Raw genomic sequence first — 45,398 nt, 5'->3', positions numbered from 1 at the left:
GGCCCGTTGGTCAAGGGGTTAAGACACCTCCCTTTCACGGAGGTAACAGGGGTTCGAATCCCCTACGGGTCACCAATTTTCTTAAATAAAGTTTTAAAAAAAAGCTTGCATGAAACGCTAAAGTGTAGTATAGTATAAAAGTCGCTTAACGGAGGCTTAGCTCAGCTGGGAGAGCATCTGCCTTACAAGCAGAGGGTCGGCGGTTCGATCCCGTCAGCCTCCACCATGAATGACGCGGGGTGGAGCAGCTCGGTAGCTCGTCGGGCTCATAACCCGAAGGCCGCAGGTTCAAATCCTGCCCCCGCAACCAACTTTTATCAACTTGCTACCGAACTTATATCGTGGAGCCGTGGTGTAGAGGCCTAACATGCCTGCCTGTCACGCAGGAGACCGCGGGTTCGAATCCCGTCGGCTCCGCCATTATCTCATCGCAAGTTAGGCTCGGTAGCTCAGTTGGTAGAGCAGAGGACTGAAAATCCTCGTGTCGGCGGTTCGATTCCGTCCCGAGCCACCATAATAACAATCTAATATGCCGGTGTAGCTCAGCAGGTAGAGCAACTGACTTGTAATCAGTAGGTCGTGGGTTCGATTCCTATCGCCGGCACCATTTTCCCTGGAGGATTAGCGAAGTGGCCAAACGCAGCAGACTGTAAATCTGTTCTCTGACGAGTTCGGTGGTTCGAATCCATCATCCTCCACCATTTACATAGGGGCATAGTTTAAAGGTAGAACAAAGGTCTCCAAAACCTTTGGTGTGGGTTCGATTCCTGCTGCCCCTGCCAACTTATTATATCACTATGGCGGTTGTGGCGAAGTGGTTAACGCATCGGATTGTGATTCCGACATTCGGGGGTTCAATTCCCCTCAATCGCCCCATGAATGTTGGGGATTAGCCAAGCGGTAAGGCAACGGACTTTGACTCCGTCATGCCAAGGTTCGAATCCTTGATCCCCAGCCACTATCTTGCGGAAGTGGCTCAGCGGTAGAGCATCGCCTTGCCAAGGCGAGGGTCGCGGGTTCGATTCCCGTCTTCCGCTCCATTACGGCGCCATAGCCAAGCGGTAAGGCAAAGCTCTGCAAAAGCTTTACCCCCAGTTCGAATCTGGGTGGCGCCTCCATCTTTTATAAGCTTTATGCTGTTGTCGTATCCCTCAATCGGAGGGGCAATGCAAACAGCAAAATGCGCCGGCGTGGCGGAATGGCAGACGCGCTCGACTCAAAATCGAGTGGGAAACCGTGGAGGTTCGAGTCCTCTCGCCGGTATTAACTAAAAGAGTGCATTAGAGATTATCTCTAATGCACTCTTTTTTTTGTTGAATTTCTAAAATTAAAGCTTGAAAAAGCTTGAAATTGAACCTGGGATGCACCCTTGAATGTATCGACATATAAATACTAAGACTGCCATAAGATAAGCGATGAACTCCTTAATGTTCTCTTTCTCTATTACGGTTTTGTAGTTCATAGAACGTGCCACCAGTGGCAGAATGTGACGACTACATTGTTCATGGTAATAATCAAGCCGATTTCATGAACCTACCGTTGTAATGCTGAGACTGTGTGGAGACTTTGGAAGCTGATTGATCTCACCTCAATAGAGACTGACTGGATCAAGATAAGCGAGAAGCTAACCAGAAAATAATTCAATGGATGTATTGACAATTTATGATAATAAAATTAAGTTATACTTATCCAATAGTTTTGCATTAGGTAAAAACTTTTCACACTGAACAAATTTATTTCAGGAGGAGAACAAAATTGAAGCATGCACGATTAAAGAAGACTGTCTTGGGGGCCTGTGTTCTAGTCTTGGCTATATGTATGACAGGGTGTACTTCTAGTGAAAAGCAAGACGAGACAACAAGCGTGGATAAGCTAAACGTTGTTACTACTATTGCTCAGATTGCTGAGCCGATCTCTGTCATCGGAGGTGAGAGAGTCACTGTGACAAGCTTAATGGGACCAGGTGTTGATCCGCATTTGTATAATGCGACACAGGGGGATATCGGGAAGCTGGAAAAAGGGGATGTTATTTTATATAGTGGACTTCACCTGGAAGCGAATATGGTTAGAGTGTTCGAGGAAATTGGTAAATCAAAACCAGTGCTTGCAATCAGCGAGTCGATACCAGCGGAGCAACTGTTGAAGGATGAGAGTGGAACAATTGATCCGCATGTCTGGTTTGATATTGACCTATGGAAGCAATCGTTAAGTGCGGGAACTGAAGAGCTGAAGAAAGCAGCGCCTGCAGATGCAGAGTACTTTGAAGATAATAAGCAAGAGTATTTTAAAAAACTGGATCAACTTAAGGAAGAAGCCGAATCTAAATTGTCGCAAATCCCGAAAGAAAAACGCGTGATGATCACAGCGCATGACGCATTTGGCTATTTCGGTCGCATGCATGACATCGAAGTGGTTGGATTGCAAGGATTAAGCACGGAGGATGAAGTTGGTTTATCCGATATTGACGACACGGTAAAACTGCTGGTTGACTATCAAATACCTGCCGTGTTCCTAGAGAGTAGTATTAATCCTGCCTCCATTAATGCTGTAATTGAAGGAGCTAAGAAGCAAGGACTTGATGTTGTTGTTGGCGGCGAGTTGTACTCTGATGCAATGGGAGATGCGGGTACACCAGAAGGTACATATCTAGGTATGTACAGCCATAATGTGAATACCATTTATCAAGCACTAAGTGCAGAAGGAGAGTGATGGGGATGCTTCCGGCTCTAAGTGTTAAAGAGCTATCTGCTTCCTATCGTAAGAACAAAGTGTTGGACAACGTGGTATTTGATGTTATGCCAGGGACAATGACGAGTATAGTAGGACCTAACGGTGCAGGTAAATCAACTTTGCTTAAAGTCATCCTTGAATTGCATCCCCAGTTGGCAGGGAAGGTAGCCATCTTTGGGTCTCCCTATCAGAAAGTAAAAGCTCGAGTCGGCTATGTGCCGCAGCGGGGCTCCGTCGATTGGGATTTTCCAACTAATGCACTTGATGTCGTGTTAATGGGGTTGTATGGGAAAATCGGCTGGCTAAAATGGCCAAAGCGCCGTCACCGTGAAAAGGCGATGGAGGCTTTGGCCGAAATGGGGATGGCGGATTATGCCTCGCGTCAAATCAGTCAACTCTCAGGTGGTCAACAGCAGCGAGTTTTTTTAGCCCGTGCCCTCGTCATGGATGCTGATTTATATTTTCTTGATGAGCCGCTTGCTGGTGTAGATGCGGCAACTGAGCGTGCAATTATGTCAACGCTCAATTTGTTAAAGAGCAAGGGGAGAACGGTACTGGTTGTCCATCACGATTTACAGACGGTTGAGGATTATTTCGACCATGTACTACTACTAAACCGAACGGTGATCGCACACGGCCCTACGGCAGAGGCCTTTACAGATAACAACATCTATCGAACGTATGAAGGGACGCTGCGCTGGAGGGGAGCCAAGTCGGAATGATACAGGGGTTGTCGCATAATGCTCAATGGGTCCTGTTCAGCACCTTGATGTTAGGTACGGCTGCCGGTATTATCGGTTGCTTTGCCTACTGGAAAAGGCAAAGTTTAATGAGTGATGCATTGTCTCACGCAGCCTTGCCAGGCGTTATTATTGGGTTTGTTATTCTTGGCGAGAAGAATCTGCTTGTTATGATTGCTGGTGCAGCAGTGAGCGCGCTATTGGGCGCTTTGCTCATTCATTGGATACGGTCTTCAAGCCGCGTTAAGGAAGATGCAGCTATGGGAATCATTCTGTCCGTCTTCTTCGGCCTCGGTGTAATGCTGCTTACATTCGTCAATCGAATGGCCGGGGCTGGCCAGAGTGGACTGGACAGCTTTATCTATGGTCAGGCAGCTTCAATGGTGGGTAAAGACGTATGGCTTATGACAGGATTGGCATTGTTGATTGTGTTCATCGCTATTATCTCCTTCAAGGAATGGAAGCTGTTCTTGTTCGATTCGACATTTGGGGGAGGATTGGGGTTGTCGAGTCGCTGGATGAACAGCCTGTATATGTTTTGCTTGGTATTAGTGATTGTCATAGGCATCCAGGCGGTAGGGGTTATTCTAATGGCCGCTCTATTGATTACACCAGCGGTGAGCGCAAGGTACTGGACGAACTCTTTCAAGTGGATGTTGGTGTTGTCAGCTGTGTTCGGAGGAAGCGCAGGCGTAATCGGAACGTTAATGAGCGTATACGGTAAAGGATGGCCCACAGGTCCTTTTATTGTTATCGCTGCATCTTCTTTATTCGTCATTTCATTTGCTCTAGGCATTCGTAAAGGATTAATCGTCATTGGAATTCAGCAATACCGGCAGCGAAAGCTGCTAGAAGAGTCGACCGCATATCAACGCGCTGCGCTGGAAAGGAGGGATTAGGCTTGAGCTATGCCGGTTGGATTATACTGACCGCCTCACTAGTTGGAGTCTCATGTGGACTGATTGGATCTCTGCTTATTTTGCGCAGAATGGCGATGATGGCCGATGCGATCAGCCATACCGTATTACTTGGTATTGTGATTGCTTTCCTGATTACCCGTGAATTGAGCGGCATTCATATGCTGATTGGTGCGATCGCTGCTGGTTTATTGACTGCGTTATTAATTCAATGGTTTCACTCCCTTGGCGTACAGCAGGAGGCTTCAATTGGTGTAGTATTTACTTCTTTATTTGCCATTGGGGTTGTATTGATTGCCACTAAAGTCGGAAATGCACATCTGGATGTGAAGCACACTTTGATGGGGGAAATTACATTCATTCCTTGGGAAAAAATAAACCTGCCTGTGGTCGGAGATATTCCCGAAGCTGTCTTCATCTTATCGATCGTCCTTAGTATTGTATTAATCGTGATTATTGGATTTTACAAGGAATGGAAACTTACTTCGTTTGACCCAGCACTTGCTGCGAGTATTGGTATCCCAGTTGTACTTATGCATTACGTTTTTATGGGGCTCGTTTCGGTAACAACGGTAGCAGCTTTTGATGCTGTTGGTGCGATCATGGTTGTTGCTATGCTAATCACGCCAGCAGCGGCGGCGTACCTTTGGACTGACAGGCTTGCCGTGATGATGATTTTAAGTAGTGCTTTGGGCATTGTTGCCGCTATTTCAGGGTATTTTATTGCCGTCTGGTTGGACACCTCTATCTCCGGATCTATGGCTTTTGCTACCGGGCTAGTATTTATGGTCAGTTTCATAGCTTCGCCGAAGCATGGCATTATGGCGAGGTTGATAAGACCGAATATATCTTCAACATAAATAATAAGTATTTGCTGCACTTAGCAAAGAAGTTAATAATGAAGGGCCGAGAAAACATGCACCTCGATGAGATGCTTGTCTTCTCGGCCCTTCTGTACAGCAATGTTTATTCAGCAGCCTCTTCCGTATCTTTCGATAGATAGTTTTCAATCTTCGCTTGCGAACGGAGATCCGATAAGAGCGTTTGCGACAGCTGGTAAACTTGCTGGGTCGTCAACGTTTCTTTAATTTCATCCTTCTTGTCTTCGAGCGTTGGAGTAGTTGCTTCCTTATGATCTGTTACTTTGATAACGTGGTAGCCATAAGATGTTTGAACAGGCTCGCTAATTTCACCAACTTTAAGATTGAATGCCGCTTCTTCGAATGCAGCTTCCATCATTCCACGACTGAAGTAATCGAGGTCGCCCCCTGCATCCTTATTGCTTGTATCGAGCGATTTCTCTTTCGCAATAGCTGCGAAGTCGCTGCCCTCATTCAACTGCTTAATGATCTCATCCGCTTCTTCTTTCGTAGCAACAAGAATGTGCGAAGCGCGTACTTGTTCAGGCGTTGCGAACGAGTCTTTGTACTGCTCGAAATAAGAGCTGATGTCTTCGTCGCTTACGGATACTTGAGGTTCAAGCAATTTGCGATATTGAGCTTGTTGACGGAGATCCGGCTTCAGGTCTTCAACCGTCATGCCGTATTGCTGCAAGGCAAGGTTGAATGATTCTTCGCCGCCCATATTCGTCTTGAGTCCTTCAAGTTCATGGTTGATATCTTCTTCTGTGACCTTAACGCCTTTCTCCTCAGCTTCCTGGTTAACAAGCTCGTAGCTGATCAGATTCTCAAGCGCTTTCTCTCCATTGCCACCAGTTATAAGCGATTTATACAGCTGCTGCTGCGTAATTTTGACTCCGTTAACTTCAGCGACGGCTTCCGTTCCGCCTTCACCACTTGTCGAGAACGCCTTGATCGCAACCACTACGAATGCGACAAGCAGGATTGCTGCAGCGATCCAGCCACCCGCATCGGAACGTTTCGGCGCATTATCGCTTCTTACAGATGATGGATTGGATTGGATTGCCGCTTCATGATCGATAGCTTCCTCTTCATCCTGGCCGGACAATCCGTCTTCAGAATTGTAAAGCTTGGTTTGCAGTTGATCTTGCTCGTCCGACTGCGAAAGATCGCGCCGCTTATTTTCTTCCGTCATAATTGCTTGCTGCTCCTCTCTAATGTTTAAAAATGGGTGCCCCCTAATTATTACTATACCAGAATAATGGATCTCTAACCTTAATAGCAAATAAAAATGATAAGAGGAAAATGAATCAACTGGGTCGAATAGATAAAACTGATTAAAGTACAAAGAAATGGAGAGTTTTTATGGCGTTGGTACAATCGCTCAAGGTTAAGCTGCTGCTTAGCTTTGTAGCAGTGATCGTTCCACTTGTGTTATTTATGATCGTGAATACTTTATACGCTAAGGACGTTGTCCGAGCGAAAGTGTCCGAGACATACCGGAATACGTTAGACATGTATGTTAGGCAGACCGACACGAACCTGAAGCAGGTTAGCGATTATTTAATGAAAATGGCGGTTCTTGACAGTGAGGTTGGACTTCTTGGCTCCTATGAGTACGGGTCAGATAATTACGTGCTAACGAAGGTCAGTATTTATAACAAGCTTAATCGTGATGTAGGCTTTTATGATTTGATCGATACGTTCTTCTTATACAGCGATCAAGATGTTATCATCGGCACGCGAAGCAATAACTACGAGATGATGAAGAGCTTGCTCCGCCGGCATGTGCCGAATATTATTGCAAACGATTCCAATAATCCAGCTGCAGTGAAATGGCATCTGGCTAAGGATGAGAACATACCAGGCGAATACATGATCATGAAGGCGATACACGTAACCGGTAACGAATATGTGGGAGCTATTATTCGAGCGAAGGATATTGCCGGCAAGCTTGCCGAACAGCAGGGCGAGACCACTTCCAGCGAATTGTATGAACTGAAGGATAACCACGTAGGAATGCCGCTCAGTGACTCGCAATTGCCCGTACAGTTAAGCGGACTTCCAGTGAACGAGCAACAGCCTTACGTCACGATGAAAGGGCACGACGACAAATATCTCGTAATGGAGAAGAGCAGTGAGACTGTTGGACTAGTATTCTCGCTCATGCTGCCGGAGAGGTCGATTCTGCAGAACCTGCCATTTTTTCAGATGGCGGTGTTCTTCCTTCCAGTAGGTATTTTTATCATATTGATGCTTTATCTCCTCTTCGTTCAGAAGATTATGTTCAAGCCGCTTGGAGAGCTTATTCTCGGAATGAAGAAAATTTCTATGGGCATGCTGGACGTTCGTCTTCAATCAGACAAAACGGTGGAGTTTGTCTTCCTGGCCAATACGTTCAATACAATGGCGGAGCAAATTAAATCGTTGAAGATCGGAATGTACGAAGAACAGCTGCGTGTTAAGCAGGGCGAGCTTAAACAGCTGCAGGCGCAAATTAATCCGCACTTTTATATGAATACGCTGAATATTATTTATAACTTTGCAGCCTTGAAAGATCATGAATCAGTCAAAAAAATGTCGCTACATCTTGCCGATTATTTCCGTTTCATTATGCGTGCGAACCGGGATACGATTACGCTTGATGAGGAATTACGCCATATCAATAACTACATTACGATTCAGGAGCTCCGTTTTCCGAATAAGCTGGTCATTACGTACGATATTCCCGAGCCGCTGAAAAGTTATCCGATTCCGGCATTAACCGTGCAGCCATTTGTCGAAAATTCGATTATCCATGGCTTCAAAAATCGCAAGCAGCTGTTCGTTATTCATATCTCCGTTGTACAGGATACCGAGCAAGGCGGCGGCTTCCTGTTGTCGATTTCGGATAATGGAGTCGGATTTCCAAAGGAAGTGCTGGACAAATTGCAAAATGGCAAGCCGCTGCCGGAAGGCGAGTCCAGCAGATTAGGCATAATGAACGTGGCGCATCGTCTAAAGCTTCACTACGGAGAAGGGGCGACGATCAAATTCGCCAATCGGGACGATGGGACAGGCTCCGTTATTACAATCAAGTTTCCGAACATGATCGATAGGCAGACGACTGCCATATAATACGCAAATAGATGAAATGGGTAGGAATAGTCCTTAGAGGGGGCATGATTAGTATGAAATATAATTTATTAATTGTAGACGACGAAGAAATTGCCATTAAAGGCATTGTGCATGGCTTGGATTGGAGCTCGATGCCGATTGCGAACATTTTTACAGCTTATGACGCCGAAGAGGCGCAAGGATTTTTCAAGGAGTATACGATTCATGTGCTGCTGTCCGATATCGATATGCCGAATCAGACGGGGATTGAGCTGTTAAGCTGGGTGAACGTACATTCGCCATTGACCAAGACGATTCTACTGACGGGCCATGCTGATTTCAAATATGCACAACAGGCGCTGCAGCTTGACGGATTCGATTATTTGCTAAAGCCGGTCGACCATGCTCATCTTCAGAAAACGCTGCTTCAAGCGCTTGATAAAGTGAGAATTCAAGAAGAGCATGATGCATTCCATCGGACTTATGAGCTGTACTACCAGCAGTGGCAGAAGCAGCTGCCTGTAATGGTAGAGAGGCTGTGGCAGGATGTGATTCATTGGCGGCAGTCGGTCGCCCCTCAGCAGCTTGAGCCGCAATTGAAGCTGTATGGGATTCCGCTGCAAGCCAGCTCCCAAATTGTTGTCATATTGATCAGCATTGAGCAATGGCAGGAGGAATGGTCAGCGCGCGATGAAGAAATTATGACTTATGGCGTGAAGAATGCAGCGAAAGAAATCATTCTTATGGACGCTGGGGGAGAGGTCATTCAGGATGCGAGCGGCGCGCTGCTCGTGCTGCTCTATGAGCCGGAAGCTGTAACGAAGGCGGAACTCAACGAACGCTGCCGCAAATATATCGAGCAATGCGAAGCTTATTTGCACTGCCGCCTGTCCTGCTATGTGGGCGTTCCTGCTCCAGTTACGTCGCTTAGGGAAGTCGTCTCGCATTTGAATGAGCTGGAGAAAAGCAATCTGACCGATACTTGCACGGTCGTTCATGTACAAGAGAGAGACAGGTCGAGACAGCAGGCGATGTCGGCGTCACACCCGCCGCTGGCAGATTGGGCGGTACTGCTGGAGTCGGGCAAACGTATGGAGCTCGCAGGTAAGATTGAAGAGTTTTTTAACCAGCTGCTTGAGGAGCAGGGTGGGATCGACTATACGCATATCGTCTCAATTTATTTCGGGATCGTACATACTCTGTTCCAGACCTTCCAGCGCAAGTCTTTAGCCATTGATAGAGCGTTTCCGCAGCAGCAGTGGGAAGATGGAGGTCAAGCGTTAAAGTCGCTTCAGGGTCTGAAGACGTGGGCACTATCTGTCTGCCTGCAGGCTGCCGAATATATACGTCAGAATAGTAAGGATGTCTCGAATGTAGTTCGTAAGGCACAGCAATATATTGAGGAGCATCTCGATGAGGATATAAGCCGGGAGAAGCTGGCTGATTATGTATTCCTAAATCCGGCATACTTATCTCGTTTGTTCCGCAAGGAAACCGGACAATCGATTACCGATTATACGACAGATCGCAAGATTGTAAGGGCGAAGATGGAGCTGGAGAACAGTAATGCCCGAATCAGCGACATCGCTGTATCGGTCGGCTACAGTAATTTCTCGCATTTCTCTAAGCTGTTCAAGAAAGCGACAGGCTTGACGCCTCAGGAATATCGACGAATATTCCAGCATGTCGACTAAATGATTCAAATAAGTCACAACAACGTTAATGAGGTCACGGTGCGAATAGAGCATCGTGGCTATTTTTTTTACAATGAAGTAGACCGAACGGAAGAACCGGAAACGGCAATAGGAAAGAAGCAGGAGGAAATTTGATGGCACTTCGAAGTAATTTGCAAAAATACGGGATTTTTTACTTGATGATGCTGCCCGGCTTTCTGATTTTGCTTGTGAACAACTATCTCCCGATGGCCGGTATAGTCATCGCTTTTAAGAGCATGACATACCAGCATTCCAACATCATTCTGAACTTCATCGACAGTGAGTGGGTTGGGCTGGACAACTTCAAGTATTTGTTCAAGACAAGCGATGCGTGGATCATTACGAGAAATACACTGCTTTACAACTCATTGTTTATTGTTCTGAACCTGATAATACCTGTTGCCTTCGCAATTATGTTGAATGAACTTCGCAGCAAGTTTCTTGCACGGTTTCACCAGTCGATCATTTTCTTGCCTTACATTCTGTCTTGGGTTGTAATCTCGTATCTCGTATACGGACTGCTCCATGACAAGAACGGCTTCGTCAATACGACGATTTTGCCGATGTTCGGTGTAGATCCGGTTCAATGGTATTTCAAATTGGAAGCTTGGCCATACATTCTGCCGCTTGTTAATACAGTGAAAAACGTCGGCTATTACATGGTTATATACATGGCAGCTATTATCGGCATCGATGATGAATATTACGAGGCAGCGACAATCGACGGCGCGAACAAATGGCAGCAAATTTGGAAGATTACGATTCCGCTCTTGATCCCGATCATGATTATTATGACATTGCTGCAGGTCGGTCGTATCTTCTATGCAGACTTCGGTTTGTTCTATCAAGTGCCGAAAGAATCTGGTCCGTTATTCCCGGTTACGAACGTAATCGACACCTATGTATATCGAACATTCCTAGCGATGGGCGACTCAGGATTGTCGTCAGCAGCGGGTCTATATCAATCTGTAGTTGGATTCGTGCTCGTATTCATATCCAACTGGGTTGTAAGACGAATCGATAAGGACAGCGCGCTGTTCTAAATTAGTGAATTTGTAGGCAAATGCATAATAGTAGGAGGTAGCAGATGGAGGCCCCTGTTGAACGAGCTCCCTCAAGACCGGTTAATTCATTATCGCCGGTAGGGGATTGGACAATTAAGATCATTTTCTTTCTATATTCAGCGCTTTGTATCTTTCCGTTATTGTTGCTTGTGATGGTTTCGATTTCGAATGAGACTGATGTCATTGTAGATGGATACAAATTTATACCGTCTAATTTTGATTTCAGTGCTTATAAATTTGTGTTCAAGGACTGGGAAAGCGTGGCGCGGGCTTATGGAGTATCGACTTTCGTCACGGTTGTTGGTACGTTGTTAAGCTTGATTGTGATGGCCTTGTACGCCTATCCGATTAGTCGACCGGACTTTCCACAGCGCAAATTTTTTACCTTCTTCGTATTTTTCACCATGCTGTTCAACGGTGGTCTCGTGCCATGGTATCTCGTATACGTAAGGTTCCTGCATCTGAAGGACAGCATCTGGTCGCTCATATTACCGCTAGTTATGTCGGCGTTCTTCGTCTTAATTATTCGTACGTTTTTCAGTACGACGATTCCAGCGGCTATTATTGAGTCCGCCAAGATTGACGGTGCAGGTGAGCTAAGAATCTTCTTCCGAATTGTGCTGCCACTATCGACACCTGTACTTGCGACAACAGCCTTGTTCAGTACATTGAACTATTGGAACGACTGGTTTTTAAGTCTTGTGTTTATCACGTCGGAAGAGAACTACAGCTTGCAGTACGTCATGTATAAGACATTAACGAACATTCAGTATTTGACCCAGCACAGTGATGCGATCTCACACATTGGCGGTGCGGCTAAATTCCCGAGCGAAACGGTACGGATGGCTATGGCCGTTGTCGGTATCGGACCGATCATATTCGCTTATCCATTCTTCCAGAAATATTTCGTAAAGGGACTTACGGTCGGTGCGGTAAAAGGATAATTCTGTTAATATGTACCGAGAGGGCGGCCAAGCCGCCGTCCTCTAACTCCATGGCTGTAACCGGTTACATATAATCGGTTAAGCATATATACCAATTACCATATGGGAGGTCAAATGAAGATGGTAAAGGCAAAGAAGAGTGCATTGCTGCTCCTGATGCTTGCCCTTACGTTCACGCTGGCATTGTCCGCGTGCGGTAAGAGCGATGATAAGGAGGACAAAACAGAAACAACACCAGCTTCGACAACCGAAGGAACGAACACAGAAGAGACAGATAAGAACGAGCCGGCACCAGCCGAGAACGCTGCAGCGAATCTGAAAGAGTATAAGCTCGTATTCACATATCCGGGCACGACTCAGAAGGATGAAGCTGTTATTGAAGAAGAGATTAACAAATATTTGAAAGACAAAATTAACGCAACGATCGATCTTCAGCCGATCGACTGGACGGCATGGGAAGATAAAGTTAACCTGCTGATCGCTTCCCGTGATCCTGTAGACATCTTCTTCACGGCGCAATGGAGCAAATATGCGGTTAACGTTGGTAAAGGCGCATTCTTGGATCTGAAGCCGCTGCTGGAGAAATACGGCCAAGATATTACGAACTCGCTGGACCCACTGTTCCTTGAAGGCTCCAAAATTAACGGCATCAACTACGCAGTACCAACGAATAAAGAGCTCGCAGAGCAAGGTGGTATCGTATATCGTAAGGATATCGCAGACGAACTTGGAATCGACATGAGCAAAGTCAAAACGATCCAAGATCTGGACGCTGTATTCGCAACGGTTAAAGAGAAGAAGCCAGAAATGACGCCGCTGTACTTGCTGAAAGGCGAGAACTTCAACGCTCACTACTTCGGCAACTACGACGCGCTCGGCGATACGTCTGTACCTGGCTTAATTCTGAAAGATAAGGAAGATACGACGGTTAAAGCCAACTATGATCAAGAGCGTTACGTCGAAAATCTCAAAATTACGCGCGATTTCTTCGAGAAAGGCTACATTAACAGCGACGCTGCAACAACGACGACTATGAATACGGATGCACTGAAAGCCGGCAACGTATTCGCTATTACGCAATCGTTGAAGCCTGGTAAAGCACAGGAGCTCGAGAACTCCCTCGGTTTGACCGGCAAGCTGGCCCAAATCGAATTGAATGAGAAAACGGTTTCGACAGGCGTAACTGCAGGCTCGATGCTTGCAATTTCGACGACGTCGAAAGACCCTGAACGTGCTATGATGTTCATTAACCTGCTGCACTCCGATAAATATTTGAACAACTTGATTAACTTCGGTATCGAAGGCACGCACTATACGCGTGACGGTGAGATCATTACGCCAGCTGACAAATCTGGAGATTATGCTCCAGGTGCAGCGTGGATGTTCGGTAACCAATTCTTGAACTATGTGTTCAACAATGAAGCTCCGGACAAATGGGAACAATTCCGCAAGTTTAACGAAGGTCCTAAAGTATCGCCAGGACTTGGCTTCGTATTCGACAGCGATCCTGTAAAAACGGAAGTTAGCGCGATCGTTAACATCGACCGTCAATATCAAACGGCTCTGGAAACAGGCTCGGTTGATGTCGACAAAGTGCTTCCAGAGTATAAGGACAAATTGATCAAAGCAGGCGTTGAGAAAGTTATCGCTGAGAAGCAAAGCCAACTGGACAAATTCTTGGCAGAGAATAAGTAATGATGTATGAGGTAGTGAATCGTCAAGCTCTAATCGGCTGACGGTATACTATAAGTAAGTTATTGTGCAACATGCAGCATGAATTAAACATTAATGTAGCAGTATTCAGGTAGTATTATCGTATTTCGTAATTCCCCCTCACCCAATTGAACACCCTCCCGACGGGAGGGTGTCTTTTTTTTGCTTTACGGTACGGATTTCCTTTGGTCTGATGCCGATTACGTCTATAGGTTGGACACTCCCCCGACCTAGGTCTAGTTACAAAAACAGACGGGGGTCCGTTATGCGGCAGTAGAATATCACTTAGAATAAGGACATAAGGTTCACACAAGAAAGCGAAAGGCGGTGAAGATAGAAATGAATATGAACTCGACCAAAGGAATCGTACTAATCGTCATCGGTGCGATCATCGCGCTCCCACTTCTCGGCGTTGCATTAGGCGGGATAATCAAGTTCCTGTTCCCATTCATATTAGTCGGTCTAGGGGTGGTTGGCTGGCGCAACGGTAATAAGGTGATCGGCGGTGTGTTAGTTGGTTTCGGTGGATTAATGGTACTTAGCAAGTTTAGCCACATCATTATGCTGCTGATCGCAATTGCACTTGTCGTATACGGTGTGTCGCTCGTGAAAGGCAGACGTAATTACTAAACATAAAAGAAACTATTGTAGTCAAAGGAGGGGCGAAGCCAATGAGCATCATGAAACGGGTACGTGATATAACGGTAGCAACGCTAAATGAACATTTGGAGAATGCAGAAGATCCAGTAAGACTGATCGACCAGTTTCTGTGGTCGACTCGAGAAGAAATTATCCAGTGCGAAAAGCTGTATCAACAATACGCTGGTCATACGAACCATCTGAAAGCACAGTGGCTGCAGGCTGAACAGCTAAAGGAGAAGCGGGAACAGAATGCGATGATCGCTCTCAAAGCAGGAGAAGAGCATTTGGCTCGTATCGCCCTGCTGGAGAAGCAGTCCGCGGAAGAGCGTGCGGTTCAATACAAAGAGCTGTATGAGCAGTCGAATCAGAATGTGCTGGAGCTGGAAGAACAGCTGCGAGGGCTTCGCAGCGAATATCAGACCGTTTATGACAAACGTGAGTATTACGCGGCTAGAATGGAATCCTTGAGGCTGCAGCAACGAATGAACGCACGATTTGGTACGCAGGGCCAGGAGCCAGTAGGTATATTCCGGCGGCTTGAGGACCGAATTAATGACATGGAGCTTGAAGCGAAGAGCTTACGAGACATACGACGGATAGGAACCGAGTTTCTGACAGAGACTGGCCAGCGCGTTAAGTCAGCTGTTGAGAACGAGCTAGAGCAACTGAAACGGAAGCTGGAGAAAGAAGGGTGGTCATCCTCCTCATGAGTAAGATGTATCGGTCGAGCCGAGATAAGAAGCTGTTCGGACTTTGCGGTGGATTAGCAGAATGGATGGGCGTAGACGCTACCCTAATTCGCATACTGATGATCGTACTAGCCGTTTTCTCCGGCGGGACCATCATTCCAATCTATATATTGGCTGCATTCGTCGTACCGAAGGACCCGTATTACGGAAATCCCAATTACGGATACGGCGGTTATGGATATGGAGGTCAAGGCAATCGACCATATGACGGCAGCTTCGGCCAAGCGGGCGGACCTCAAGGATACAATGGTTACAATAATGGGCCACATTATGGTACGGGCCAATATGCCGGGGGGCCGTATACGACTCCTCCGCAGCAACCGTCGTATAGCAGCAAACCAGTTTCTAGTCAACTGGATTCGGTGTTGGATGATTTGGAGCGTAAGGCGCTTCGCAAAGAAATAGAAGAATTGAAAGCAAAACTTGCGAAATATGAGAAGGGAGAGTTTTAAATATGGGTATCTTTAAACGTATGAAGGATTTGACGAGGGCTTCATTGAATGAGTTGTTGGATAAAGTGGAGGATCCGGTTATTATGCTTAATCAGTACCTCCGCGATATGGAAGAAGAAATTCGCCAAGCAGAAGTTACAGTGGCGAAGCAATTGACGAATGAACGTCGTATGAAGCAGCGGCTGGAGGAAGCGGTTAGCACATCGGCTGCACTGGAGTCGAAGGCGGAAGCGGCGCTTCGTGCAGGCGTCGAAGAGCAAGCACGTAAGCTGCTTGAGGATAAGATCGCATACGATCAGAAGATTCCGGAGTATACGGAGCTGCACGCACAAGCGAAAGCGCAGGCTGATGACCTCATGCAGCAGCTGCATGGCATGAAGGAACAATTTTATCAACTCCGCAACAAACGGAATGAGCTGGCAGCCCGCGCTCAATTGGCGAAGGCGAAGAAGCAAATGGCTCAGCTGTCCTCGGCGCAGCAATCGATCGGTCATGGCAGCGCAGCCCGCGGTTTCAACCGGATGGAAGAGAAAATTATGCAGCTAGAAGCCGAAGCGGAAGTGCTTCGCACGCCATACGCTCTACAAGGTACTGCAGTCGGAACGGCTGTTGATCTCGAGAAGCGTGTGAAGGTAGACGAACAGCTTGAAGCACTGAAGAAGAAACTCAGCGGCGGCCAAGAGCAATAATCGCAGCTGATTCAATGGAGGCGGACCGCGACAAGCGGACCGCCTTTCGGCTTGCCCAATTGGTTGGCAGAGAAGGAGTACAGTTGACATGTCCGATAAGAAGAAGGAGATGCCTGAACAATCGAAGCGCAGAAGCCAAGCCGCCGAGTCCGTCATATGGCTGTTAATCGTCATCGGACTGCTGCTGATCGTGCTGCAAGGGATTGGTTATTTGGAGCTGTTCGCGCTGCAAGGGCGAGGCGCCGTTATAGCACTCGGAATTATTGGCGCTGCACTTGCGGCAGCAGCGCTTAACAGCTATTTACAGGGGCTGAGACTGAAGGAGGCGCTTCGCCGTATAGCAGACCGTCAACGGCGCCGTCTGCCGCTCGTCACGCTTGACCGAGCCGAGGACGAGGATTCCCGCAGCATCGATGACGCGGAAGTCGACGAGGTGTGGGAGGAGAAGGTTAAATTTTCGGCCGTCATAGAAGAAAGACAGCGGCTGGCGAGGGAGCTGCATGATGCGGTGAGCCAGCAGTTATTTGCCATCTCCATGACGGCTACAGCAGTTGGGCGAACGATGGAGAAGGATTGGGAGCGGGCGAAGCGTCAGGTAGAGCTGATTGAGGAGATGGCGGCGGTTGCGCAATCCGAAATGCGCGCATTGCTGCTTCATTTGCGCCCTGTTCATCTAGATGGTAAAAATTTAGGAGAAGCACTGCAAATACTCGTCGCCGAGCTGCAGCAGAAAACGTCCATGTCCATCAATCTGGTGGTGGAAGGCGAGATGATGCTGGATACACAATCGGAGGATCACTTATTCCGCATCGCGCAGGAAGCAATCTCGAACACGCTTCGTCACTCGAAAGCCCAGTCGATGACAATTCGATTGATGGGCAGCGGCAGGCAGGTACAGCTGACGTTTGTTGATGATGGAGTAGGATTTGACGTCGAAGAGAGAAAGCATTCCTCTTATGGCTTGCTGACAATGGAGGAGCGAGTGCACGAAATGGGCGGTTCTTTTGAAATCGAGAGTAAGCCGGGATCGGGTACGATGATTGAGATATGGATTCCGGCTAGAGTGACGGAATAAGGGGAGACGAAAGAAGATGGAAACGATCGGACACAGAAACGAGACGGAAATCGAACAATCGATTAAAGTGCTGCTGGTAGACGATCATGAGATGGTGCGAATCGGACTGGCAGCCGTTCTGGATACGGAGGATGGGATAGAGGTCGTAGGAGAAGCGAGCAACGGCCTTGAAGGGATACGATTGGCGCAAGCTTATAAGCCTGATATCGTGCTCATGGATCTCGTAATGGACGGGATGGATGGCATTGAGACGACTCGTAAAATATTGGAGCTGTACCCGGAATGCAAAGTGATCGTTCTCACTAGTTATATTGACGATAGCAAGCTCTATCCAGTTATTGAAGCAGGAGCATTCAGCTACTTGCTCAAGACTTCGCGGGCGAACGAAATTGCAGATGCGATCCGCGCGGCTGCACGAGGGCAGTCTGTACTGGAATCCCAAGTTGCGGCGAAGATGATGAACCGGTTCCGCCAGCCGCAGCAGACGGCTGCGAAGCCGCATGAACAGTTGACCGAGCGTGAAATGGACGTCTTGAAGCTTGTCGCGCAGGGTAAGTCGAATCAGGAAATTGCAGACGAGCTGTTCATCGGAATTAAGACGGTGAAGTTCCATGTCACGAATATTTTCTCCAAGCTTGGTGTAGACGACCGCACACAAGCGGCGATTTATGCGCATAAGCACGGATTAGCCGAGTAGACAGCTGGACGACCGTAATACATAAAATCCTACATAAGGTTCCCTAGTCCATATTGCTGCTGTTCGGCTGCGTTATCACGTAGACGTAGTCGATGGACAATACGAAGCATCTGCTCCGTATCGTTCAACCCAAGGATCGGCACCTTATACGGGAGAGATTGAATCGTTGTAATAACTGGCTCAGGTGTATCCGGCCAGAGGATGAAGGCGGCTGGGTTGCTTAGACTGCTGATGAGCTCGGCGTCCTCGCTTGAACGAATGATGATCAGCTTCGGATAGTGTGCTGCTTTGAACCCTTCTACCAATATCCAGTCAGCATGGCTGCAGCGGCTAATAAGCTGTTCGAGTGTCGATGGCTCGCGCTGCATAATGGCTGTTTGATACGGTGAGGTGATAATGGTCATGTCTGCACCAGCTTGAGTATGTTTCCAAGTATCAGTGCCATCGTGATCGATCTGGAAGTCATGGGCATCATGCTTGATCGTTGCGATCGTATATCCGCTTTGCTTTAAACTCTCTGTTAACCGGCAGACGATTGTTGTCTTGCCGGTATTTTTGTATCCGACGACTTGGATGACGACAGGCTCTCTTCTCGCCGTGCTGTTATTGGACATGGAGTGTTCCCCCTAATGCTGGCCTTAGCATAACTGCTTTATGTTCGATTGTAGCACCTTGGACTGATGCTTGAAAGTACAGCGTGTGGTGGAGGAGCCTGCTGTCATTTGATACAATAACATTTAGTGGAACTACGAAGGCGGTGACTCGATATGGGAGCAAGCGGAATGGAGCTTCAGGATAAGACAAGCGGGAGGTTCCGCAGAAGGGCGGTTAAGGTCGCGGAGGCACAGTCGCGCATTATGAAATCAGTTGAACGGTGGCTGGTGCAGCATGCCAGAGTTGAGAGGGTACCGCTTCATCGAAGCGGCGGCAGATATGCTGCTGGCAGGCTGCATGCAACTTGCGACTGGCCGCCGTTCGCTCGCTCTGGCGTTGACGGCTTCGCGGTTAGAGCGGCAGATACGATTGGTGCTTCGCCAGATCGGCCCGTTGTGCTGCCTATCACTAGAGCGATTGCGGCAGGCGATGCTCCGCCGGCGCTAGCACCCGGTACGGCGATGAGGATTATGACAGGCGCGATGGTGCCTGAACAGGCCGATGCAGTCGTTATGCTGGAGCAAACGGTAGACGCGGAAGCGGGAACGGCCGTCAGAGGCAGCTTCGACAGCCCGATTAGTGGGCAATCAGCAAATGGACAAGCGACTGCGTATGTTCGGATCAAGCAGCCTGCGGTTGCTGATCAGCATGTAGCTCCCCGCGGGGAAGAGCTGCAAATGAATGAGCTGTTGATTGAACGGGGACAGCTTATTCGTCCCGGCCATGTTGCACTACTGGGCACCTTCGGTTATACCGAGGTGCAGGTATACGCTCGTCCGCGTGTCGCCATATTTGCGACGGGAAGCGAGCTGCTTCCAGTTGGACAGCCGCTGCGTCCCGGGCAAATTCGCGATAGCAACAGCGCGATGCTGGCAGCTATGGTGGAGCAAAGCGGCGGGGAGGCAACGCTGTACGGCAGCTTACCGGACGAGCTGCTGGCTGTTCGGCAAGCGCTGGAGGAGGCTTGGGAAGTCGCAGACATGATCGTCACAACAGGCGGCGTCTCCGTTGGCGACTATGATGTGATGGCTGAGCTAATGCGGTCCGTTTCAAGGCAGAACGTGGAACGTCCTGCCAATCCAGCGAAAGCTTGGTCACCTGCTGAAGACGACGGGAGTGAACTGTTGTTCGATCGGGTATCTATGCGTCCGGGGAGTCCAACGTCGGCTGCACGCATCGGGGGCAAGCTGCTGTTCGCCTTGTCCGGCAATCCGGGGGCATGCTTTGTTGGCTTTGAATTGTTCGTCAGACCGGCTCTACTGGCGCTGCAGGGAGAAGCGCAGCCGCTTCCGAAGGTAGTTCGAGCGGAGCTGGTGTCCAGCTTTGACAAGGGGAGCCCTCACGACCGATATGTACGGTCACGGCTGTATGAACATGAGGGCCGAGTATATGTAGAGCCGCTCGGCTTTGCGAAATCCAGCATGCTGGCGTCGATTCCGGCATCGGACGGATTGGCGCTTATTCCTTCGGGATCAGCAGGTGCAGCAGCAGGAGAACTCGTTGACGTGCTTCTCGTTCCTTAGCCAGCTAGCTCTTCAAATTAAGCAGCATGCTCACATGTCCTAGCCTGTGCATACGCATGAAGGGAGAATAGACGGCTCCTGAGCTGCTGAATAGTCGTGTAAGAACTTCCGGCTCTAGCAATGCGGAAGCAGGCGAATGCTCGATCTGTTCGACAACGAGCTGCAGCGCTGCGGCCGCACCATACTGGCCGAAGATCGTCTGCATAGCGTTCCTTTTCTCCAGCCTGCTGTTATTTGAACGGCTTTGCGGAGGGAAGGAATTCGAAGCGGTATACTTGAAAGAATGCTCGTTGAATTCAATACCGCATTGCTCCGCATTAGAGGATAGCAGCGGTTCGATTAATTTATGGCGCCAGCTTCTGCGAAGGTCGGCATATTCATCGAATGTGCTTATGCAGCTGTTCAGTTTGTCGATTAGCGAATAGATATAGTGTTTATCTTCTGATTCCAAGCGCTTGAATCGCCGTAATGCGATAGAGCCTTGTTCTAGGGCACTCTTCAATTCAGCAATCCTCTGCATGAACGCCGTAACGGATCGTGCGGCACATACAGCAGCGGCACGACGTCGCCTTTCATCCGCTCCGGAATGAACGAGTGGATCGTGTTCGTCCAGCAGACGGTAATCGGCATAAGGCCTGGAGTGCTGTACGCGCATAATGGCTGGTGCCGAGACTGCGCGACTGGAAGGGTAGATGTTCATCCATAATCGCCTCCTTTCTACCATATTAGTGGATAGGCAGTGCAAAGGGTGGCGATCAGTGTCGATAGGCGCGAAGCAAGCCGCCTCGCGCCTGTTCGACAGTCCGCTGCAGCATGCTCGAGTTATAATAATAGGAACAGGAAAGCGATAAGCGCGAGATCGATCGCAAATGCGGCGCCCCAAGGATTATAGCCGTAATAGCCGTACGCCTGGGTATGAGCATGCAGCTTATCATCTTGGACAGGCTGCTCTTTTGCTTTCTTTTTGTTCTTTGTCTTCTTACCGGCAGTATCGGATTTATGCTGATCGATGTATACTTGGCCTGAACCGTAGCCGTTCAGCATGACACGACCGTTGCGGCACTGCGTCAGTATACCGACATGACGGTGTCCGTCGTGGGTAACGATACATACCGGAAGCCCGCAAAATCGATTAATATTCTCTTCATGTAAAGGGAAGACCGGTTCCATTCGTTATACACCTCCTAGTTCTAAGCCCATCTTATGCAGGCGCAGGCTCTTGCGCATAGTCGTTCACCCATATTACTTGCCAATTGAACGCCTATTTCTTCTTGTGTTCAGTCAGTATGACAGCAATTTGTTCGTCTGAATCGTAAGGAAGGAGCTGATTCTGGGTGAGAAGGCAGCCGGCAGCCCGCACATCGGGCCAAAGCCTTATTCCTGCTCTGATCGCAGCGGCAGTTCTGATCGTAAGTGCAATTGTTGCGACGACTCTTAGAACCGATAAGACGAAGCCAAGTCCATCTGCAGCGAATGATATCTCGTACGTATGGCAGCTGACGGCACAGCTTGCTGAGCAAGAGCAAGAGACGAACGCCACCCGCTGGCTTATTCGATATGATGTTGACGGCATGACAAGCAGCGACGTGTTGCGAACTGCAAGCCGCTTTGGACTGCGCTTTAGCGAAGAACGTAACAGCAATGAAGATGACAAGGAATTGTCCAGCCAATCCATGCGGACAATAACGTATGAGGGCGAGCTGCTGGTAGGGCGAGAGGCATCTCAAGATGGCTCCACAGCAGTGCCGGTCGCATTTTATCTGAATAACGAATCGGCTGAAGGGGCGATTGTGATCGTACAGCCGCCAGCAGGTCTTACGGCTAAGCAACTGCAAGAAGCTGCCGAACAAGTCGAGGCTGTACTGCAGCAGGCAGGGGGACAATACGAATACAGCTTTCGCGTCAGCGGATCTGCGGCATTAGCTGGCACCATCAATTTAGCGGCTATGCATCAGCTGGCAGATGATGTGGCCGAGCAAGCTGAAGCTAGGCTCGTAGAGCGGTATGAGGATGCTGCCGGCGCAGCGATTAATGAGACCCGTATGTCTCCCCATATCGATGCTTCAATCGATACGAATGGCCGCAAGGCGAATATACAAATCTCGATTCACAGAGACAGCGAGACGGGAGCGGCGAACTGGGTCGTTGGCGTACCGGTCATTACAGGAGATTACACGGCAGTCAGCTAAGCAATCGATTATCTTTATTTAGGGCTACCATCAGTTTTTTTTATGAGCGCCGAATAGCGCAATATGGCTGAATATGCTACACTAGATTTTACAAGATAGGAGTATGAGAGTAGAGAAAGGGAAGAATTGAGACCATGACGAGCAATGTAAAGTTGGAGCAACAGACCGCTGAAGGAGCGGTGTATTATCTGTTCGGCGCAACAGGAGACCTTGCGAAGCGCAAGCTGTTCCCGGCGCTGTTCAGCTTATATAAAGAAGGCAAGCTGGCTGACAATTTTGCTGTTGTTGGTCTTGCACGCCGCCCGCGTACGAACGATCAATTCCGGACGGACGTTTACGAATCGATCGTTGAGTTTTGCCGCTATAAAGCGGATGACGCAGCATTGTGGAACAAGTTCGCCGAGCATTTTGTTTACATGTCTCTCGACATTAATAATGTTGACGGCTTCCGTGAGCTTGACAATCTGTCTTCCGAGCTTGATAAGAAATTTGATATCCCAGGCAATCGCCTGTTCTACCTGGCACTGGCGCCGGAGTTGTTCGGACCGGTATCGTTTAACTTGCGTGACGGAGGTCTTCTGAATTCACAAGGCTGGAAGCGTCTCGTTATCGAGAAGCCGTTCGGCTATGATCTTGAATCGGCCCGCGAGCTGAACGCTCAATTGAGCCAAGTGTTCAAGGAAGAAGAGATTTACCGCATCGACCATTATCTCGGCAAAGAGATGGTACAGAATATTGAAGTGATCCGGTTCGCGAACGCCTTCTTCGAGCCGCTCTGGAACAACAAGCATATCGCCAACGTACAGATTACGCTGTCTGAGACGGTTGGTGTCGAGGATCGCGGCGGCTACTATGATAAATCCGGTGCTCTGCGTGACATGATGCAGAATCATATGCTTCAAATGCTGACGATGATCGCGATGGAGCCGCCAAGCCGTCTGCAGCCGGAAGATATCCGCGACGAGAAGGTGAAGGTGCTTCGCTCCCTTCGTCCATACAAGTCGAGCGATGACGTTCGCCGGAACGTTGTTCGCGGTCAATACTCGGAAGGCTCGCTGAACAACAAGACGCTTGTTGGCTATCGTCAAGAAGAGTCGGTTAACCCAGAATCTGTGACCGAAACTTACTTCGGCGCACGCGTGTTCGTCGACAACTTCCGTTGGGCAGGCGTTCCGTTCTACATTCGCACAGGCAAAAGGATGCCGGTGAAGACGACGGAGGTCGTAGTGGAGTTCAAGAATGTACCGGAGAACGTGCTGTTCGGTTCGCGTGAGGATGTAGGTCCTAACCTGCTCGTTATTCGGGTTAATCCGATGGAGGGCATCTACATTAAGATTAATGCGAAGCGTCCAGGCTCCGATAACGATGTGCAGCCTGTCGCGATGGAGTTCTGCCAATCGTGCCAAGTGGGCATCAACACGCCTGAAGCCTATGAACGTCTCATCTTCGACGCAGCGCGCGGTGAATCAACGCGCTTCACTCGTTGGGATGAGGTTGCACAGGCTTGGACATTCGTAGATCCGATTGCGAAGGCTTGGAACGAAAGCAAAGAGGATCTCGCATTCTATTCAGCCGGCTCGTGGGGACCGAAGGAAATGAACGACATTTTGGAGCAGGACGGCTTCCACTGGTGGCCGGTTAACGGCCAAGAGGAAGACAACGTCATCTGGATTTCGGGCAACCGCAAGTAATTCATTTACAGTGTAACGGGTATTATTAAATTTAAAGAACGGGCGTAATCCGGCCGGTCGTCGAGCTTTGTTTCGTCGGCCGGCCTTCGGACTGTTTTCCGAACATCATAGGGTTGAACGGCCAAGCGCCGTCAGCAGAGAGGGCGGTACAGCAGTGTTCACAATATATGACATTTCGATGACGATTCATGAAGGCATGCAGGTATGGGGGAATTTGCCGGGCAAACAGCCGATTGTCCGTAACGTGTCCAGCTTTGAGGATGGCGAAGTATATGATTCTCAGTTGACGTTGAACGTACATACTGGCACGCATGTTGATGCTCCGCTTCATATGCTGAAGGACGGCGCTACCATTGAATCGATCGGATTGGAGCAGCTTGTAGGACATGCGCGTGTGCTTGACCTCACTCATGTAGAGGATTCCATCTCGAAAGCCGATCTGGAGAAGCATGATATTCAGAAGGGAGAATGGATTCTGCTGAAGACGCGCAATTCGTATAACGAAAGCGCGGTGTTCGATGATGGATTCGTCTATGTGAATGAGGGAGCGGCCCGTTATTTAATCGAATGCGGCATTCGGGGCATTGGGGTGGATGCGCTTGGGATCGAGCGTTCTCAGCAAGGCTATCCGACTCACCGCCAGCTGTTTCGTAATAACATCATTATCGTAGAAGGCTTGAGATTGAAGGCAGTTCAGCCGGGCAGCTACTTTCTGGTCGTGGCACCGCTGAAGCTGACTGGTGTTGAAGCGGCACCCGCAAGAGCTGTGCTGATCAGCGGGATTTAGTATAAATGAAAGGACGTCATTATGAGCGCATCGTTAAAGGAAGAAATAACGCGAGAAGTCGAGAAGAGGCGCACGTTCGCCATTATTTCTCACCCGGACGCCGGTAAGACGACGTTGACGGAGAAGCTGCTCCTGTTCGGCGGCGCCATCCGCGAGGCAGGCTCGGTCAAGGCGCGCAAAGCAAGCCGCCATGCGACGTCTGACTGGATGGAAATCGAGAAGCAGCGGGGCATCTCCGTTACTTCGTCGGTTATGCAGTTTGACTATCAAGGACATCGGATTAACATATTGGACACGCCTGGTCACCAGGATTTCAGTGAGGATACGTACCGGACGCTGACAGCAGCGGACAGCGCAGTCATGCTCATCGACGTTGCCAAAGGCGTCGAGCCGCAGACGATTAAGCTGTTCCAGGTATGCAGCAAGCGCGGCATTCCGATCTTCACGTTCATCAACAAGCTGGACCGTGAAGGTCAAAACCCGTTCGATCTGATGGAAGAGATCGAACGCGTGCTGGGCATCCGTTCGGTGCCGATGAACTGGCCGATTGGTATGGGGCGCGATTTGTGCGGCGTATACGACCGGATGAAAAATCAGGTCGAGCTGTTTAATGGCAAGGACCATTCGACGATTGAGGTTCGCAAGGTCGAGGATTATAACGACCCGATCATCCGCGAGATGGCAGGCGATTTCATAACGGACCAGCTGATCGCGGATTTGGAACTGCTGGATGTAGCTGGCGATCCATTCGACTTCGAGAAGGTTAGCAAAGGCGAATTGACACCGGTATTCTTCGGCAGCGCGGTCAACAATTTCGGGGTGCAGACGTTCCTGGAGAACTTCCTGCAGCTGGCGCCGAAGCCTACACCTCGCCAAACGGTAGACGGCACAGTAGAGCCGACGAATGAGAAATTTACAGGCTACGTCTTCAAAATTCAAGCGAACATGAATCCGGCTCACCGCGACCGGATCGCATTCCTGCGTATTTGCTCCGGCAAGTTCGATCGCGGCATGACGGTTAAGCATGTACGCGCAGGCAAAGATATTAAGCTGTCACAGCCGCAGCAGTTTCTGGCACAGGATCGGGATATTGTCGAATCGGCTTATCCGGGCGACATTATCGGTCTATTCGATCCGGGCATTTTCCGTATCGGCGATTCGCTTGCGCAGGGCGGCAATGTGGAGTTCAACGAGCTGCCTACCTTCTCGCCGGAAATATTCGCTAAGGTGACGGTGAAGAATGCGCTGAAGCATAAGCAGTATCAGAAGGGGATCGACCAGCTGACGGAAGAAGGCACGATTCAAGTGTTCCGTACGACAAACTTCGACGAAACGATTCTCGGCGTTGTCGGCCAGCTTCAGTTCGAGGTGTTCGAATATCGGATGCGTGCAGAGTACGGAGTTGAAGTTCAGCTGCACCGGATGTCTTATCAATTCGCCCGCTGGATTATTGACGATAATATCGATCCTTCGAAGTTCCGTATCAACTCGACTCTTGTGAAGGATAAGAAGGACAACTATGTCGTTCTGTTCGAGAATGAGTATGCTATGCGGACCGCAATGGAGAAAAATCCGACCGCGAAATTTTTGGAGACGGCTCCATAATACGATTGTCCATGTTAGAGACCCAAGAGTATCTATATTTCTTTAAGTGCTCCTCTCGCAGCAGGTGATGTGGTCGTCTGCGGCGAGGGGAGCTTTTGTTATTTCGAAACGAGTGGGAAATCAGCGGGGTATTAATAATACGTAAGACAGTTAGTTGCTTGCGTTGACCGTCTGTTCGTTCAGAAGCTGGACGATCCGATCGGTTGTTTCTAAGGCAACCTGAATGCGTTCGAGCTCTTGCGCCCCCCGGTCGTATAAACCGGAGATCGCATCGGTTGCGAGCACGGTTCGGAAGTCGCGCTCGCTAGCCTCGTAGATGCTCGTGCGCGGGCAATTCGGAAAATTACAGCCGCAAAATACGAGTGTACTTACACCTTGTTCATGTAGGAAGCGTTCGAGCGGCGTCTTATAAAACGCTCCCCATCTCGGTTTATACATGGCCCATTCCTTCTGTCCAAGCTGCTGCAGATTACCTGAGAGAAGCGTATGCGCGTCCAGCCGAATACCTTCCGAAGGAAGCAGCTCGGTGACAACATCCGCACCGAACGAGCCGGGAGCTACAATATGCAGGCCGGCTTCAATCGAAGACTTCCGGCACAGATCGACATTACTGCCGTCGGGCAAGTATAGACGGACGACATGAATGACAGGAAGCCCGGTGCGGCGAAAGGCATCGACAAGCCGCTTCATATTCGGAACCGCGTCGTAGGTTCCGGCAATTTCAGCCGGGGCGTCTGGTAAGGCGAAATCGTTCTGCGTATCGATAATAATAAGGGCCGCTTTCTCCCATTCCGGGGAAGTGTAAGACATACGGATCAGCTCCTCTCAATTAATGCTGCTATTGCTGAATAATTGGAATTATTTTACTACCCATATCATACCAGCTACCGTTATCAAAGAAAAGAAGAGTCAGAGAAGTCGAATAGAAAACATGGAATGCTAGAGTTCTGGACTTGACATAGAACGGGGAACATGACAAAATGTACGCGTGTACATTAATAGTTATCATGACATTTAGCAAGGGGAGTATTACTAGTGAGACAACAAGTAGCGAAGCTGGCAGGCGTGTCTGAGGCGACGGTATCCCGTGTGCTTAACGGCGTTGGACCGGTAAAAGAAGAGACGAAGCAGCGGGTGTTAGCCGCTGCGGCGGAGCTGGGCTACGTACCGAGCGCGCTGGCGCAGCGGTTCGCACGGAAGAAGAGCGGCAATCTCGGCGTTGTGCTGCCCTATATGGCGAAGGTATCGTTGTTCTCGACGTATTACTTTTCAGAGATGCTGGGTGGTATCGGCTCAGTAGCACAGGCCAAGGGAAGCGATCTGCTGCTGCTGTTTCGCGAGATCGACCAACCAAGAGATTACGCAGCGCTGTTCCAATCCCAGAAGGTGGACGCACTCATCATACTGGGCGCAAGAGACATGGCTCTGGACCGGGAGGCTCTTGAGGAGCTGGCACAGGAAGGCTATCCGTTCTGCGTGTTGAATCAGCGTTACAGCCCTCGCGGAGAAGCTCCGCCATTCCCAACGGTGGATGCTGACCATTGGTCGGGCAGCCGGGCTGCGGTTCGGCATCTGATCGATATTGGCTGTAAACAGATTGCATTCATTAACGGACCGGAAGACTATTCGAACAGTATGGATCGACGTGAAGGCTACTTGAGCATTATGGAGCAATCGGGGCTGCCAGCTTTGGAGCGGCTTATGCTTACGGGCAATTACAGCAGGAAGAGCGGCTACGAGCTGGCTCCGCAGCTGGCCGATATGATTAGTTCCGGTCAAGCGGATGCGATCTTCGCTGCGAACGATCGAATGGCAATTGGTGCGATGCAGGGGCTGCGCGAGCGCGGGCTCGAAGCGGGTCGGGATTATGCGCTTTGCGGGTACGATGATGCAGATGCTGCGCGTATGGCATGCCCACAGCTGACGAGTGTTGCCGTTCCGTTCCACGAGATGGGGCGAGCAGCAGCCGAGCAGCTGCTCGCCAGTGAGAGTGGAGACCATTCCACCACAGCGTCTTCAGAGCTTCCGGTCCAGCTGATCATCAGAGAGTCGACAGGTCAGTATAAGCTGAAGATTTAAGCAGGCATGAATGGCATGATTGAAATAATCAACGCGATATGACATCGAATTCGGGCTGCGGCTACGACTATTCGGATAGGAGCGATATTCATGGCATTGGATCAAGTTCGGGTAGGTATGGTTGGATACAAATTTATGGGTAAAGCGCACAGTAATGCGTATCGCGCTGCGCCGATGTTTTTCCCGGATACGCCGAAGCCAGTCATGCAGGCGATATGCGGCCGCGATCCGCAAGGCGTTGAGCAGGCGAGAAGCCAATTCGGCTGGCTGTCTGCGGAGACGGATTGGCGCAAGCTTGTTGCCCGTGACGATATTGATCTGATTGATATTAACGCACCGAGCGATGCGCATAAAGAAATTGCAATCGCAGCCGCTGCAGCAGGAAAGCATCTATTCTGCGAGAAGCCGCTCGCGCTGACGCTTGCTGATTCGCGCGAAATGCTGGCAGCGGCGGAGAAAGCGGGCGTTACCCATATGGTCGGCTTCAATTACCGTTTCGCTCCGGCTGTTCAGCTGGCGAAGAAGCTGATCGAGGAAGGCCGATTGGGCAAGATTTATCATTTTCGCGCATGGTTTCTGCAGGATTGGATTATTGACCCGTCGTTCCCGCTCGTATGGCGGCTGCAGAAGGAAATTGCCGGCTCAGGCTCACATGGTGATCTTGGCGCGCACTTGATCGATATGGCACGTTTCCTGGTGGGTGAGTTCAGCGAGGTGGTCGGTATGAGCGAAACGTTCATCAAGCAGCGCCCGCTTCCAACAGCGATGACGGGATTGAGCGCGAAAGGAGCGGCTGATGCTCCGCTCGGCGACGTGACGGTAGACGATGCAATGCTGTTCATGACGCGGTTCGCGAACGGCGCGCTCGGCAGCTTCGAGGCAACGCGCTTCGCGGCAGGCCACCGCTCCACCAATTCGTTCGAAATTAATGGCAGCAAGGGAAGCGTGAAGTTCGACTTCGAGCGGCTTAACGAGCTGCAAGTTTATTTTACCGATGATGCGGAGGATGTCCAGGGCTTCCGCCGAGTACTGGCAACCGATGCGGCGCACGCCTATATGGATGCCTGGTGGCCGGCCGGCCATACGATTGGCTACGAGCATACCTTTACACACGAGGTTGTCGAGCTAATGCGGGCAATGGAAGAAGGGCGTCAGCCAGTTCCAAATTTTGTAGACGGTGTGAAGTGCCAAGAGGTGTTAGAGGCGGTCGAGCGTTCGGTAGCGGAGCGCCGGTGGGTCACGATTGACGAGATGAAGGAGTAGAGACACAGATGAGAAAAGCACTGATCGTTTGGGGCGGCTGGGATGGACATCAGCCGAAGGAAGTAGCAGAGATATTCGCTAATATTTTGCGTAAGGAAGATTTCGAGGTCGTCGTATCGGACACGCTGGAGAGCTACGCCGATGAAGCGTTAATGAGCTCGCTCGATCTTATCGTACCCGTATGGACGATGGGCACGATTGAGAAGCACCAACTGGAGCCGCTGCTCCGCGCTGTCGAGAATGGAGTCGGCCTCGCCGGCTGCCACGGCGGCATGGCCGACTCGTTCCGCAACGAGGTCGAGTATCAATATATGGTCGGCGGTCAATGGGTAGCGCATCCGGGTAATGACGGTGTGACGTATACGGTCCGGATGTCAGATCCGAATGATCCGCTTACGGCAGGTATCGGTGATTTCGAGGTATGCTCGGAGAAGTATTATATGCATATTGATCCGGCGATTAAGGTGCATGCGACGACTGATTTTGGCGATGTGCTCATGCCGGTTGTATGGACGAAGAAGTGGGGACAAGGCAATGTGTATTATTGTACGCTAGGTCACCAAGCGAATATTGTCGCGATGCCGCAGACGATGGAGTTGATGCGCCGCGGCTTTCTATGGGCAGCGCGTCCTGCCCAAGGCTAAATGAAGCAGCGAGAGAGAGGAGCTTAGGATACCTCATGACAAAAGCACGGATCGGTATTATCGGCTGTGGGAATATTAGTAATATCTATTTGAAGAACTTGACTAGCTACGAGCAAGTCGAAGTCGTTGCTTGCGCGGACGCGGATCTGTCGAGAGCGAAGGAGCGGGCGGAGCAGTATAATCTGCCGCATGCATATTCAGTAGAGGAGCTGCTCGCTGATCCTTCGATCGATATCGTCGTTAATCTGACGATTCCGAAAGCTCATGCGGAAATTAGCATTCGCGCTCTGGAAGCCGGCAAACATGTGTATGGCGAGAAGCCTCTGGCTGTCACGCTGGAGGAAGGCGCTCGCATACTCGAGCTTGCCCAAGCCAAAGGACTTCACGTCGCTTGTGCGCCGGAGACGTTCCTTGGCGGCGGTATTCAGACGTGCCGCAAGCTGATTGATGAAGGTGCAATCGGAACACCGGTCGCAGCGTCAGGGTTTATGCTGTGCGGCGGCCATGAGAATTGGCATCCTGATCCAGGCTTTTATTATGAAGTAGGCGGCGGGCCGATGTTCGATATGGGGCCGTACTATTTGACAGCACTTGTGACGCTGCTCGGACCGATTCGCCGTGTGACGGGCTCGGCCGTTATTACGCATGCGGAGCGTACGATTACGAGCGAGCCGAAGCGTGGTCAGAAAATCAAAGTTGAAACGGCTACCCATATCGCAGGTGTACTGGACTTTTCTTCAGGTGCAGTAGGCACGCTGATTACAAGCTTCGATACGGCAGCCGGATCATCTCTGCCGAGCATCGAAATTTACGGAAGCGCTGGAACGCTGCGCGTGCCGGACCCGAACCATTTCGGCGGTGAGGTGCAGCTGCGCAGAGTAGGCTCTCGCGATTGGGAAACGATTCCGCTTACGCACGGCAACACAGACAACAATCGCGGTATCGGCGTAGTCGATATGGCGGAAGCGATCGCTGAAGGGCGTCCACACCGTGCGAGCGGCGCGATGGCATTTCATGTGTTGGAAGCGATGCATGGCTTCCATATCGCTTCGAGCGAGAATGTCCATTACAGCATGACGAGCAGCTGTGAGCGTCCGGCGCCGCTGAAGGCGGAAGGCTAAGTCTGCAGTTTTGTGCAAACGATAGGTTTTGATGCGGAAAGTCCAAAAGTCGAAAGTCCGGCTCCATCGTGGAACCGGACTTTTTAATATGATTCTGGACTCAACGAGCTTTAAAGCGGTTAAATCGCGGATGGCGAGGCTTAGGCTTAGCTCTACGGCTGGACTGTTCGTTCTCCTCATCCTTCTGCTGAGATTCTTTGCGCGCTTTAAGTAAAGCGATTAGCGCAAGTACGTCAGCGGCGACAACAAGAGCGGCCGCCCATATTGCGAGCTCCTCGGCAGAAGGCTCGGTATCTATATCAATGATCGTATCTTCGGTAAGTGCCATAACATTAGCCCCTTCCCGTTCCCATTATCGGATGATAACAGCCTATGCTTCATGCTGCACATATGCATGGGCGGATGTGCAAATTGGCTATCCTTTTGGATCGGGAAGGGGGTTACGTCATGCGCGGAGTCGCGTGAATCGTTAAGAATGACCGATACCTGCATTCGGCGCATCGTTCGTATGCAGATGGGAATGAAGATATCCAACCATCTTCGACTGATCGTCAGCCGTGCTATGCTGCCAGATCATTTCGAACAGAACACCCAGCCCGGGAAGGGCTCGTTCATCGGCACCAATGGAATCCTGAATGATATCGGTCAGTTCTGAGTCGGATTTGTCCTTGACTCTCATAATGATTGCTTGCCGCAGATCGATATTCAAGCAGCATACCTCCATTTTCGTTTAGACACGTATTCATTATGTCCGAGAACCTCAGACTACACACGCGGAGACAACTGGCAGTCTGGAGGAGAAAGGCACTAGCGGGTATGCTATAATGGCGATAGATGCATTTGGACTGGGAGGAATTGGTCGTGGCTAAGAAGCAGTATGCCGTCATCGGAATGGGCCGGTTCGGCTCAAGCGTTGCCCAGACGTTATCCAATCTCGGATTTGACGTGCTTGCGATCGATGCGAGCGAACAGCGGACGCAAGAGGCGTCGAATTATGTGACCCATGCGGTCTCTGCCGACAGTACGGACGAGGAGGCTCTTCGCGCTCTCGGTATTCGTAATTTCGATGTTGTCGTCGTCGCGATCGGACAGGATATTCAAGCGAGCATTCTGACGACGCTTATTTTGAAAGAGCTTGGTGTGCCGAATCTCATCGTCAAGGCGCAGAGCGAGCTGCATGGCAAGGTGCTTAGCAAGATCGGCGCGGACAAAGTGATATTTCCGGAGCGGGACATGGGCATGCGTGTCGCCCATCATTTAATATCGCCTAATATTATCGATTTCATTGAGCTCTCGGACGATTACAGCATATTGGAGTTCAAGGCTCCGGCGTCGATGTTTGGCAAAAGCTTGAAACAGCTCGACATACGTGCCAAATATTATTGTAACGTGATGGCGATCAAGAACGGCGGCCATATGAATATTGCTCCTCACGCCGACGATACGATCCGCTTGGACGACGTGCTTGTTATCGTAGGGAAGAATGACGATCTTGCCAGCCTGGAGCTGGCTTATTCGGAAAGCCGTCAGCGGTAGGACGATATTATTATAAATATAAGCGACAGGGCTTAAGAAGGAAGGATTCAAGTTGTACGATGTAATGTCGGTTCAGAATGCAAGAGCGAAGGCATGGGCATCCCTGCTGGACAAAAAATACCGAGACCGCAGCGGAAGCTTTCTTATCGAAGGAATTCATCTCGTTCAGGAAGCGGTGAGCAGCGGTGCGGCGATCGAGGCCATCGTATACGATGGAGAGCGAGGACTTCCGAAGGAGCTGGCGACGCTGCACACGGATTATGCGGAGCTGCTCGTAAGCGCCTCGCCCCCTGTTATGGCCAAGTGCACGGGAACGGAATCTCCGCCCCCGGTTTTCGCGGTTGTGAAGAAGCCGCCAGCCGATGAAGCTGCGTTGTTCCGCGAGCGGTCGCTCGTCGTCGTGCTTGATGGCGTGCGTGATCCCGGCAACGCCGGCACGATTATCCGCAGCGCAGACGCCGTCGGCGCTGATGCGGTCATACTCGGACGAGGATGCGTAGATATGTACAATCCGAAGACCGTCCGGTCGACGATGGGGTCGATTTTTCATCTGCCGATTGTGGAAGGCGACTTAGAGGAGCTGCTGCCGAGAGCGAAGGAGCGGGGCATCCGGCTTGCGGCGACGAGTCTACAATCAGCCGTAAGCTGCTACGATTGCGATTGGACAGGCCCGACGTGGCTAATTCTAGGCAGTGAGTCTGACGGCATATCGGCCAAGGTGCTCGCTCTGTCCGACCAGTCGGTCATTATCCCGATTCGCGGCCGGGCGGAATCGTTGAACGTGGCGATGGCTGCGACTGTTATTTTGTATGAGGCTTTGAGGCAGCGGGAGTGTAACCAATAAAAAATACCCGTCTAACTCCAACAAAACTGTCTCTGAATAAAAATTCGCTTTGCAATATCACTAAGGACTGGAAAATGCCGGGGGCTTTCCTCAAGCGTTTATCCAGTCTTTTTTCATCCGCCGCGGCGATTAAAAGCAGGAATTTCTCTATTGGTTCCCGAATCATTATTTCAAGCATAAACCCAGGCGGCTCAAGGGTTTATGGGATGTGGGGAAGGCTTTTCTCAAGCTTTTATTCAGTTCTTTACTCTGGATTTTACAACCCTCCTCCCAGCACTTCCCCTGATCTTTCCCCTGCCTTTCGGACACCAATATTTATTCGTTTTTGTTCACAATTGAACCAGTTCATTACCAGTTATTTGCCCTTGTGACCTCACATGACGGGACATGAACCTTTATCCCAGAATTGCAGGAGAAGCCTTGTGGGGCAAGGGATTGGGTTATGTTGGAGATGGGCAAAATTTCATACGGTAAAAATATCTGTCCTCGAAACACCATAGACTGGAAGTTGATTGAAGCTGACTTCAATCTTCTCACCAGTCTTTTATTCTGTTTGTTGTAGCAGATTTTTTTATAAATGTTTTCCATTTTTCGTACGGGAGGATACTTATGTAACGGTGTGGAATTTAGTTTTACATAAAGTACAAATCGGAGGAGAAAATGAATGAAGCCGTTATTATTAGAATCACACTGCATATTTCCAACCAATGATATCATAAAAACTGCAAGTTATTATGAAGATAAAATGGGGTTTAGAGCTGTTCATTATTTGAATACGAATGAACCTCATATTTGTCTATATAGGGACACTACAGAAATCATCTTAATTAAATCTAATGGTCAAAAAGTAGTTCCTAATAGAGAATTGTATGGATACGGATATGATGCTTACTTTATCACTAAAAACCAAGAAGAACTTCAAAATGAGTTTATCAATTCCAATGTTAAGATTGTTCGTTCATTAACTAATACTGATTACAATAACAGAGAATTTGTGGTTGAAGATATAGATGGAAGATGGATTGCTTTTGGGATTAAAATGACATCATGATTTGATAATGAGAGAACGTCACTTTCCAACGAGTCGACGATCTATAGGAGGATGATGCAGTTCACGCAGGATGCGGCTTCGTAAATTCAGTATTCCGTTTAGGAGGAAATACGTTGAAATACTTTATAACGGATATACATGGCGAGTTCAACGGAATGGATTTATTGCTGCAGGAAGCTTGCATTGATTTCTCGAAGGATCAGCTTGTTTTTGGCGGTGATTATATCAATCGAGGAAAATCAAGCGGTCAAGTGATCCGACGGGTCAAGGAACTGGTTGAAGCGTATCCTAATAATGTATTCGCCCTTATGGGCAATCACGAGGAAATGATGAGAGATTATTATCGCAGCGGTGACAGACTTTGGATGAGTCACGGTGGACGAGAGACGTTGAAGGATTTGACAAGAACATTCTCTCAAGCGGAAATGGATCAGCATATTGAATGGGTGATCAATCTGCCGATGGTTCACCAGGATGATGAGTTCGTTTATACACATGCCGGATTGAATCCGTGGGAGCCTTTGGAAGAGCAATGTCGAGATATATTATGGATGTCTGAGTCAGACTTCTACGGTATTGCTAAGGAGAGCCTTTTTCATTTGACGCAGAATAAACCAGTGGTTCATGGGCATACGCCTGTTGAGCGGATCTATTATGACGGGGTTCGGCTCAATGCAGATCTTGGTTGTAACACGTATTTCATTGAAGAGGAACGAGGTCTTGCGCTGATCGATCTTAGCCGGATGATTTACATGGTTTATAAGCAGAGCTCAGGGAAAATCGAGAAGCGAGAGATCACGCGATTTTAGGTTTACTACAAGATTCCGATTACAGTAAGGACGTCACGCTTGTCCGATGGAGAGCGTGACGTCCTTTGTGTATTTACTCGTTCGAGACGATCAGCTGCAAGCGGCCGTCCAGCTCATAAGGTCCGAAGCCGGCTGGAGTAATGAAGTGATCGCCTTTGCGCAGCTCGAATGACTCGCCGCCTATGCGCAGACGGCCGTTTCCTTCCAAGACGCTGAACAGCTGATATTTGCTGCTGCCAGGCAGCTGGGCAGCGCCAGCCACTTCCCATTTCTCTACGGTGAAGAATTCGTTCGAGACGAACGTTACAATACTCAGCCCTTCGGCTTCGTGTGTGCTGTAGGAGACCGGTACGTAAGCTTGCGGCACCGTCGTGACTTCGATTGCCTTGTCCAGGTGCAGCTCGCGCAGACTGCCATTCTTGTCCTTCCGGTCGTAATCGTATACCCGGTACGTCGTATCGGAGCTTTGCTGCGTTTCCAGCACGACGATGCCTTTGCCGAGCGCATGAATCGTTCCGCTAGGGACGTAGAAGAAATCGCCGGCCTTGACGGGCACGCTCGTTAGCAGATCGTTCCACCGCCCATCTTGGATCAAGCGGATGAACTGCTCCTTCGTGCTAGCTTCATGACCGTAAATAATCGAAGCGCCTGGCTCCGCATCGACGATGTACCAGCACTCGGTCTTGCCGAGTTCACCGTTCTCGTGCTTGCCAGCATATTCGTCATCGGGGTGTACTTGTACGGATAGATCGTCGGAGGCGTCGAGCAGCTTAGTCAGCAGCGGGAATACGCTCGAGCTTGATTGGAACAATTCGGGATGAGATGTCCACAGCTCGCCGAGCGGCATGCCCTGATAGGGGCCGTTCTTGACGATGCTTTGGCCGTTCGGGTGAGCGGATATAGCCCAGCATTCGCCGGTCGTCTCGCTCGGGATGTTATAGCCGAACAGCGCTTTCAGCTTCGTGCCGCCCCAGATGCGCTCTTGAAATACAGGAAGTAGAAAAATCGGTTGATTCATTTTATATCATTCTCCATTCTCCTAAGTTAATAAGCAATATGACGCTGCACAAATGGATATAACTTGACAAACTTGACAGTATTTATTTTTGTAAAGTAAAGTTAGGACAAGTGTATCACGTCCGGGAAGGAATGAACAGCTAGATGGCGCAGAATAAGAAAGTGTCCATGCAGGACATCGCCAATCGTTTGAACATTTCGAAAAATGCAGTCTCACTTGCCCTGCAGAACAAGCCAGGCGTCGGCGACGAGCTTCGGCATAAAATTGTGGAGACGGCGAAGGCGCTTGGCTACGGCCCATATGGCCAGAAGCACAATTCCGGCGGTGCAGTGCTAGTGCTTGTGCCCGAGCGGATTATGAGCTATGAGGACAACGATCATTTTCAATTTTTTCATGATATGATTTGGGGACTTGAGAAGAGCGTACGCGCCAAAGGGTGGAATGCTGTTATTACACCGATCGATGCGGAGATGGAAGCAGGGCTTGTGCTGCCTCGTCATTGTACAGAGATGACATATAAGGGCATCATCTTGTTCGGCATTGTGGAGCGGGCGTATGCGAAGCGCGTCTGGGAGCTGGATGTTCCACTCGTCATGCTGGACTCTTACCATCGGGGGCTGCCTTGTCCGGTCGTCGCGACTGACAATATTGAAGGAGCTTATGAAGCGGTAGAGTTCTTGATCCGCTCTGGTCACCGTAATATTGGGTTCATCGGTCCGACCAATCTGACGTCCAGCCATGAGGAACGGTGGTTCGGCTATTGGAAGGCGATGACGGATAACGGACTGTCGATCGATCCGGCGCAGACAACTGTGAAGTCCGTAAGCTTTCATCATTCAGCGGAAGAAATTCGATCGCTGCTGGATCGACTGGGGCACTGGCCAACAGCGTTCTTTTGCAGCAACGATCGGATTGCCTACTTGCTTGCTGATGAACTGGAGAAGCGAGGCATGCGGGTTCCGGACGATATTTCGATTGTAGGCTTCGACGATCTGAAGGCTGGTGCGGGGCATAAGCTCAGCTTGACGACGATGAGGGTCGAGAAGCTGCGGATGTGTGACGCTGCTGCCGAGCTGCTGCTGTCGCTGCCCGGCAAGAGCCGGGAGATGGTGCGGTATTATATTCGCCCGACGCTTGTCGTGCGGGGCTCGGTTCGATGAACATCGTCAGATTGTGTCCGATTATGAAATCGGCACTTGATAACGCGGAATCGGTGGTATACAATAAGGCATAAATAATCAAATACGTTGAAGAGGAATAGTAAAATTTTCGATGCGTCCAGAGAGCTGTTGGTCGTTGCGAAACAGTCGCGGAGAACATTTGAACTCGCCTTGGAGTTGCTCGCTGAACGTTTCTAGTAGGTGGAGCCGGCCCCTGACCGTTATCAGCAGGTAGATATAGGTTTGCAATTTCGCGAGCCGATATCTTTGAGTGCATGCCGGATCCGGCATGAATGTGGAGTGGTACCGCGTAAGATGTAACAGTCTTTCGTCTCTGTAAGAGGAGATGGAAGGCTTTTTTTGTGTTATAGGTTCAACTTGTTTTTGTGCTATTCCATTAGCGAATGGTGCGAGCAGTATATTGAGGGAAGGAAGGACATCCATTATGAGAAATGTTGAAAAATACGCCAGAGGCTATTTTATGCCGCCGAAGACGAGCTTGAATTGGACGCGGAAAGAATATATTACGGAAGCGCCGATCTGGTGCAGCGTTGACCTTCGAGACGGTAATCAGGCGCTTATCGTACCGATGAATCTGGAGGAAAAGCTTGAGTTCTTCAAGATGCTCGTGGAGATCGGTTTCAAGGAGATTGAAGTCGGCTTCCCGGCTGCCTCGGAGACGGAGTTCACTTTCCTGCGTACTTTGATCGAGCAGAACCTGATCCCGGATGACGTCACGATTCAAGTGCTAACCCAGTCGAGAAGCCATATTATTCAGAAAACGTTCGAGGCGCTCAAAGGCGCGAAGAAGGCGGTTGTCCATCTGTACAACTCCACCTCTGTAGCGCAGCGGGAGCAAGTATTCCGTAAGTCGAAGGAAGAAATTATTGAGATTGCGCTCGAAGGTGCAAAGCTGCTGAAGCAGTATGCGCAAGAAACAGAGGGCAACTTCCAATTCGAATATTCGCCAGAAAGCTTCACAGGTACAGAGATCGAGTTTGCGCTTGAAATTTGTAACCGCGTGCTGGACGTATGGCAGCCGACGAAGGATAATCCGGTTATTATTAACCTTCCGGCAACCGTGTCGATGTCGATGCCGCATGTGTATGCAAGCCAAATCGAATATATGAGCGAAAACCTTAACTACCGCGACAGCGTCATCGTGTCGGTTCATCCGCACAACGACAGAGGTACCGGTGTAGCGGATGCGGAGCTTGGCATGCTGGCCGGTGCACAGCGGGTTGAGGGTACGCTGTTCGGTAACGGTGAGCGGACGGGTAACGTCGATATCGTGACGCTCGCTCTGAACATGTATTCGCATGGCGTAGATCCGAAGCTGAACTTCGAGAACCTTCCGGAAATTGCTGCGGTCTATGAGCGTCTGACCCGGATGCGCGTTGGTGAAAGACAGCCGTACGCGGGCGAGCTTGTGTTCACCGCATTCTCCGGTTCCCACCAGGATGCAATCGCGAAAGGGATGGCATGGCGTGAGGAGAAGGAGCTCCTACATTGGTCCGTTCCGTATCTGCCAATCGATCCGAAGGATATCGGCAGACAGTACGAGGGCGACATTATTCGGATTAACAGCCAATCCGGCAAAGGCGGCATCGGCTACATTTTGCAGCAGAAATATGGTCTCGATCTCCCGCCTAAGATGCGCGAGAACTTCGGTTATTGCGTGAAGAACGTATCGGATCATCAGCAGAAGGAGCTGATGCCGGATGAGATTTACGAAATTTTCAAGACCGAATATGTGAACATCAAGTCACCGGTCGAGTTCGTGAAATTCCGGTTCCCGGATGAAGAAGAGGAGTTCCGTACGGTTGTAACGATTCGCATCGATAACGCAACGAAAGAAATTACAGGAACCGGCGACGGTCGGCTCGACGCGATCAGCAATGCGCTGCAGTCGGAGCTGGGCGTAACGTTCACCGATCTGGTGTACCAGGAACATGCTCTCGAGAGAGGCTCGAAATCGCAGGCAGTATCCTACATTGGCATCACGGATGAGCAAGGCGTTGTCCATTGGGGCTGCGGTGTCGATGTAGACATTATGACCTCCTCGGTTAAGGCGCTGTTCAGCGCGGTCAACCGGATGAAGCGTGTAGAGGCGTAGTAATATAGAGATGGCGATGTCAGGGACGATCCCTGTATCGCCATCTTTTATTTTGTGGGTTCATTGTCGCCTTTCTTGAGCAGTACACTTTCTGGATCGATCATTCTGCAAACCGACAGTTCATAGCTCTCTCGCAAGTTACCTCACATGATCAAACTCCGTTCATGCACGAAATGCAGTTTTTTTAAATCGTAAGTACTTTAACTTGCAATAAGCTAGATAAACCGAATGTGCTGGGAGCGGGGAGCGGGCGTGAGCGTGCCTGGATGCTTAATTTATTGAATAATAATTCACCTTATAGTAAAAACTGGTCATGTACCCGAATTGGAAAGGAGAGATAGCGAGTGGATGTTACGTTAGGACCGGATGAGGTTTTGCAATTAATCCGAAAGCTTCGATCGAATGGGGATTCCATCAGTAAGAAGCAGGTAAAGCAATCTCATCCTGAGCTGATGCGAAATGCGCTGTTTTATTTTCCGAGCTGGGAGCATGCGATCAAGAACGCCGAATTGACATAAGCACTCTACTCTACACAGCAGCACATTCACTCACCACAGCATGCAAAAGCCGCATCGGTCAGGGAAAAGAATCATTCTTCCTGCTGATGCGGCTTTGTTATGGTTAAACCTGAACCTAGAGATGGGATTGAATAGCTTCTCGAATGCGTGCGAGCGTCGGAATCAACTCCGTATTCTCAATGACGTGCTCGCATTGCTTTCGGTAGATGACTTCCTCCGTGTAGTTGTTCAGGTACCGGTCAATCGTTTCGAACGACAGCCCCTTGGACTCCAGACGCTCACGGACGGTTGTTTTGTCCGTATACAGAAAGATCCGGACTGCGGACGAGCCGTACAGCCGTTTGAGCATATCGGCGCCTTCCGTATTGACGATGACGTAAGCATTGCGCTTGACAAGCATAGGACGTTCCAAATCCTCACGTCTTATGCCGTACTGCTCCCGTCCGATTAATGTCGTTTCGACGAATTCATTAGAGGCCATACGAGCAGCGAACGATTCGCGCGAAATAAACTTGTAATCCTGGTCGACCTTGCCATGCTCATTCGCACGCGGCGGCCGTGTCGTGTACGATGGGACTGGAACTAAGCCTAATTCTTCTCCAATGCGGTGGGCAATCGTTTTGCGCCCTGAGCCTCCCGTACCCGTGAATATGAATAGAAACGGACCCGCCATAGAAATCCTCCTTCCTATGAACTGATAATTATCGGAAAATTCAGATCAGCAACATGTACTATTTTCGACATGCGCCTAAGGAATCCTTTTTTGTCCGATCGATTCACCTTAGTGATTCGCTTTTCTTCTGTTTTGATCAAGCAGTGCATATGCTGTAAGGAGCATATAGGCAATTGTCGCTCGTCAGAGAGGGGGAAGCTTCCGTGGCGAGGTGGGGCAGACGTCCGCTGTGGGGCGGCCGGATACGTACAGTACGGTTTCAACCGTCGAGCAAAATAAGAACGGCAAAACCGGCTCGGCCATTTCGCCGCCGGCCAGCTTTGTTCAGCGGAGTGGTGCGTCAAGGAGGGAGACCGAAACGTTGGAGCGGAGGCAGCAGGCGCGTGACATCGTCGGGCAGTCGGGGGGGTGGCATCCGGCTGCGCAAGCGGACTGTACTGCTAATCCTGCTTATGCTGTTTATCAGCTCGGCGGCGCTGACCGCTTCTTATATTGATCGACATCTAAGACCTCCACTCATGAACGTCGCGGGATTGCGCGTCAAACAAATTGCCACGCAGTCGATTAATAGAGCGATATCTGAACAGGTAGCCAGCCATTCCAATTCAGAGAAGCTAGTGGAGTGGAAAACGAATACGAATGGCAAAATATCAGGCTTTATGCTGAATTATGCTGAGCATATGCGGATTACAAGTGAAACGATCGATACAGTGCAGCGGACATTGAAGGAGCTCGGCAGCATACCGGAGCATATTCCGATCGGCCAAGCGGTGGGCAGCACGTTTCTATCCTCATATGGTCCGCGCGTTCCTGTAAAATTTGAGCCCATCGGCAGTGTGAAGGTCGATTTGAATACGCGCCAGCAGAATGCCGGTATTAATATGATTTTGGTGGAGGTCTATATCCGGATCGAAGCGGAAGTATCCATTATTATACCGTTCGACACGAAGCCGGAAGTCGTCTCGACTAATATTCCGATTTCTTATTTGTTAGTCGTTGGCGATGTGCCTATGTATTATTACGATAATAAAGGAAGGCCGGTCGGCGATTCCGCGGGAGAGGCGCCGAATATAGCTATTCCGGGATTAATGGAACAGATTGAAACAGATTACAGCAATGAAAGCGCGGCTATTCAGAGCAGCGAGCCAGTCATGGAGCATCCAGCAGGAGAGTGAAAAAGGAGTGTCACGCTCGTCATCTTGACAAGACGGCGTCACACTCCTTTCTTCTTGAGGGTCTAATTAACGTTTAGATCCTTTCGCTCGGCTAGCGCGCAGCCTTTGACGCTCATCTGCTTCCCACTTGCGCAGCAACGGGTAAGGGTCGAATGCCCATTCGATGAGACCGCGGTCGCGGTAGACGCCGTAATGCAAATGTGGGGGGAATTTGCCCGATGTGCCCGGCTTCCCGTAGCCGGAACTGCCTACCCAGCCGATCACTTGTCCAGGCGTGACAATATCGCCTTGCTTGAGTGATTTCTCGTAGCCGGACAAATGCGCATAATAATGATAGTAGTTATTCAAGTCTCGAATACCAAGCCTCCAGCCGCCGTAAGGGTTCCAGCCCTTCACTTCGACGATGCCGTAGCAGGTGCTTCGAGCAGGAACACCGTGATTTGCGAATATGTCGGTTCCTTCATGCACTCTTTTGCCGCCCCAGCTCCTGCCCATTCCCCAAGTGCTTCGGTATGAATAATTGTTGCCGAGCGGCATCGGAAAGGCGTGCTGGAATAGATCGAGCCTGCCGAAATGCTCATAAATTTTCGAGAACTGAAGAATGCGCTGAACAGCTCGCGAATTGTGGTAATAGTCCCAGAGCGAGATTGCGAAATCCTCTTCTGATGGTCCGTATTTCATGAGATGGCCGGCGCTTGCATACAGTAGGTCAACGTCGTTCGTCCGGCTGGCTAGTCCGTCACCGTCGCCATCCTTACCGAGCCCGCCAAACCAACGGATGGATTCTGGTTGCACATCCTCTTTATTCGGATTGAGCGGACCAGCCCATTCTTCTTCAGACATATAAATGCCAATAAATTTACCTAGCTGCGGTCTTACTTTGGGGCGTGCTTTCGAGATTGTCCGCTCGTATTGATCGACTGCGGCAAGCCGGTACCAAGGCACGCCAGTCCCAATGCTTATTCGCTCGTACAGCTCTCTGCGTGCTTCATAAATCATTGCATCGCTTAACTTCTGCATTTTGCCAGCATCTGCGTCGGCTCCTGGTGCGGCTGCAGCGGTTGCTACGGGCAGGGCAACGGCGATAGCCGTTACAAGCGCAGCTTGTCGGACAGCGCTGCGGATGATTGTTCGCATAGGGAGAGTATCCACCTCCAATCAATTTGCCAACCCAATACTTAGGGTTCCTTGTCCGGCGATCCTGTCGTTATCGTTTGCAAATCATTGGATTTTATTCGAAACGTGCTATAATGTACGAAGAGACCGAAAGAAAGCAGGTATACTTCATGAGTTCAAAGCGCAAATCGCCGGAGAAGAAGCCGGAATGGCTCAAAATCAAGCTGGCTACAGATGGCAACTATGCTGAAATCAAGGACATGATGCGTACCAAGACGCTGCATACTGTATGCGAGGAAGCGCGTTGTCCGAACATATATGAATGCTGGGCTAACCGGACAGCAACCTTTATGATACTTGGTGACATTTGTACAAGGGCCTGCCGATTCTGCGCGGTCAAGACGGGTCTGCCGACTGAGCTTGATCTTGCCGAGCCGGAGCGGGTCGCGGAAGCGGCAGAGCAGATGGGACTGCGTCACTGTGTCGTTACCTCAGTAGCTCGGGACGATCTGGCTGATGGCGGGGCAATGATTTTTGCGGAGACGATCAGAGCGATCCGTCGACGCCTGCCATTTTGCAGCGTTGAAGTATTAATTCCGGATTTTCTTGGTAATGCGGATTCGTTGAAGATTGTGATGGATGCGAAGCCTGACATTCTTAATCACAATATCGAGACGGTTGAGCGGTTGTCGGACCGTGTGCGGGCAAGAGCGAAGTACGACCGATCGATCGAGCTTCTTCGCCGGGCGAAGGAGATGCAGCCGAACATTCCGACCAAGTCGAGCATTATGCTGGGTGTCGGAGAGACGTTCGAGGAAGTGCTGAAGTCGATGGATGATTTGCGGGCTGTAGATTGCAATATTTTGACGCTGGGGCAATATTTGCAGCCGTCTCCTAACCATCTTGCGGTTGAACGTTACATTCATCCGGATGAATTTAAGCAGCTTAAGGAAGAGGGTATGAAGCGCGGCTTCAGCCACGTGGAGTCGGGTCCGCTCGTTCGGAGCTCCTACCATGCGCATGAGCAGGTGAAATCTGCCGCTGCCACGGTACAGTAACGACTCTAGGTGACCTTCTAGAAGGAGTGGGAACCATTCTTATCGGCGGCAAACGTTATGAATTGATCATAGACCATAAGAACGGCTGGAACCCGTCCGCTTTTCGTGACCGATACAGTGATGTGCTGGAGCGGTACGACTACATTATAGGGGATTGGGGATACAATCAGCTTCGTTTGAAAGGCTTTTTTAAGGATAGTAATCCTAAAGCGAACAAGGATACGAATATATCAGGACTTGTTGATTATATTAATGAGTATTGCAACTTTGGGTGTGCGTATTTTGTCATTCAACGGCATGAGTCAACGGAGCTTGATCCAACGATGATGAATGAGCCGGATATTCTCTTGACGCCGCCTCAGACGGCAGAGTCAGGCCGCGAGGAAAGCGCCGCCGTTGCATTGGACGAGAACGGGGAGCCGATCGTCCTGCGCGAGCATATTCGTAAGCCACATCCTGCACGTAAGGAGCAGGTATCCCGTGCGGAGCGGTTCAGCCAATCCGAAGGCAAGGATGCTCCGAATCGTTCCGGCAAGCAAGCGCCGCAGCACAAGGATGCCCCCCGGATTAATGCAGAGGATCAATCGGGCAGCGATGATCGCCGTGGAAATGAGCAACCGCGCGGCGGTGTAGAGAAGCGCAGTGGCAAGGAACGACGCGGAGGTGACCAGCTGCGCAGCGGCGG

At 49.9% G+C, this 45,398-nt stretch carries 44 protein-coding genes, 13 tRNA genes and 1 other annotated feature; of the genes, 47 read left to right on the top strand and 10 right to left on the bottom strand.

Features of this window, described 5'->3' with window-relative positions; all coding sequences use genetic code 11:
- From PXY01_RS15170 to PXY01_RS15090, 17 genes are all read left to right on the top strand, one after another.
- Positions 1 to 75, top strand: a tRNA-Glu gene (locus PXY01_RS15170).
- Positions 76 to 150: 75 nt separating this feature from the next.
- Positions 151 to 226 (top strand) — tRNA-Val (locus tag PXY01_RS15165).
- Between the two features lie 7 nt (positions 227 to 233).
- Positions 234 to 310: transfer RNA gene (locus PXY01_RS15160), tRNA-Met, on the top strand.
- A 33-nt stretch (positions 311 to 343) separates the two neighbouring features.
- Positions 344 to 420, top strand: a tRNA-Asp gene (locus tag PXY01_RS15155).
- Between the two features lie 18 nt (positions 421 to 438).
- Positions 439 to 514: transfer RNA gene (locus tag PXY01_RS15150), tRNA-Phe, on the top strand.
- A gap of 17 nt (positions 515 to 531) precedes the next feature.
- A tRNA-Thr gene (locus PXY01_RS15145) sits at positions 532 to 607 on the top strand.
- 8 nt (positions 608 to 615) lie between these two features.
- Positions 616 to 701 (top strand) — tRNA-Tyr (locus PXY01_RS15140).
- 7 nt (positions 702 to 708) lie between these two features.
- Positions 709 to 782, top strand: a tRNA-Trp gene (locus tag PXY01_RS15135).
- Between the two features lie 18 nt (positions 783 to 800).
- A tRNA-His gene (locus PXY01_RS15130) sits at positions 801 to 876 on the top strand.
- Between the two features lie 7 nt (positions 877 to 883).
- Positions 884 to 958 (top strand) — tRNA-Gln (locus PXY01_RS15125).
- A gap of 7 nt (positions 959 to 965) precedes the next feature.
- A tRNA-Gly gene (locus PXY01_RS15120) sits at positions 966 to 1,040 on the top strand.
- 4 nt (positions 1,041 to 1,044) lie between these two features.
- Positions 1,045 to 1,118 (top strand) — tRNA-Cys (locus PXY01_RS15115).
- Positions 1,119 to 1,184: 66 nt separating this feature from the next.
- Positions 1,185 to 1,263 (top strand) — tRNA-Leu (locus PXY01_RS15110).
- 492 nt (positions 1,264 to 1,755) lie between these two features.
- On the top strand, positions 1,756 to 2,709 hold the full coding sequence (locus PXY01_RS15105) for a metal ABC transporter solute-binding protein, Zn/Mn family (RefSeq protein ID WP_127570859.1): 954 nt from the start codon (positions 1,756 to 1,758) through the stop codon (positions 2,707 to 2,709).
- 5 nt (positions 2,710 to 2,714) lie between these two features.
- On the top strand, positions 2,715 to 3,452 hold the full coding sequence (locus PXY01_RS15100) for a metal ABC transporter ATP-binding protein (protein WP_127570863.1): 738 nt from the start codon (positions 2,715 to 2,717) through the stop codon (positions 3,450 to 3,452).
- Entirely contained in the window at positions 3,449 to 4,369 is a 921-nt protein-coding gene (locus PXY01_RS15095; protein ID WP_127570858.1) for a metal ABC transporter permease, read from the top strand. Before PXY01_RS15100 ends, PXY01_RS15095 begins: the two co-directional genes overlap by 4 nt.
- A 2-nt stretch (positions 4,370 to 4,371) precedes the next feature.
- Positions 4,372 to 5,247 (top strand): metal ABC transporter permease, encoded by an 876-nt coding sequence (locus tag PXY01_RS15090; RefSeq protein WP_127570857.1) that lies wholly within the window; start codon positions 4,372 to 4,374, stop codon positions 5,245 to 5,247.
- A 106-nt stretch (positions 5,248 to 5,353) separates the two neighbouring features.
- Here the strand turns inward: PXY01_RS15090 and PXY01_RS15085 are convergent, their stop codons facing one another.
- The gene (locus tag PXY01_RS15085; RefSeq protein WP_127570856.1) at positions 5,354 to 6,442 is read right to left on the bottom strand and encodes a peptidylprolyl isomerase; all 1,089 of its coding nucleotides are present in this window, start codon (positions 6,440 to 6,442) and stop codon (positions 5,354 to 5,356) included.
- A 170-nt stretch (positions 6,443 to 6,612) separates the two neighbouring features.
- Here PXY01_RS15085 and PXY01_RS15080 point away from each other — a divergent pair, with 170 nt between their 5' ends.
- From PXY01_RS15080 to PXY01_RS15030, 11 genes are all read left to right on the top strand, one after another.
- A complete protein-coding gene (locus PXY01_RS15080) occupies positions 6,613 to 8,364 on the top strand; it encodes a sensor histidine kinase (RefSeq protein ID WP_127570855.1) in 1,752 nt (583 codons plus the stop codon).
- 53 nt (positions 8,365 to 8,417) lie between these two features.
- Entirely contained in the window at positions 8,418 to 10,037 is a 1,620-nt protein-coding gene (locus PXY01_RS15075) for a helix-turn-helix domain-containing protein (protein WP_127570854.1), read from the top strand.
- Between the two features lie 134 nt (positions 10,038 to 10,171).
- Positions 10,172 to 11,101 (top strand): ABC transporter permease, encoded by a 930-nt coding sequence (locus PXY01_RS15070; protein WP_246027960.1) that lies wholly within the window; start codon positions 10,172 to 10,174, stop codon positions 11,099 to 11,101.
- 44 nt (positions 11,102 to 11,145) lie between these two features.
- Positions 11,146 to 12,066, top strand: coding sequence for a carbohydrate ABC transporter permease (locus PXY01_RS15065; protein WP_127570852.1), 921 nt, complete (start codon positions 11,146 to 11,148; stop codon positions 12,064 to 12,066).
- Positions 12,067 to 12,186: 120 nt separating this feature from the next.
- On the top strand, positions 12,187 to 13,761 hold the full coding sequence (locus tag PXY01_RS15060; protein WP_127570851.1) for an ABC transporter substrate-binding protein: 1,575 nt from the start codon (positions 12,187 to 12,189) through the stop codon (positions 13,759 to 13,761).
- 357 nt (positions 13,762 to 14,118) lie between these two features.
- Positions 14,119 to 14,409 carry a LiaF transmembrane domain-containing protein gene (locus PXY01_RS15055; protein ID WP_127570850.1) on the top strand — a complete coding sequence of 97 codons (291 nt, stop codon included), beginning with the start codon at positions 14,119 to 14,121 and terminating at the stop codon, positions 14,407 to 14,409.
- A 41-nt stretch (positions 14,410 to 14,450) separates the two neighbouring features.
- Positions 14,451 to 15,131 carry a PspA/IM30 family protein gene (locus PXY01_RS15050; protein ID WP_127570849.1) on the top strand — a complete coding sequence of 227 codons (681 nt, stop codon included), beginning with the start codon at positions 14,451 to 14,453 and terminating at the stop codon, positions 15,129 to 15,131.
- A complete protein-coding gene (locus tag PXY01_RS15045) occupies positions 15,128 to 15,622 on the top strand; it encodes a PspC domain-containing protein (RefSeq protein ID WP_127570848.1) in 495 nt (164 codons plus the stop codon). Before PXY01_RS15050 ends, PXY01_RS15045 begins: the two co-directional genes overlap by 4 nt.
- Before the next feature lie 2 nt (positions 15,623 to 15,624).
- Positions 15,625 to 16,311, top strand: a complete 687-nt coding sequence (locus PXY01_RS15040; RefSeq protein ID WP_127570847.1) for a PspA/IM30 family protein — start codon at positions 15,625 to 15,627, stop codon at positions 16,309 to 16,311.
- An 88-nt stretch (positions 16,312 to 16,399) separates the two neighbouring features.
- Positions 16,400 to 17,386, top strand: coding sequence for a sensor histidine kinase (locus PXY01_RS15035; RefSeq protein ID WP_127570846.1), 987 nt, complete (start codon positions 16,400 to 16,402; stop codon positions 17,384 to 17,386).
- Positions 17,387 to 17,402: 16 nt separating this feature from the next.
- Positions 17,403 to 18,083 (top strand): response regulator transcription factor, encoded by a 681-nt coding sequence (locus PXY01_RS15030; RefSeq protein ID WP_127570845.1) that lies wholly within the window; start codon positions 17,403 to 17,405, stop codon positions 18,081 to 18,083.
- Between the two features lie 29 nt (positions 18,084 to 18,112).
- On the opposite strand, the gene mobB is transcribed toward PXY01_RS15030, so the two are convergent.
- Positions 18,113 to 18,697, bottom strand: a complete 585-nt coding sequence (gene mobB / locus PXY01_RS15025; RefSeq protein WP_127570844.1) for a molybdopterin-guanine dinucleotide biosynthesis protein B — start codon at positions 18,695 to 18,697, stop codon at positions 18,113 to 18,115.
- A gap of 153 nt (positions 18,698 to 18,850) precedes the next feature.
- On the opposite strand from mobB, the gene PXY01_RS15020 reads away from it, so the two are divergent.
- Positions 18,851 to 20,260 (top strand): molybdopterin molybdotransferase MoeA, encoded by a 1,410-nt coding sequence (locus PXY01_RS15020; protein WP_246027959.1) that lies wholly within the window; start codon positions 18,851 to 18,853, stop codon positions 20,258 to 20,260.
- Between the two features lie 4 nt (positions 20,261 to 20,264).
- Here the strand turns inward: PXY01_RS15020 and PXY01_RS15015 are convergent, their stop codons facing one another.
- On the bottom strand, positions 20,265 to 20,960 hold the full coding sequence (locus PXY01_RS15015) for a hypothetical protein (protein ID WP_127570843.1): 696 nt from the start codon (positions 20,958 to 20,960) through the stop codon (positions 20,265 to 20,267).
- 122 nt (positions 20,961 to 21,082) lie between these two features.
- Positions 21,083 to 21,430, bottom strand: a complete 348-nt coding sequence (locus tag PXY01_RS15010) for a hypothetical protein (RefSeq protein ID WP_127570842.1) — start codon at positions 21,428 to 21,430, stop codon at positions 21,083 to 21,085.
- Positions 21,431 to 21,594: 164 nt separating this feature from the next.
- On the opposite strand from PXY01_RS15010, the gene PXY01_RS15005 reads away from it, so the two are divergent.
- The 4 genes from PXY01_RS15005 to PXY01_RS14990 all read left to right on the top strand — a co-directional run bounded on the left by PXY01_RS15005 (position 21,595) and on the right by PXY01_RS14990 (position 26,532).
- A complete protein-coding gene (locus tag PXY01_RS15005) occupies positions 21,595 to 22,449 on the top strand; it encodes a YwmB family TATA-box binding protein (protein ID WP_127570841.1) in 855 nt (284 codons plus the stop codon).
- A gap of 134 nt (positions 22,450 to 22,583) precedes the next feature.
- On the top strand, positions 22,584 to 24,140 hold the full coding sequence (gene zwf, locus PXY01_RS15000; protein ID WP_127570840.1) for a glucose-6-phosphate dehydrogenase: 1,557 nt from the start codon (positions 22,584 to 22,586) through the stop codon (positions 24,138 to 24,140).
- Positions 24,141 to 24,294: 154 nt separating this feature from the next.
- Entirely contained in the window at positions 24,295 to 24,927 is a 633-nt protein-coding gene (locus PXY01_RS14995; protein WP_127570839.1) for a cyclase family protein, read from the top strand.
- A 21-nt stretch (positions 24,928 to 24,948) separates the two neighbouring features.
- Positions 24,949 to 26,532 (top strand): peptide chain release factor 3, encoded by a 1,584-nt coding sequence (locus tag PXY01_RS14990; protein WP_127570838.1) that lies wholly within the window; start codon positions 24,949 to 24,951, stop codon positions 26,530 to 26,532.
- 150 nt (positions 26,533 to 26,682) lie between these two features.
- On the opposite strand, the gene PXY01_RS14985 is transcribed toward PXY01_RS14990, so the two are convergent.
- A complete protein-coding gene (locus tag PXY01_RS14985) occupies positions 26,683 to 27,342 on the bottom strand; it encodes a cysteine hydrolase family protein (protein WP_127570837.1) in 660 nt (219 codons plus the stop codon).
- Between the two features lie 225 nt (positions 27,343 to 27,567).
- On the opposite strand from PXY01_RS14985, the gene PXY01_RS14980 reads away from it, so the two are divergent.
- The 4 genes from PXY01_RS14980 to PXY01_RS14965 all read left to right on the top strand — a co-directional run bounded on the left by PXY01_RS14980 (position 27,568) and on the right by PXY01_RS14965 (position 31,639).
- On the top strand, positions 27,568 to 28,611 hold the full coding sequence (locus tag PXY01_RS14980) for a LacI family DNA-binding transcriptional regulator (RefSeq protein WP_127570836.1): 1,044 nt from the start codon (positions 27,568 to 27,570) through the stop codon (positions 28,609 to 28,611).
- A gap of 96 nt (positions 28,612 to 28,707) precedes the next feature.
- On the top strand, positions 28,708 to 29,874 hold the full coding sequence (locus PXY01_RS14975) for a Gfo/Idh/MocA family protein (protein ID WP_174721837.1): 1,167 nt from the start codon (positions 28,708 to 28,710) through the stop codon (positions 29,872 to 29,874).
- Between the two features lie 8 nt (positions 29,875 to 29,882).
- Entirely contained in the window at positions 29,883 to 30,518 is a 636-nt protein-coding gene (locus PXY01_RS14970; RefSeq protein WP_127570834.1) for a ThuA domain-containing protein, read from the top strand.
- A gap of 35 nt (positions 30,519 to 30,553) precedes the next feature.
- The gene (locus PXY01_RS14965; protein ID WP_127570833.1) at positions 30,554 to 31,639 is read left to right on the top strand and encodes a Gfo/Idh/MocA family protein; all 1,086 of its coding nucleotides are present in this window, start codon (positions 30,554 to 30,556) and stop codon (positions 31,637 to 31,639) included.
- Positions 31,640 to 31,739: 100 nt separating this feature from the next.
- Here the strand turns inward: PXY01_RS14965 and PXY01_RS14960 are convergent, their stop codons facing one another.
- Positions 31,740 to 31,967: a hypothetical protein gene (locus tag PXY01_RS14960; RefSeq protein ID WP_127570832.1), complete on the bottom strand. Its 228-nt coding sequence runs from the start codon at positions 31,965 to 31,967 to the stop codon at positions 31,740 to 31,742.
- 141 nt (positions 31,968 to 32,108) lie between these two features.
- Positions 32,109 to 32,348, bottom strand: coding sequence for a small acid-soluble spore protein SspI (gene sspI / locus PXY01_RS14955; RefSeq protein WP_127570831.1), 240 nt, complete (start codon positions 32,346 to 32,348; stop codon positions 32,109 to 32,111).
- 152 nt (positions 32,349 to 32,500) lie between these two features.
- Here sspI and PXY01_RS14950 point away from each other — a divergent pair, with 152 nt between their 5' ends.
- From PXY01_RS14950 to PXY01_RS14935, 4 genes are all read left to right on the top strand, one after another.
- Entirely contained in the window at positions 32,501 to 33,175 is a 675-nt protein-coding gene (locus PXY01_RS14950) for a potassium channel family protein (protein ID WP_127570830.1), read from the top strand.
- A gap of 64 nt (positions 33,176 to 33,239) precedes the next feature.
- Positions 33,240 to 34,019, top strand: a complete 780-nt coding sequence (locus PXY01_RS14945) for a TrmH family RNA methyltransferase (protein ID WP_127570861.1) — start codon at positions 33,240 to 33,242, stop codon at positions 34,017 to 34,019.
- A 664-nt stretch (positions 34,020 to 34,683) separates the two neighbouring features.
- A complete protein-coding gene (locus PXY01_RS14940) occupies positions 34,684 to 35,070 on the top strand; it encodes a VOC family protein (protein WP_127570829.1) in 387 nt (128 codons plus the stop codon).
- Between the two features lie 113 nt (positions 35,071 to 35,183).
- The gene (locus PXY01_RS14935; protein ID WP_127570828.1) at positions 35,184 to 35,879 is read left to right on the top strand and encodes a metallophosphoesterase family protein; all 696 of its coding nucleotides are present in this window, start codon (positions 35,184 to 35,186) and stop codon (positions 35,877 to 35,879) included.
- Between the two features lie 73 nt (positions 35,880 to 35,952).
- Here PXY01_RS14935 and manA read toward each other — a convergent pair whose 3' ends face one another.
- Positions 35,953 to 36,897 (bottom strand): mannose-6-phosphate isomerase, class I, encoded by a 945-nt coding sequence (gene manA, locus PXY01_RS14930; RefSeq protein ID WP_127570827.1) that lies wholly within the window; start codon positions 36,895 to 36,897, stop codon positions 35,953 to 35,955.
- 143 nt (positions 36,898 to 37,040) lie between these two features.
- Here manA and PXY01_RS14925 point away from each other — a divergent pair, with 143 nt between their 5' ends.
- From PXY01_RS14925 to PXY01_RS22415, 3 genes are all read left to right on the top strand, one after another.
- The gene (locus PXY01_RS14925; RefSeq protein WP_127570826.1) at positions 37,041 to 38,057 is read left to right on the top strand and encodes a LacI family DNA-binding transcriptional regulator; all 1,017 of its coding nucleotides are present in this window, start codon (positions 37,041 to 37,043) and stop codon (positions 38,055 to 38,057) included.
- 78 nt (positions 38,058 to 38,135) lie between these two features.
- Positions 38,136 to 38,396: a binding site (T-box leader), on the top strand.
- A gap of 106 nt (positions 38,397 to 38,502) precedes the next feature.
- Complete coding sequence (gene leuA / locus PXY01_RS14920) at positions 38,503 to 40,173, top strand: 2-isopropylmalate synthase (protein ID WP_127570825.1); 1,671 nt, start codon at positions 38,503 to 38,505, stop codon at positions 40,171 to 40,173.
- A 344-nt stretch (positions 40,174 to 40,517) separates the two neighbouring features.
- Positions 40,518 to 40,691, top strand: a complete 174-nt coding sequence (locus tag PXY01_RS22415; protein ID WP_164744444.1) for a hypothetical protein — start codon at positions 40,518 to 40,520, stop codon at positions 40,689 to 40,691.
- A gap of 115 nt (positions 40,692 to 40,806) precedes the next feature.
- Here the strand turns inward: PXY01_RS22415 and PXY01_RS14915 are convergent, their stop codons facing one another.
- A complete protein-coding gene (locus PXY01_RS14915) occupies positions 40,807 to 41,364 on the bottom strand; it encodes a guanylate kinase (RefSeq protein WP_127570824.1) in 558 nt (185 codons plus the stop codon).
- A gap of 203 nt (positions 41,365 to 41,567) precedes the next feature.
- Between PXY01_RS14915 and yunB the strand changes: the two genes are divergently transcribed.
- Positions 41,568 to 42,539 carry a sporulation protein YunB gene (gene yunB / locus PXY01_RS14910; protein WP_174721835.1) on the top strand — a complete coding sequence of 324 codons (972 nt, stop codon included), beginning with the start codon at positions 41,568 to 41,570 and terminating at the stop codon, positions 42,537 to 42,539.
- A 66-nt stretch (positions 42,540 to 42,605) separates the two neighbouring features.
- Here the strand turns inward: yunB and PXY01_RS14905 are convergent, their stop codons facing one another.
- Complete coding sequence (locus tag PXY01_RS14905; RefSeq protein ID WP_127570823.1) at positions 42,606 to 43,676, bottom strand: M23 family metallopeptidase; 1,071 nt, start codon at positions 43,674 to 43,676, stop codon at positions 42,606 to 42,608.
- A gap of 149 nt (positions 43,677 to 43,825) precedes the next feature.
- On the opposite strand from PXY01_RS14905, the gene lipA reads away from it, so the two are divergent.
- Together lipA and PXY01_RS22860 are read left to right on the top strand one after the other, a co-directional pair.
- A complete protein-coding gene (gene lipA / locus PXY01_RS14900; protein ID WP_127570822.1) occupies positions 43,826 to 44,713 on the top strand; it encodes a lipoyl synthase in 888 nt (295 codons plus the stop codon).
- A gap of 26 nt (positions 44,714 to 44,739) precedes the next feature.
- Positions 44,740 to 45,398: YutD family protein (locus PXY01_RS22860; RefSeq protein WP_246027958.1), on the top strand; the 659-nt coding region annotated here is incomplete at its 3' end.

Source organism: Paenibacillus xylaniclasticus, assembly GCF_004001065.1.
In the GTDB taxonomy this organism is placed as follows: domain Bacteria; phylum Bacillota; class Bacilli; order Paenibacillales; family Paenibacillaceae; genus Paenibacillus_T; species Paenibacillus_T xylaniclasticus.
Note: the sequence above shows the minus strand (reverse complement) of the source record. Positions and strands in the feature narration are given on the sequence as shown.

Bases quoted from the DNA above. Each gene is read 5' to 3' on its own strand.
- PXY01_RS14965 (WP_127570833.1), top strand. From the start codon at position 30,554: ATGACAAAAGCACGGATCGGTATTATCGGCTGTGGGAATATTAGTAAT.
- PXY01_RS15085 (WP_127570856.1), bottom strand. From the start codon at position 6,442: ATGACGGAAGAAAATAAGCGGCGCGATCTTTCGCAGTCGGACGAGCAA.
- PXY01_RS14915 (WP_127570824.1), bottom strand. From the start codon at position 41,364: ATGGCGGGTCCGTTTCTATTCATATTCACGGGTACGGGAGGCTCAGGG.
- lipA (WP_127570822.1), top strand. From the start codon at position 43,826: ATGAGTTCAAAGCGCAAATCGCCGGAGAAGAAGCCGGAATGGCTCAAA.
- PXY01_RS15100 (WP_127570863.1), top strand. From the start codon at position 2,715: ATGCTTCCGGCTCTAAGTGTTAAAGAGCTATCTGCTTCCTATCGTAAG.
- PXY01_RS15030 (WP_127570845.1), top strand. From the start codon at position 17,403: ATGGAAACGATCGGACACAGAAACGAGACGGAAATCGAACAATCGATT.
- PXY01_RS15075 (WP_127570854.1), top strand. From the start codon at position 8,418: ATGAAATATAATTTATTAATTGTAGACGACGAAGAAATTGCCATTAAA.
- PXY01_RS14985 (WP_127570837.1), bottom strand. From the start codon at position 27,342: ATGTCTTACACTTCCCCGGAATGGGAGAAAGCGGCCCTTATTATTATC.
- PXY01_RS15035 (WP_127570846.1), top strand. From the start codon at position 16,400: ATGTCCGATAAGAAGAAGGAGATGCCTGAACAATCGAAGCGCAGAAGC.
- PXY01_RS15010 (WP_127570842.1), bottom strand. From the start codon at position 21,430: ATGGAACCGGTCTTCCCTTTACATGAAGAGAATATTAATCGATTTTGC.
- PXY01_RS14970 (WP_127570834.1), top strand. From the start codon at position 29,883: ATGAGAAAAGCACTGATCGTTTGGGGCGGCTGGGATGGACATCAGCCG.
- manA (WP_127570827.1), bottom strand. From the start codon at position 36,897: ATGAATCAACCGATTTTTCTACTTCCTGTATTTCAAGAGCGCATCTGG.
- PXY01_RS15060 (WP_127570851.1), top strand. From the start codon at position 12,187: ATGGTAAAGGCAAAGAAGAGTGCATTGCTGCTCCTGATGCTTGCCCTT.
- PXY01_RS14960 (WP_127570832.1), bottom strand. From the start codon at position 31,967: ATGGCACTTACCGAAGATACGATCATTGATATAGATACCGAGCCTTCT.
- PXY01_RS15050 (WP_127570849.1), top strand. From the start codon at position 14,451: ATGAGCATCATGAAACGGGTACGTGATATAACGGTAGCAACGCTAAAT.
- PXY01_RS15015 (WP_127570843.1), bottom strand. From the start codon at position 20,960: ATGAACATCTACCCTTCCAGTCGCGCAGTCTCGGCACCAGCCATTATG.
- mobB (WP_127570844.1), bottom strand. From the start codon at position 18,697: ATGTCCAATAACAGCACGGCGAGAAGAGAGCCTGTCGTCATCCAAGTC.
- PXY01_RS15070 (WP_246027960.1), top strand. From the start codon at position 10,172: ATGGCACTTCGAAGTAATTTGCAAAAATACGGGATTTTTTACTTGATG.
- PXY01_RS14945 (WP_127570861.1), top strand. From the start codon at position 33,240: ATGTCGGTTCAGAATGCAAGAGCGAAGGCATGGGCATCCCTGCTGGAC.
- PXY01_RS15040 (WP_127570847.1), top strand. From the start codon at position 15,625: ATGGGTATCTTTAAACGTATGAAGGATTTGACGAGGGCTTCATTGAAT.
- PXY01_RS14905 (WP_127570823.1), bottom strand. From the start codon at position 43,676: ATGCGAACAATCATCCGCAGCGCTGTCCGACAAGCTGCGCTTGTAACG.
- PXY01_RS14990 (WP_127570838.1), top strand. From the start codon at position 24,949: ATGAGCGCATCGTTAAAGGAAGAAATAACGCGAGAAGTCGAGAAGAGG.
- PXY01_RS15045 (WP_127570848.1), top strand. From the start codon at position 15,128: ATGAGTAAGATGTATCGGTCGAGCCGAGATAAGAAGCTGTTCGGACTT.
- PXY01_RS14925 (WP_127570826.1), top strand. From the start codon at position 37,041: ATGGCGCAGAATAAGAAAGTGTCCATGCAGGACATCGCCAATCGTTTG.
- PXY01_RS15095 (WP_127570858.1), top strand. From the start codon at position 3,449: ATGATACAGGGGTTGTCGCATAATGCTCAATGGGTCCTGTTCAGCACC.
- PXY01_RS14940 (WP_127570829.1), top strand. From the start codon at position 34,684: ATGAAGCCGTTATTATTAGAATCACACTGCATATTTCCAACCAATGAT.
- PXY01_RS15065 (WP_127570852.1), top strand. From the start codon at position 11,146: ATGGAGGCCCCTGTTGAACGAGCTCCCTCAAGACCGGTTAATTCATTA.
- zwf (WP_127570840.1), top strand. From the start codon at position 22,584: ATGACGAGCAATGTAAAGTTGGAGCAACAGACCGCTGAAGGAGCGGTG.
- PXY01_RS15055 (WP_127570850.1), top strand. From the start codon at position 14,119: ATGAATATGAACTCGACCAAAGGAATCGTACTAATCGTCATCGGTGCG.
- PXY01_RS15080 (WP_127570855.1), top strand. From the start codon at position 6,613: ATGGCGTTGGTACAATCGCTCAAGGTTAAGCTGCTGCTTAGCTTTGTA.
- PXY01_RS15020 (WP_246027959.1), top strand. From the start codon at position 18,851: ATGGGAGCAAGCGGAATGGAGCTTCAGGATAAGACAAGCGGGAGGTTC.
- leuA (WP_127570825.1), top strand. From the start codon at position 38,503: ATGAGAAATGTTGAAAAATACGCCAGAGGCTATTTTATGCCGCCGAAG.